This is a genomic window from Halorubrum cibi (assembly GCF_900182635.1).
In the GTDB taxonomy this organism is placed as follows: Archaea; Halobacteriota; Halobacteria; order Halobacteriales; family Haloferacaceae; genus Halorubrum; species Halorubrum cibi.
The window spans coordinates 55464-110644 of sequence record NZ_FXTD01000008.1 but is presented as its reverse complement, the minus strand read 5'-3'; the positions used below and the strand labels follow the sequence as shown (position 1 = coordinate 110644).

The 55181-nt window shown below is 70.2% G+C and carries 56 protein-coding genes and 1 tRNA gene (2 of these 57 cut by a window edge); 34 read left to right on the top strand and 23 right to left on the bottom strand.

Annotated elements, in window-relative coordinates; genetic code table 11:
- Nucleotides 1-73, top strand: the final stretch of a protein-coding gene (locus FN829_RS11475) for a coiled-coil protein (RefSeq protein WP_142987114.1). 851 nt of this gene lie to the left of the window's left edge; the window shows 73 of its 924 coding nt (coding positions 852-924); its start codon lies beyond the left edge, outside the window; it ends in the stop codon at nucleotides 71-73.
- Nucleotides 74-488: 415 nt separating this feature from the next.
- Entirely contained in the window at nucleotides 489-1424 is a 936-nt protein-coding gene (sppA, locus tag FN829_RS11470) for a signal peptide peptidase SppA (protein ID WP_142987113.1), read from the top strand.
- A gap of 22 nt (nucleotides 1425-1446) precedes the next feature.
- On the opposite strand, the gene FN829_RS11465 is transcribed toward sppA, so the two are convergent.
- Entirely contained in the window at nucleotides 1447-2565 is a 1119-nt protein-coding gene (locus tag FN829_RS11465; RefSeq protein WP_142987112.1) for an RNA 3'-terminal phosphate cyclase, read from the bottom strand.
- A gap of 89 nt (nucleotides 2566-2654) precedes the next feature.
- Between FN829_RS11465 and FN829_RS11460 the strand changes: the two genes are divergently transcribed.
- A complete protein-coding gene (locus tag FN829_RS11460) occupies nucleotides 2655-3806 on the top strand; it encodes a DUF373 family protein (protein WP_142987111.1) in 1152 nt (383 codons plus the stop codon).
- 35 nt (nucleotides 3807-3841) lie between these two features.
- Nucleotides 3842-4669 (top strand): shikimate dehydrogenase, encoded by an 828-nt coding sequence (locus FN829_RS11455; RefSeq protein ID WP_142987110.1) that lies wholly within the window; start codon nucleotides 3842-3844, stop codon nucleotides 4667-4669.
- A 14-nt stretch (nucleotides 4670-4683) separates the two neighbouring features.
- Here FN829_RS11455 and FN829_RS11450 read toward each other — a convergent pair whose 3' ends face one another.
- Nucleotides 4684-5142: a transporter gene (locus FN829_RS11450; RefSeq protein WP_142987109.1), complete on the bottom strand. Its 459-nt coding sequence runs from the start codon at nucleotides 5140-5142 to the stop codon at nucleotides 4684-4686.
- A gap of 110 nt (nucleotides 5143-5252) precedes the next feature.
- Between FN829_RS11450 and FN829_RS11445 the strand changes: the two genes are divergently transcribed.
- From FN829_RS11445 to FN829_RS11430, 4 genes are all read left to right on the top strand, one after another.
- Nucleotides 5253-5861 carry a helix-hairpin-helix domain-containing protein gene (locus tag FN829_RS11445; protein WP_142987108.1) on the top strand — a complete coding sequence of 203 codons (609 nt, stop codon included), beginning with the start codon at nucleotides 5253-5255 and terminating at the stop codon, nucleotides 5859-5861.
- A 36-nt stretch (nucleotides 5862-5897) separates the two neighbouring features.
- Complete coding sequence (locus FN829_RS11440) at nucleotides 5898-6836, top strand: aminotransferase class IV (RefSeq protein ID WP_142987107.1); 939 nt, start codon at nucleotides 5898-5900, stop codon at nucleotides 6834-6836.
- Nucleotides 6837-6897: 61 nt separating this feature from the next.
- Entirely contained in the window at nucleotides 6898-7497 is a 600-nt protein-coding gene (locus FN829_RS11435; protein WP_142987106.1) for a DUF5789 family protein, read from the top strand.
- Between the two features lie 48 nt (nucleotides 7498-7545).
- Nucleotides 7546-8046: a Rieske (2Fe-2S) protein gene (locus tag FN829_RS11430; RefSeq protein ID WP_142987105.1), complete on the top strand. Its 501-nt coding sequence runs from the start codon at nucleotides 7546-7548 to the stop codon at nucleotides 8044-8046.
- On the opposite strand, the gene FN829_RS11425 is transcribed toward FN829_RS11430, so the two are convergent.
- Complete coding sequence (locus FN829_RS11425) at nucleotides 8043-8483, bottom strand: DUF5788 family protein (protein WP_142987104.1); 441 nt, start codon at nucleotides 8481-8483, stop codon at nucleotides 8043-8045. The genes FN829_RS11430 and FN829_RS11425 overlap by 4 nt on opposite strands.
- A 120-nt stretch (nucleotides 8484-8603) precedes the next feature.
- Between FN829_RS11425 and FN829_RS11420 the strand changes: the two genes are divergently transcribed.
- Nucleotides 8604-9410 carry a YkgJ family cysteine cluster protein gene (locus FN829_RS11420; protein ID WP_142987103.1) on the top strand — a complete coding sequence of 269 codons (807 nt, stop codon included), beginning with the start codon at nucleotides 8604-8606 and terminating at the stop codon, nucleotides 9408-9410.
- Between the two features lie 18 nt (nucleotides 9411-9428).
- On the opposite strand, the gene FN829_RS11415 is transcribed toward FN829_RS11420, so the two are convergent.
- Nucleotides 9429-10334, bottom strand: a complete 906-nt coding sequence (locus FN829_RS11415; protein WP_142987102.1) for a dihydrodipicolinate synthase family protein — start codon at nucleotides 10332-10334, stop codon at nucleotides 9429-9431.
- Between the two features lie 130 nt (nucleotides 10335-10464).
- Here FN829_RS11415 and FN829_RS11410 point away from each other — a divergent pair, with 130 nt between their 5' ends.
- A complete protein-coding gene (locus tag FN829_RS11410; protein ID WP_142987101.1) occupies nucleotides 10465-10872 on the top strand; it encodes a TRAM domain-containing protein in 408 nt (135 codons plus the stop codon).
- A gap of 24 nt (nucleotides 10873-10896) precedes the next feature.
- Here FN829_RS11410 and FN829_RS11405 read toward each other — a convergent pair whose 3' ends face one another.
- Nucleotides 10897-11613 carry a class I SAM-dependent methyltransferase gene (locus FN829_RS11405; protein ID WP_142987100.1) on the bottom strand — a complete coding sequence of 239 codons (717 nt, stop codon included), beginning with the start codon at nucleotides 11611-11613 and terminating at the stop codon, nucleotides 10897-10899.
- Between the two features lie 245 nt (nucleotides 11614-11858).
- On the opposite strand from FN829_RS11405, the gene FN829_RS11400 reads away from it, so the two are divergent.
- The 4 genes from FN829_RS11400 to FN829_RS11385 all read left to right on the top strand — a co-directional run bounded on the left by FN829_RS11400 (nucleotide 11859) and on the right by FN829_RS11385 (nucleotide 14381).
- A complete protein-coding gene (locus FN829_RS11400; protein ID WP_142987099.1) occupies nucleotides 11859-12131 on the top strand; it encodes a MarR family transcriptional regulator in 273 nt (90 codons plus the stop codon).
- 71 nt (nucleotides 12132-12202) lie between these two features.
- A complete protein-coding gene (locus FN829_RS11395) occupies nucleotides 12203-13150 on the top strand; it encodes a glycosyltransferase family 2 protein (protein WP_142987098.1) in 948 nt (315 codons plus the stop codon).
- An 87-nt stretch (nucleotides 13151-13237) separates the two neighbouring features.
- On the top strand, nucleotides 13238-14056 hold the full coding sequence (gene hisF, locus FN829_RS11390; RefSeq protein WP_142987097.1) for an imidazole glycerol phosphate synthase subunit HisF: 819 nt from the start codon (nucleotides 13238-13240) through the stop codon (nucleotides 14054-14056).
- 139 nt (nucleotides 14057-14195) lie between these two features.
- Complete coding sequence (locus FN829_RS11385; protein ID WP_142987096.1) at nucleotides 14196-14381, top strand: DUF7511 domain-containing protein; 186 nt, start codon at nucleotides 14196-14198, stop codon at nucleotides 14379-14381.
- Nucleotides 14382-14399: 18 nt separating this feature from the next.
- Here the strand turns inward: FN829_RS11385 and FN829_RS11380 are convergent, their stop codons facing one another.
- Nucleotides 14400-16046 carry an alpha-amylase family protein gene (locus tag FN829_RS11380; protein WP_142987095.1) on the bottom strand — a complete coding sequence of 549 codons (1647 nt, stop codon included), beginning with the start codon at nucleotides 16044-16046 and terminating at the stop codon, nucleotides 14400-14402.
- A gap of 116 nt (nucleotides 16047-16162) precedes the next feature.
- On the opposite strand from FN829_RS11380, the gene FN829_RS11375 reads away from it, so the two are divergent.
- Entirely contained in the window at nucleotides 16163-16474 is a 312-nt protein-coding gene (locus FN829_RS11375; protein ID WP_142987094.1) for a hypothetical protein, read from the top strand.
- Nucleotides 16475-16516: 42 nt separating this feature from the next.
- On the opposite strand, the gene FN829_RS11370 is transcribed toward FN829_RS11375, so the two are convergent.
- Nucleotides 16517-16601, bottom strand: a tRNA-Ser gene (locus tag FN829_RS11370).
- 165 nt (nucleotides 16602-16766) lie between these two features.
- Between FN829_RS11370 and FN829_RS11365 the strand changes: the two genes are divergently transcribed.
- Nucleotides 16767-17735, top strand: a complete 969-nt coding sequence (locus FN829_RS11365) for an AAA family ATPase (protein ID WP_142987093.1) — start codon at nucleotides 16767-16769, stop codon at nucleotides 17733-17735.
- A 25-nt stretch (nucleotides 17736-17760) separates the two neighbouring features.
- Here the strand turns inward: FN829_RS11365 and pyrE are convergent, their stop codons facing one another.
- The 9 genes from pyrE to FN829_RS11320 all read right to left on the bottom strand — a co-directional run bounded on the left by pyrE (nucleotide 17761) and on the right by FN829_RS11320 (nucleotide 27375).
- Nucleotides 17761-18306: an orotate phosphoribosyltransferase gene (gene pyrE / locus FN829_RS11360; protein ID WP_142987092.1), complete on the bottom strand. Its 546-nt coding sequence runs from the start codon at nucleotides 18304-18306 to the stop codon at nucleotides 17761-17763.
- A 103-nt stretch (nucleotides 18307-18409) separates the two neighbouring features.
- Nucleotides 18410-19375: a bifunctional 2-dehydro-3-deoxygluconokinase/2-dehydro-3-deoxygalactonokinase gene (gene kdgK1, locus FN829_RS11355; RefSeq protein ID WP_185955750.1), complete on the bottom strand. Its 966-nt coding sequence runs from the start codon at nucleotides 19373-19375 to the stop codon at nucleotides 18410-18412.
- A gap of 110 nt (nucleotides 19376-19485) precedes the next feature.
- The gene (locus FN829_RS11350; protein ID WP_246066521.1) at nucleotides 19486-20019 is read right to left on the bottom strand and encodes a DUF7519 family protein; all 534 of its coding nucleotides are present in this window, start codon (nucleotides 20017-20019) and stop codon (nucleotides 19486-19488) included.
- Complete coding sequence (locus tag FN829_RS11345; RefSeq protein ID WP_142987089.1) at nucleotides 20016-21452, bottom strand: DUF58 domain-containing protein; 1437 nt, start codon at nucleotides 21450-21452, stop codon at nucleotides 20016-20018. Before FN829_RS11345 ends, FN829_RS11350 begins: the two co-directional genes overlap by 4 nt.
- Nucleotides 21449-22078: a DUF7269 family protein gene (locus tag FN829_RS11340; RefSeq protein ID WP_246066520.1), complete on the bottom strand. Its 630-nt coding sequence runs from the start codon at nucleotides 22076-22078 to the stop codon at nucleotides 21449-21451. The genes FN829_RS11345 and FN829_RS11340 overlap by 4 nt, the downstream gene beginning before the upstream one ends.
- Complete coding sequence (locus tag FN829_RS11335) at nucleotides 22078-23031, bottom strand: DUF4129 domain-containing protein (protein WP_142987088.1); 954 nt, start codon at nucleotides 23029-23031, stop codon at nucleotides 22078-22080. The genes FN829_RS11340 and FN829_RS11335 overlap by 1 nt, the downstream gene beginning before the upstream one ends.
- Nucleotides 23032-23115: 84 nt before the next feature.
- Nucleotides 23116-24162, bottom strand: coding sequence for an MBL fold metallo-hydrolase (locus FN829_RS11330; RefSeq protein ID WP_142987087.1), 1047 nt, complete (start codon nucleotides 24160-24162; stop codon nucleotides 23116-23118).
- A gap of 118 nt (nucleotides 24163-24280) precedes the next feature.
- A complete protein-coding gene (locus tag FN829_RS11325) occupies nucleotides 24281-25306 on the bottom strand; it encodes a two-component system sensor histidine kinase NtrB (protein WP_142987086.1) in 1026 nt (341 codons plus the stop codon).
- A gap of 176 nt (nucleotides 25307-25482) precedes the next feature.
- Nucleotides 25483-27375: an acetyl-CoA carboxylase biotin carboxylase subunit gene (locus FN829_RS11320; protein WP_142987085.1), complete on the bottom strand. Its 1893-nt coding sequence runs from the start codon at nucleotides 27373-27375 to the stop codon at nucleotides 25483-25485.
- A gap of 113 nt (nucleotides 27376-27488) precedes the next feature.
- Here FN829_RS11320 and FN829_RS11315 point away from each other — a divergent pair, with 113 nt between their 5' ends.
- Complete coding sequence (locus FN829_RS11315) at nucleotides 27489-27713, top strand: hypothetical protein (RefSeq protein WP_142987084.1); 225 nt, start codon at nucleotides 27489-27491, stop codon at nucleotides 27711-27713.
- Between the two features lie 45 nt (nucleotides 27714-27758).
- Here the strand turns inward: FN829_RS11315 and FN829_RS11310 are convergent, their stop codons facing one another.
- Nucleotides 27759-28073, bottom strand: coding sequence for a hypothetical protein (locus FN829_RS11310; RefSeq protein WP_246066519.1), 315 nt, complete (start codon nucleotides 28071-28073; stop codon nucleotides 27759-27761).
- A 1-nt stretch (nucleotide 28074) separates the two neighbouring features.
- Nucleotides 28075-29619: an acyl-CoA carboxylase subunit beta gene (locus FN829_RS11305; RefSeq protein ID WP_142987190.1), complete on the bottom strand. Its 1545-nt coding sequence runs from the start codon at nucleotides 29617-29619 to the stop codon at nucleotides 28075-28077.
- Between the two features lie 339 nt (nucleotides 29620-29958).
- On the opposite strand from FN829_RS11305, the gene FN829_RS11300 reads away from it, so the two are divergent.
- The 4 genes from FN829_RS11300 to FN829_RS11285 all read left to right on the top strand — a co-directional run bounded on the left by FN829_RS11300 (nucleotide 29959) and on the right by FN829_RS11285 (nucleotide 32307).
- The gene (locus FN829_RS11300) at nucleotides 29959-30597 is read left to right on the top strand and encodes a 50S ribosomal protein L1 (RefSeq protein WP_142987083.1); all 639 of its coding nucleotides are present in this window, start codon (nucleotides 29959-29961) and stop codon (nucleotides 30595-30597) included.
- Nucleotides 30594-31628, top strand: coding sequence for a 50S ribosomal protein L10 (locus FN829_RS11295; RefSeq protein WP_142987082.1), 1035 nt, complete (start codon nucleotides 30594-30596; stop codon nucleotides 31626-31628). Before FN829_RS11300 ends, FN829_RS11295 begins: the two co-directional genes overlap by 4 nt.
- A gap of 15 nt (nucleotides 31629-31643) precedes the next feature.
- Nucleotides 31644-31976, top strand: a complete 333-nt coding sequence (gene rpl12p / locus FN829_RS11290; RefSeq protein ID WP_142987081.1) for a 50S ribosomal protein P1 — start codon at nucleotides 31644-31646, stop codon at nucleotides 31974-31976.
- A 139-nt stretch (nucleotides 31977-32115) separates the two neighbouring features.
- Nucleotides 32116-32307: a hypothetical protein gene (locus FN829_RS11285; RefSeq protein ID WP_142987080.1), complete on the top strand. Its 192-nt coding sequence runs from the start codon at nucleotides 32116-32118 to the stop codon at nucleotides 32305-32307.
- A gap of 31 nt (nucleotides 32308-32338) precedes the next feature.
- Here the strand turns inward: FN829_RS11285 and FN829_RS11280 are convergent, their stop codons facing one another.
- Together FN829_RS11280 and panB are read right to left on the bottom strand one after the other, a co-directional pair.
- The gene (locus FN829_RS11280; protein ID WP_142987079.1) at nucleotides 32339-33952 is read right to left on the bottom strand and encodes an ATP-binding response regulator; all 1614 of its coding nucleotides are present in this window, start codon (nucleotides 33950-33952) and stop codon (nucleotides 32339-32341) included.
- A 73-nt stretch (nucleotides 33953-34025) separates the two neighbouring features.
- Nucleotides 34026-34847 (bottom strand): 3-methyl-2-oxobutanoate hydroxymethyltransferase, encoded by an 822-nt coding sequence (gene panB / locus FN829_RS11275; protein WP_142987078.1) that lies wholly within the window; start codon nucleotides 34845-34847, stop codon nucleotides 34026-34028.
- 144 nt (nucleotides 34848-34991) lie between these two features.
- On the opposite strand from panB, the gene FN829_RS11270 reads away from it, so the two are divergent.
- The 10 genes from FN829_RS11270 (at nucleotide 34992) to citZ (ending at nucleotide 47987) form a co-directional block, all read left to right on the top strand.
- Nucleotides 34992-35282 carry a DUF5822 domain-containing protein gene (locus FN829_RS11270; RefSeq protein WP_142987077.1) on the top strand — a complete coding sequence of 97 codons (291 nt, stop codon included), beginning with the start codon at nucleotides 34992-34994 and terminating at the stop codon, nucleotides 35280-35282.
- Nucleotides 35283-35416: 134 nt separating this feature from the next.
- Nucleotides 35417-35830 (top strand): plastocyanin/azurin family copper-binding protein, encoded by a 414-nt coding sequence (locus tag FN829_RS11265; RefSeq protein WP_142987076.1) that lies wholly within the window; start codon nucleotides 35417-35419, stop codon nucleotides 35828-35830.
- Nucleotides 35831-35938: 108 nt separating this feature from the next.
- Nucleotides 35939-36883 carry a sulfite exporter TauE/SafE family protein gene (locus FN829_RS11260; RefSeq protein ID WP_142987075.1) on the top strand — a complete coding sequence of 315 codons (945 nt, stop codon included), beginning with the start codon at nucleotides 35939-35941 and terminating at the stop codon, nucleotides 36881-36883.
- Between the two features lie 3 nt (nucleotides 36884-36886).
- Nucleotides 36887-39526: a heavy metal translocating P-type ATPase gene (locus FN829_RS11255; RefSeq protein WP_142987074.1), complete on the top strand. Its 2640-nt coding sequence runs from the start codon at nucleotides 36887-36889 to the stop codon at nucleotides 39524-39526.
- 109 nt (nucleotides 39527-39635) lie between these two features.
- Complete coding sequence (alaS, locus tag FN829_RS11250; protein ID WP_142987073.1) at nucleotides 39636-42413, top strand: alanine--tRNA ligase; 2778 nt, start codon at nucleotides 39636-39638, stop codon at nucleotides 42411-42413.
- 9 nt (nucleotides 42414-42422) lie between these two features.
- The gene (locus FN829_RS11245) at nucleotides 42423-43223 is read left to right on the top strand and encodes an alpha/beta fold hydrolase (protein ID WP_142987072.1); all 801 of its coding nucleotides are present in this window, start codon (nucleotides 42423-42425) and stop codon (nucleotides 43221-43223) included.
- Between the two features lie 98 nt (nucleotides 43224-43321).
- A complete protein-coding gene (locus tag FN829_RS11240; protein WP_142987071.1) occupies nucleotides 43322-44035 on the top strand; it encodes a type 1 glutamine amidotransferase in 714 nt (237 codons plus the stop codon).
- Between the two features lie 112 nt (nucleotides 44036-44147).
- Nucleotides 44148-44732 (top strand): DUF2062 domain-containing protein, encoded by a 585-nt coding sequence (locus tag FN829_RS11235; RefSeq protein WP_142987070.1) that lies wholly within the window; start codon nucleotides 44148-44150, stop codon nucleotides 44730-44732.
- Between the two features lie 115 nt (nucleotides 44733-44847).
- On the top strand, nucleotides 44848-46758 hold the full coding sequence (locus FN829_RS11230; RefSeq protein ID WP_142987069.1) for a PINc/VapC family ATPase: 1911 nt from the start codon (nucleotides 44848-44850) through the stop codon (nucleotides 46756-46758).
- Between the two features lie 98 nt (nucleotides 46759-46856).
- The gene (citZ, locus tag FN829_RS11225) at nucleotides 46857-47987 is read left to right on the top strand and encodes a citrate synthase (RefSeq protein WP_142987068.1); all 1131 of its coding nucleotides are present in this window, start codon (nucleotides 46857-46859) and stop codon (nucleotides 47985-47987) included.
- Nucleotides 47988-48051: 64 nt separating this feature from the next.
- On the opposite strand, the gene FN829_RS11220 is transcribed toward citZ, so the two are convergent.
- The 3 genes from FN829_RS11220 to FN829_RS11210 all read right to left on the bottom strand — a co-directional run bounded on the left by FN829_RS11220 (nucleotide 48052) and on the right by FN829_RS11210 (nucleotide 52081).
- Entirely contained in the window at nucleotides 48052-49290 is a 1239-nt protein-coding gene (locus FN829_RS11220) for a digeranylgeranylglycerophospholipid reductase (RefSeq protein ID WP_142987067.1), read from the bottom strand.
- A gap of 167 nt (nucleotides 49291-49457) precedes the next feature.
- The gene (locus tag FN829_RS11215; protein WP_142987066.1) at nucleotides 49458-50321 is read right to left on the bottom strand and encodes a 2-oxoacid:ferredoxin oxidoreductase subunit beta; all 864 of its coding nucleotides are present in this window, start codon (nucleotides 50319-50321) and stop codon (nucleotides 49458-49460) included.
- Entirely contained in the window at nucleotides 50318-52081 is a 1764-nt protein-coding gene (locus tag FN829_RS11210) for a 2-oxoacid:acceptor oxidoreductase subunit alpha (protein ID WP_142987065.1), read from the bottom strand. Before FN829_RS11210 ends, FN829_RS11215 begins: the two co-directional genes overlap by 4 nt.
- 286 nt (nucleotides 52082-52367) lie before the next feature.
- Here FN829_RS11210 and FN829_RS11205 point away from each other — a divergent pair, with 286 nt between their 5' ends.
- The 3 genes from FN829_RS11205 to FN829_RS11195 all read left to right on the top strand — a co-directional run.
- Nucleotides 52368-53012: an FAD-dependent oxidoreductase gene (locus FN829_RS11205; protein ID WP_142987064.1), complete on the top strand. Its 645-nt coding sequence runs from the start codon at nucleotides 52368-52370 to the stop codon at nucleotides 53010-53012.
- Between the two features lie 84 nt (nucleotides 53013-53096).
- Nucleotides 53097-54671: a lipopolysaccharide biosynthesis protein gene (locus tag FN829_RS11200; protein ID WP_394348708.1), complete on the top strand. Its 1575-nt coding sequence runs from the start codon at nucleotides 53097-53099 to the stop codon at nucleotides 54669-54671.
- A gap of 150 nt (nucleotides 54672-54821) precedes the next feature.
- A protein-coding gene (locus FN829_RS11195) for a sensor histidine kinase (RefSeq protein WP_142987062.1) crosses the window boundary here: on the top strand, nucleotides 54822-55181 show its start. 738 nt of this gene lie beyond the right edge of the window; the window shows 360 of its 1098 coding nt (coding positions 1-360); it begins with the start codon at nucleotides 54822-54824; its stop codon lies beyond the right edge, outside the window.

The following is a 55181-nucleotide window of genomic DNA, read 5'->3' as shown; positions in this document are numbered from 1 at the left end:
CCAGAAGTTCAAGGAGGGCGAGACCCTCGACACCGAGGACCTGATGAAGCTCCAGAAGACGGGGCTTCTGTAAGTCCGGCCCGGTTCTCTACTGCGGTTTTCGGTCTTTTTCGCGAGGGTGGACGTGGAGCGATGTACGCGAGCGGCGCGTCTCGTCGGAGTCGATCGTTGTACGTCGTTGCTGGCGCGGTGACCTCTCTCCACCCCACACCGCACAGCCCCGCACCTCACGCCTCCCCAGCCTCGTCAGTCGCCAGAGGCGACTGACTCCAGCGAGAATCGGAGATTCTCTGGCAGCCGGCGGCGGAGCCGCCGGCGACCTCGCGCGATTCGTTCGCGCCCTCCGGGCGCTCACGAGCGCGCGCCGACGAGAGGGGACGAGAGGGGACGAATCCGAGGTCGATGTCGGAGCGAATTCGGGCGGATACCGAGGTCGGATCGAAAACGCAGCCAACAACGTGAAACGCGCCCGTCCCCAACCGGTGGACATGGACAGCGACGCGCGTTCGACCGGATCGGAACTCCTCGCGGCCGCCGCGGTGGGCGCGGTCGGCGCGGTGGCGGGCAAGCGGCTCGTCGGCCGGCTCACCCGCGGCCGGTTCGGCGACACGGAGGAGTACAACGTCGCGAAGGTGTCGGTGTCGGGACCGATAAAGCGGGACAAGGGTCGCCCCTCGCCGCTCTCGGGACCCGGCGGCACGACCGCCGACGAGGTCGTCGAGCAGGTGGAGGCGGCCGACAACGACGAGGACGTCGAGGCGCTGCTCGTCGAGCTCAACACGCCGGGCGGGGAGGTCGTCCCCAGCGACGACATCCGACGGGCAGTCGCCGACTTCGACGGACCGACGCTCGCGTACGCGACGGATCTGTGCGCCTCCGGCGGCTACTGGATCGCGAGCGGCTGTGACGAGCTGTGGGCCCGCGAGGGCAGCCTCGTGGGGTCGATCGGCGTCGTCGGTTCGCGCCCGAACGCGGCCGGGCTGGCCGACAAGCTCGGGATCTCCTACGAGCAGTTCACCGCCGGCGAGTACAAGGACGCCGGCGTTCCGTTACGGGAGATCGAGGAGGACGAACGCGAGTACCTCCAGTCGCTCATCGACGGCTACTACGAGCAGTTCGTCGAGACGGTGAGCGAGGGGAGAGAGATGGACCCGGAGGCGATCCGCGAGACGGAGGCGCGCGTCTACCTCGGCCCCGACGCGCTCGACATCGGCCTCGTCGACGAGCTCGGCGTCGAGTCGGCGGTGGAAGACCGGATCGCGGAGGCGATCGACGCCGACGTGGAGGTCCGGGAGTTCACGCCCGAGCGCGGGCTCGCCGAACGGCTCGGGATCGGCGCGGAGCGCGTCGCGTTCGCCGCCGGCAACGGCGTCGCCAGCGTCCTCTCCGGCGACGGCCGCGACGTCGATATCGAGCTCCGATAGATCGGCGGCGTCGACCGAGCCGTTACCGACCCGGATCGAGCCGACCCGAGCCGCGAAGGACCGCCCCGTTGCCGGCCACGACGTCCCGGTCGACCTCGACCTCCGACCCGAACGCGCGAGCGACCGCGACCGCGCTCGCGACGTGATCGGTTATCGCAGGTATCCGAACCGCCCCACCGACGAGCGCGAGCCACGGAACGAGCTGGTCCGCGAGGTGGGCGTCGACGGCGATCGGTCCCCTTCGCCACTCGCGGAGACCGTCGACCGCCTCGCGAGCGACTGCCTCGGACGGGACGCCCGCTTCGCCGAGCGCGGAGAATCCGGCGACTGGAACCGGATTCGAGGACCGATCCCCGTCGTCTTCACCGCCGGCGAGGACGCGGAGCACGACCGCCGCTCCGGTCGAGTCCGCCTCGACGTACCGTGCGGACCGGGAGCCGACGGCTACGCCGTCCCCCGTGAGTCGATCCCCCGCCTCCCGAACCATCCGGTCCGCCACGTCGGCCTCGAGCAGGTCCGCGGAGGCGACCGCAGCCGCGTCGACACGGTCGATTCCGCGGGGTTCCGCGAGGTCGAGCGGCTCCGGCGTCGACGGACCGAGCGTCAACCGGATCTCGCCGCCGCCGGCCGGGTGGAACCCGCGACGGAGGGCGTCGAGTCCGACGGCGAGTCCGTGGGCGCGAAGCACCGGGAGCGTCACGCCGGCGAAGTACTCGAGCGGCGGGGACCAGGCCACGTCGGTTCCGCCGATGACCCGTAACCGGACGGTTCCCTCCGCGACGAGCGCCGCGGGGAGGACGGTCGAGGCGACGAGCGTCGCGCTGCCCGCGGTCCCGACGTCGACGGTCGGTTCGGCCGCGGTTTCATCGCCCGCGCACGGGTCCCTCGGGATCGCTTCGTCGTCCGCCAGGACTCCGGGCTCGAAGGTCACCCGCTCGCTCCCGAGTTCGACACCGGTCGCGTCGCCGTCGGCGACGAGGCTCGCGGCCTCGAGACACGCGACGTGCTGTGGTTTGAGCCCCGGTTCGGGGCGATCCCCACGGAGGTCGTCGATGCGGACCGCCTCGCCGGTCGCGATGGAGAGCCCGAGGGCGTTTCGGAGGACGCCGCCTCCGCCGTCGCCCCCGTCGATGTCGATCATGGCCGGGGTCGGACGGGAGGAGGTTTGTGCCTGTCGACCGCGTGGCGGGACGGAGAGGGTTTTTACTCCGTCGGGGTGTGGACTCACCCGTGACGACGCTGGTGATCTGCGTGGACCGCTCGGGAACGATCGGTCGGGCCACGAACGTGCCGATGCCGGTCGCCGGCTGGGAGGCCGTTCGCTCGCTCGTCACCGACGCGGGGCTCGCCGACCCCGAGGACGCCAGCGTCAACTGTCTGCTCGAGGCGCTCCGGGTCGCTCGCGACCTCCGCGACGAGCGCGAGGAGGCGGTTGTGGCCGTCGTCTCGGCCGAGAGCGAGAGCCCGGTCGGCGCCGACCGGTCGATCGCCGCCCAGCTCGACGACCTCGCCGATCGCTACGACCCGAGCGCCGCCATCGTCGTCGTCGACTCCGCGGAGGACGAGCGCGTCCTCCCGATCGTCGAGTCGCGGATGCCCGTCGACGGCGTCGACCGCGTCGTGGTCCGTCAGGCTCGAGACATCGAGTCGACCTACTACCTGTTGAAGCAGTTCCTCGCCGACGAACAACTCCGCTCGACCGTGCTCGTCCCGATCGGGATCGCGCTGCTGTTGTTGCCCGTGTTGTTCGTCCAGTTCTCCGCTCCGGCCGCGGTCGCCGGCGTCGCCGGGCTGCTCGGCGCGGCGCTCCTCTACAAGGGGCTGGGGATCGACCGGCTGGTCGCGGGGATGCCGGAGCGGGTGCGGGAGGCGCTGTACGCCGGGCAGGTGTCGGTCGTGACGTACGTCGTCGCCGGCGGGCTCTCGCTCGTCGGGGGCTTCTTCGGCGTACTGGCGGCGACGGATCTCGGGGACGCGCTCTTGACGGTCCAGGCGATGGAGTTCACCTACGCGGCCGTCCCGTGGCTCGCGGTCGCGGGGGTGACCGCGGCGGTCGGTCGCCTGCTCGACGAGCTGATCCGCGACGAGGGGATCCGGACGCCGTACCTCAACCTCCCGTTCGTGATCGTCGCGGTCGCGCTCGTCGTACGAGGGTTCGCCGGCTACTTCCTCGAACAGGAGTCCCTCCTCGAGCCGACGGTCGTCGCCGGCTTCGCCGTCGCGCCCGCCCAGCGGCTCGCGGCGTTCATCGTCGCCGGCGTCGTCGTCTCGCTCGTCGGCGTCAAGCTCGCGAGCGACGTGGGGACGGAGACGTTGGAGGAGGTCATCGACGCGGACGCCGACGTGGACCCCGACGCGGATCGCGGGACCGAAAGCGAGTGAGTCGGGTTTTTGTTCGTCCGGGTCGCCCGGACGGTATGGACGTCTACGGACTGATCGGCAACCCGGTCGGCCACTCGCTGTCGCCGCCGATGCACGAGGCGGGCTACGAGGCGCTCGGCATCGACGCGCGCTACGTCACCTTCGAGCCGGACCCGGACGACGCCGTCCGGGCGGTCGAGGGCGCGGCCGCGCTGGGCGTGGCCGGGCTCAACGTCACCATCCCGTTCAAACGCGACGTGCTCGCCGCCGTCGACCCCGACCCGCTCGCAGAGCGGATCGGCGCGGTGAACACGGTCGTCTTCCCGGATCCCGACGAGGACGGAGGGGAGGGCGGAACGCCCCGCGGCTACAACACGGACGCGGCGGGCGTGACCCGGTCGTTCGAGCGCCACGGCGTGTCCCTCGACGGGAGCGACGCGGTCGTCGTCGGCGCGGGCGGCGCGGGCCGGGCGGCGGCGTTCGCGCTCTCCGACGCCGGTGCGAGCGTCCACGTGGCCAACCGCACGACGGAGCGGGCGACCGATCTCGCCGCGGAGGTGCCCGGCGCGACCGGCGGGGGACTCGCCGGGCTCGACGAACGGGTACCCGCCGCCGACGTGCTCGTGAACGCCACGAGCGTCGGCATGGAGGAGAACGCGACGCCGGTGCCGGCCGACCTGCTCCACGCCGACCTGGCCGTCCTCGATGCGGTCTACACGCCGACGGAGACCCGACTCCTCCGCGAGGCCGCGGCGGCAGGCGCGACGACTATCGAGGGCGCGTGGATGTTGCTTTTCCAGGGCGTCGAGGCGTTCGAGCGCTGGACCGGCGAGGACGCGCCGGTCGAGGAGATGAACGCGGCGCTGCGCGAGCGACTGGAGTGACCGCGCGGATCGTCTTATAACACGGAGGGGCTCGCCAGCAGCCCGGCCGTGAGGACCAGCCCGACCGAGAGCCCGGCGGCGGCGTAGAAGAACGGCTTCGCGTCGCGGGCGGGCTCGCGCAGCTTTCCGGTCTCGAGCCCGTCGAGGAGCTTCCCGCTCGCGACCTCGACGAGTCCGGTGATCACGAACCAGAGGGCGAGCATCGTGAGCACGAGGTGGCCCCGGCCGGTGCCGGTGAGCGACTCGACGGTGTACAGCGTCCCGGCCATGTGTCCGCCGGTGGCGAGGAACGCGAGCGCCGCGATCCGCGATATCCACCGGAGCCGGCCGACCACCGCGGCGAGCGCGTCGCTTCCGACGTCGCCGCGGGTCGCCGGCGGGACCACCGCGAGCGCGACGAACAGCACGCTTCCCGTCCAGAGCACCGCGAACCCGACGTGTACGGACCACATGACCGCATCGAGGATCGACATGGCAGATCGTGTGCCCGCGACGACTTAACCGCGGCGAGACCGGCACCCGAGGCTTCCGCGAGCGGATCCGTCGCGGGCCTTTAAATATCGGGCGCGTGTATCGGACGGCAATGGCCCTGCTGAAGAAGATCAAGGAGAAGCTCGGGTTCGGGAGCGACTCGTCCGACGGCGAGAGCGGGGAGACGACGGTGACCGTCGAACGGGACGCCGGCGACGGAGAGACGGACGACGGAAGCGAAGGTGCCGACGGGAGCGAAGGTGCTGACGGAAGCGACGTCGACTCCGCGGACGGCGTCATGGGCGAGGAGGAGCCCGGAAAGGACGACGAGCCCGACGGAGACGAGTCCGCCGAGGACGAAGCGGACGGAGGCGAGGCCGACGAAGCCGACGAAGACGAGGTCGACGCGTCGGAACCCGCAGACGAGGAGGTGGTCGAGGACGGGGAAGACGAGGAGACCGAGGGAGACGAGGAAGACGACGCCGACGCGAGCACGGAGTCAGACGGCGACGACGCGGACGGGTCGGACGAGGACGGCGTCGACGGCGAGCCCGTCGACCGGATCAAGGGGATCGGCCCGGCGTACGGCGAGCGGCTCGGTGGTGTCGGGATCGAGACCGTCGAGGACCTCGCGGCCGCCGATCCCGCCGACGTGGCCGAGGGCGCGAACATCGGCGAGAAACGCGCCGTCAAGTGGATCGATCGCGCCAAGGAGTTCTGAGGTGTCGCAAGGCGACCGGGCGGTCCGGCAAGACGAATGAACGACGACGCGGACCGGCGATACCACGTCGACGGCGAGGTCGTGCCCGCGGGATCGGCGACGATCCACGTCGAGGACCGCGGGTTCCGCTACGGCGACGCTGCCCGCGAGACCATGCGAGCGTACGGCGGAACCGTGTTCCGCTGGGACCGACACGCCGACCGACTGGCCCGGAGCTGTGAGGCGCTCTCGATCGACCACGGTCTCTCGGACGCGGAGTTGCGGGACCGGATCGACGAGACGCTCGAAGCGAACGGCCTGTCGGACGCGGTCTGTGAGGTCTCCGTCACCCGCGGTCGCCCGGCGAACGGGTCCGACCGCGACGGGGCCGCAGACCGGTTCGATCCGCGAGTCGAGAGCGATCCGACGGTCGTCGTGGCGGTCCGTCCGCTTCCGAGGGGTGGGGTCGGGTCGGATCCGGTCTTCGACGCGCCGGCGACGCTCCAGACCGTCAAAACTCGAAAGACGCCGGACCGGGCAGTTCCCGCCGACGCGACGACTCACGCCCGGGTGAACGAGGTCCTCGCGCGGCTCGAACTCCGGGTGACGGGCGCGGACGAGGCGCTGCTTTCCGACGCCGACGGCGACGTCGTCGGCGGGGCGGACTCGTCCCTCTTTTTCACTGACGGTGAGGGGCTTCAGACGCCCTCGCTCGACGGCCCGGTGGTTCCTCGCGCCGCGCGGGCGGAGGTGATCGACGTCGCCGAGGAGGAAGCGATCCCGGTCGAGGAGGGGAGCTACGCCCCGAGCGAGGTGCGCGAGGCCGACGAGGTCTTCCTCGCGAACGCGACGTGGGGGATCCGCCCGGTTCGGACGGTCGACGGGATCGCCGTCGACGGCGAGGGAGAGGGCGTCTCCGGCCCGCTCACGACGCTGCTCTCGCGGCTGTTCGACCGACGCGTGGAGGCGGCGTGTTACGGCGGCCGCCGATCGTGAGTCCCGAACGGACCCGTCATCTCGCCCACAGGACTATCCGGCTCGGACCCGTAGATTGGGGATGGCAGACGACAAGAGCGGCCGAGACAAGCAGGCCCACGACGAGGAGCGACGCCAGCGCGAGCGCGAGATCGCCGCGGAACTCGAGCGGGGCGACGAGGTCGAACCGCCGGTCGACGCCTCGACGCTCGCCTACTTCGAGACGGAGCTCGAATCCGTGGAGTTCCCGGCGACGGGAGCCGAGATCGTCTCCGCGGTCGGCGACCGCGAGATCGAGTCCGTCGTCGAAACGTACACGATCGCGGACCTCCTCCCGGACGCGCCGGCGGAGTCGTTCGACTCGCCCGCCGCGGTCGGAACCCGCGTCCAACGGCCGACGGTGGCCACGGCGATGAAGCGGGTCGTGGAGGCGGTCGCGCGACTCCCGAACGCCGAGACGAACCGGTCACAGCGAGAGGCCTACGAGCGGACGTTCCGGGCGCTCGCGGACGTCGACGGCGACGACGACGACGAGGCGATCGACGCCGTCGCCGACTGGATCGTCGATCGGGTGGCCGAGAAGGAGCGCGTTCCGGGCTCCCGGGACGTCCGACGGCAGGCGGCGAAGGTCTGCCGGGAGAACGGGTACGAGATCCGCGACGACGAGTGGCTGGGAGTCTGATCGCCTCGAACGCGCAACGTTCAAACCGAGCGCAGGCCACCGACTCGTATGGACGCGGACCGGCGGATCGCCGCCCTCGACGAGATGCCGGAGGACAGCACGCTTCTCGTGACGCTCCGCCCGGTCGATCCCGACTCGGTCGACGAGAGCGAGGGCGACGTCGGCAAAAACGGCGACGTGGACGTTGACGGCGTGGAGACGAACGGCGGCTCCTTCGAGGCCGAGGCGATCCTGCTTCGGACCGACGGCGACGTCTCGGCGTTCCGTAACTACTGTCAACACTGGACCGACGTGCGCCTCGACAAGGACGAGGGCGCGTTCGTCCGGAACGGCGAGGTGTTCTGTCAGAAACACGGCGCGACCTTCGAGGGCGGCACCGGCTACTGTAACTTCGGCCCGTGTGAGGGCGCGATCCTCGAGGACGTCGACGTGACGGTCGACGACGGCGCGGTGTACCTCGCGGACGACGCGTACGAGTTCGTCCGGCGCGGGCCGAGCCATCGCGACGACGACGCCGGCGACTCGCGGATCGACTTCACCGGGAACTAAAACCGCGTGCGGCCGCCGCCGGCGTCATCGCGGCCGAGCGCCTTCTTCAGGAAGCTCATCCACCGCTTCCGGTCGGCGGCCGCCTGCCGTTCCGCCTCGGTCTCCGGGTCCGGCGCGTTCAGCCCCTCGAGCGCCTCCAGCGCCCGGTCGATGCCGATGATCGACGCCGCCAGCTCCTCGCCGCGCTCGTAGCTCACCTCGTTCTCCTCGATGTGCTCGAGCCGCTCGAGCCGCTCGCGGCGGAGGTTCCGCTTCGCCCGCTCGACGCGGTCGCGTTCGCCCGGCGGGACCGTCTCCCGCCGCTTGATCTCGAAGACGAACGACTGGAGGTCGATCGGCTCCTCTTGGACCTCGATCTCCTCCGGGATCCGCGCGCCGACCGTGGCCGCCTCGCGCTCGACGCGTTCGAGGAGTCCCTTCCGTTCGTACTCTCTCACGACCGGGTCGTAGGGAGCGATCGTACTTCGCTCCTTCGCCGTGCGTCCCTCGTATCGTGACCGGCCGAACGCGACCGCGAGAAGGGACGCGGTTAACCCGATCGCGTCCCGACCGGAGGTATGGAACCGCTCGAAGCCGAGCTCGACCGCGCCCGCGACCTCGCCGTCGACGACCTGGCCGACGCGATCGAGTCCATCGGCTTCGAGTGTACGCGCTGTGGCGGCTGCTGTACGGGGTACGCCCCCGACGAACCGGGCGGCGCGCCGGCCGGCGAGGGAGCGGGCGAGGCCGACGGCGAGGGGGTAGCTGGCGACGACCGCGCCGGCGACGACGGCTGCCACGGCGACCGCGCCGGCGACGACCGCGAGCCGCACACCGCGACGGTCTTTCCTGACGAGGTCCGCGAGGTCGCCGACGCCGCGGATGACGCCCTCGGCGAGGCGTACGACTGGCGCGACGTGGCCCGCCCCATGCCGTACGGGCTCGCGGAGGACGAAGACGGCGAGCCGGCGGGCGAGACCTTCGAGTGGGCGCTCGCGACCGACGACTGCGGCGACTGTACCTTCTACGAGGAGTCGGACGGGCGAGGGGCCTGTACCGTCCACGACTCGCGGCCGCTCATCTGCCGGACCTACCCGTTCAGCGTCGCGCTCGGCGGGACGAGCCAGCCGATGGGCGAGGCGGTCGACGGCGAGGGGATGGTCCGCGCCCACGAGTGCGAGGGGCTCGGCAGGGAGATCTCCCGTGCGGACGCCGAGTCGCTGGCGGCGGCACTCAAGGAGCGGGCGATCCGGGAGCTGGAGGAGGCGATCGCGGTGCGTGACGGCTACGACCCGACCGCCGCCGAGCGGGCCGACGGCGACGTCGTCGTCTTCGACTCCGAGGGACCGAAGAACGCGGACGGGACGCCGGTCGGCAGCGGGTGAAAACGCCGGGCACTCCCCTCACACCGCGTCCAGCGCCGCGTCGACGTCGGCCGCGATCGCCTCGCGCGCCGCCTCGTCGGGGAGCGTCAGCGGCGGGCGGACCGCCGGGTTCGGGATGAACCCGCGGTGAGCGGCCGCGACCTTCGTTGCGGGCGCGAAGCCGTGCTCGCCGCACCGGTCGAAGAGCGGGACGATCCCCCGACGGTGAAGCCGCAGCGCGCGGTCGTCGTCGCCGGCGCGGATCGCGTCGCCCATCGCGACGAACACCTCCGGGATCACCTGCGAGAGCGCGTGAATCCCCCCGTCGACGCCGAGAGAGACGCTCGGATACAGCTGGGAGTCGAACCCCTGAAAGACGGTGAAGGAGTCCGGCGTCGCGCGGATCTTCGCGTCGAGCGCCGAGACGTCGCCGGTCGTGTCCTTCGCCCCGACGACCGACTCGTGCTCGGCGACGTCGGCGATCACGCCCGGATCGATCGCCTCGCCGACCGTCGAGGGAATGTCGTAGAGGAAGACCGGCAGCGGCGCGTCGTCGGCGACGGCCTCGAGGAACGCCAGTTGCCCCTCGGGATCGGTCGAGGTGTGGTAGTACGGGAGCGTGACGAGTCCCGCTTCGGCGCCCGCGGACGCGGCGAACGCGAGGCGCTCGCGCACGCCCGAGACGGTCGTGTCCGCCGCGCCGGCGATCACGGGAACGCGCCCGTCGACGGCCTCGGCGACCGTCTCGATCACGGTTCGGTACTCCGCGTCGTCGAGGCTGGCGAACTCGCCGGTCGTCCCGCAGGGGACCATCCCGTCGAGACCGGCCTCGACGAGCGCGTCGGTGTGGCTCGCGAGCGCGTCGGCGTCGACGTCGCCGTCGGCGTCGAACGGCGTCACGATCGGGGGCGAGACGGCTCCGTATCGGAACTCGGGTCCGGCCATGCGTGCCGGTTGGACAGGCCGTCACAAAGGCGTTCGTCCCCCCGCGGCGGTTGCCGGGAGCGGACGCGGTCGACGGCGTCCGGCGGTACAACTATAATAACCGGTCTCGACGTACCGGTCGGAGTATATCATGGAAATCTCCGAGAAGCTCCTTTGTCTGTTCAGCGCCGACGTCCGAGAGGAGGACGGCGAGTACGTCGTGAAAGTACCACGCCGCGAGGTCGAGACCGGATCGGTGGAGCCGGGCGAGACCTACCGGGTCGCGCTCATCGAGCGGGGCGGGACCGAGGGCGGAGTCGCCGATCGCGACGACGCGGCCGCGTCCACCGGGGACGGTCCGCAGCCCCCGGTCGAGCCCGGCGAGATGCGATACGTCGAGATCGAGGACCTCGGCAAGCAGGGCGACGGAATCGCCCGCGTCGAGCGCGGGTACGTGATCATCGTTCCCGACACGGAGGTCGGCGAACGCGTGAAGATCGAGGTGACGGAAGTGAAATCGAACTTCGCGGTCGGCGAAGTCATAGACGAGGACGTCTAGTCGGGTCGCGACGCGCCGCGAACCTCACTCGTTTTCGATCCGGGCGTCCCAGTAGGAGACCGTGGCGACGTAGTCGCCGGGGATCGTGTTCCCGACCAGTTCGTCGACGGCCCGGAACGGTCTCGCGACGACGCTCGGAAGCCCGCGGTAGAACCCGTAGGGCAACACGAAGTCGTGTTCCTCGTTCGCGAGAGTCATGCCGGCCGAACCGAGCATGTCGGCGACCTGTCGTTCCGAGTAGAGCCGCGAGCCCATCGGAAGGAGCCACGTGTACAACACGCGGAGACTCCGGGCGTTGAACGTGTCGAAGAACACCTGCTCGCTGCTCACTCGGCGGAGTTCGCGCATGAATTGAAGCGGCTCGTCCATCAGGTGGAAAAAGCGCATCGCGACCACCGAGTCGAAGTGGTCGTCCGGAAACGGCAGTCTCGAGGCGTCCCCACGGAGGAACTCGACGGTGTCCGAGACGCCCGTCTCCGCCGCGTTCTCGCGACCCTGCTCGAGCATCTCCCTGGAGATGTCGAGCCCGACGATGTCCGCCCCCTGGTCCGCGAGCATGGTCGTGAACCGACCGGTGCCGCAGGCGACCTCCAACACCCGGTGGCCGTCGTCGATCGGTCCGAGCGCGGAGAGCACCGCCTCCTTCTCGCGCCGGTCGATGAGGGCTCCGCCGCCCGAAAAGCGGAGATCCTCGTACTCCTCGGCGACCTCGTCGGCCTGATACCAGTCCTGACCCTTCACGTTGTCTCCGGTGGACGCCGAACGACCAAAACCGTACTGGATACGTGCCGTCGGAAATCCGTCTCGACGCCTCGCTCACTCGTGCCGGAGGTGGGTCTCGACGTCCCGACCGCTCCTCCCGGGTGGCGGTCGGCCGACCGCGAGGACGGGCCCGACGACTGTGATATTAATACCTTATATAATAACGATCGTATACCTCCATATGTAGCCAACCTTTACCACCGATCGCGGGTTTCCTCGGACGTATGAGTACCAGTCCCGTGGAGTCAGCCGATCAGGGCCGTCTCACCGAGAGCGAATACCGCGAACGTCTGCGCGAACTGCCTCCGAGCGCCAAACTCGTCGCGAAGGTCCTGGAGGGCGACGCGCCCCTCTCGCAGGGCGGGCTCGCCGAGGAGTCGCTTTTACCCGACCGCACCGTTCGCTACGCGCTCAACCGCCTGGAGGACGAGGAACTCGTCGACTCCCGCTACAGTTTCAAGGACGCTCGCAAGCAGGTCTACTTCCTGACGGTTTAAGCGGAGTCGACCGACCGAACTCGCGTCTCACCACGGAGGCCTTTTTTATCCCCGACCCGATTGACACCCATATGGACCTGTCGGTCGTCGTCCCGACGCTCAACGGTCGGGACCGGTTAGCCGCCTGCCTCGACGCGCTGGCGGCGCACGCGCCCGACACGGAGGTGATCGTCGTCAACGGTCCGTCCGCGGACGGCACCACCGGAATGGTGCGCGACCGCGACGACGTCGACGTGCTCGTCGAGATCTCGGATCGAACCGTCAACGTCGCCAGAAACGCCGGCATCGAAGTGGCGGGCGGCGACGCGGTCGCGTTGGTCGATTACGACAACCGGATCGACGAGTCGTGGCTCGAGGGCGTCCGTGACGGACTCGCCGACGCCGACGTGGTGACCGGACCGATCCGGCCGATCGAGTCCGGAGCAGACGACGACGGAGGCGGCGATCGAGGGGTCGACCGCTCGGACGGTCCGGAGCGCCGCCGGATCGCGGGTCGGTTGGTGACGTACTTCGCGGGGGGGAACGTCGCGTTTCGTCGGGGGACGCTGCGAGACCTCGACGGGTTCGACGAGTACCTCCGGGTCGGCGGCGCGCGGGACGCCGCCCACCGGCTCGCACGGATGGACCGCGAGGTCGCCTGGCGCTCCGAGGTCTCGGTCCGCGAGGAGCCGCCGAGCCCGACCGCGGCCGACGGCGGACGGACCGCCCGCGACTGGGGCTGGAAGTACCGCGCGCTCGCGTACCGACTGGTCAAGAACTACGGGGTTCGACCGACCGCGCTCGCTCGGACGGGCAAGCACGCGGTCACGGACGCCGTGGACGTCGCCCGCGACGTGGTCCGCGGCGAGGCCACGCCCTCGGGGTGGGTCTCGAACGGCCGCGACGTGCTGACCGGGATCCTCTCCGGGGGTTCGGACGGACTCGTCGCTCGGGCGCGCGACCGAAGCCCCGCGCGCAACCCGAACGGCGTCTCGACGCGCGCGGACCGCGCGGTGTCCCGGTACGACGCCCGGGAGTGAATCGGCGACCCCGCCGATGGTGAGGGGGAAACGGCCGACTCCGTCCCCGCGCCTTTTACTTCCCTCGTCGCCAACGGTCGGTAACGAATGGGACTCACGAAGCGGATCATCCCCTGTATCGACGTCGACCTCGACGACGACGGCGACGCCGCCGTCTACACGGGGGTCAACTTCGAGAACCTGGAGTACACCGGCGACCCCGTCGAGCTGGCGAAGAAGTACAACGCCGCGGGCGCCGACGAGTTCGTCTTCCTCGACATCACCGCCAGCGCCGAGGGTCGCGAGACGATGCTCGACGTGGTGAACGCGGTCGCCGACGAGTGTTTCATCCCGCTCACGGTCGGCGGCGGCATCCGGACGAAGGCCGACATCAAGGAGACGCTCCGTGCCGGCGCGGACAAGGTGTCGATCACGACCGGCGCGCTCGAGCGACCCGAACTCATCGAGGAGGGCGCGGCCGCCTTCGGCAGCCAGTGTATCGTCATCTCCGTCGACGCCCGGCGGCGCCACGACGACGCCGGCGAGCACTTCTATCGGGACGACGACGGCGAGGAGGTGTGGTTCGAGTGTACGAAGAAGGGCGGTCGCGAGGGAACCGGGATCGACGCCGTCTCGTGGGCGAAGGAGGCCGAGGAGCGCGGCGCAGGCGAACTGTTCGTCAACTCCATCGACATGGACGGGACGAAGGACGGGTACGACATTCCCCTCATGAAGGCCGTCTGCGACGCCGTCTCGACGCCCGTCATCGCCTCTTCGGGGTGTGGTGGCCCCGAGGACATGTACGAGGTGTTCACCGAGGCGAACGCGGACGCCGGCCTCGCCGCCTCCATCTTCCACTTCGGCGACTACTCCATCGAGGAGACGAAGGAGTACCTCGACGACCGCGGCGTTCCGGTCCGCCTGTAGTCCCGGCCGGCAGCGGCATTGGGGTGGACGTTCGATCAATTCTGACGACCGAACCGGCGTTACGGATGGAATACTTATCACTTTCCGAACGCGAGTCCAGACCGACAACTATTATCCGATGGGCCATGAACGATCATGTATGTCCACGTCACCGATGCGTGTTCGCGGTGAGCGGCCGGAGATCGTCTGCCGACCGGCGGCGGATGGGGAGTCGCCGGACGCCGAGGTGACGTTCTTCGAGGGCGACCGCGACCCAGACGAGCGGACGACGCGGTGGATCACGGTGCGAGCGGACGACTGTATTCCCCGTGAAGAGTGGCGGTAGACGGGTTTATGCGGCGATCTACTGCTTCTCGCCGCGAAGCCAGACGTACTCGTGAGCGCCCAGATCGAGTGTGACCCCGCCGTCGGCGACGCGGTAGTCACCGCCGCCGACGACGCGTTCGGCCGCGTCGGAGTCGACGTCGAACCCGAAGACGGCCTCGCGCGACTCCGCGGCGAAGTTGTGCGCGCACAACAGGACCTCCCCGTCGCGGTCGAACCGGTGAGCCCACACCCCCTTCGGCTCGGCGTCGACGATCCGGAAGTCGCCGCGGGCGATCTCGGGACAGCGGTCGCGGACGCGCGAGAGGTCCCGGATCCGCGAGAGGAGCGAATCGGGGTTCTCGCGCTGGTCGGCGACGTTGACCCGGTCGTACGCGTACTCGCCCTCGTCGACGACGGGGTTGTAACAGTCGTCGGGGTCGGCCGTCGAGAAGCCGCCGTTCGCCGAGTCGTCCCACTGCATCGGCGTGCGGACCGCCTCGCGTTCGGGCAGCGAGAGGTCCGCGCCCATGCCGATCTCGTCGCCCGACTGGAGCGCGACGGAGCCGGGTAACGAAAAGAGCAGGGCGTGAGCCAACGCGATCCGGTCGGGATCGCCGTCGTACAGGTCCGCGAGCCGGAGTCTGTGGCCCCGCTCGAAGATCCACGAGTCGCCTGCGTCGTCGCCGAAGTACTCGCGGGCGTGTTCGAACGCCTCCTCGGGAAGCTTCAGCAGGTTCCACTCGTCGTGGTTCCGCAGGAAGTTCACCCAGGTGCCGACCCCTCCGATATCGGGCAGGATCTCGTGGGCGCGGTAGAGCGGCCACGCGTCCCGCACCCCGACCGCGTACGTGAGGTGGGCGTTCATCACGAAGTTGAACTGGAGGTGGAACGCCTCGCCGTCGCCGAAGTAGTAGTCCAGGTTCTCGGGCTCGTCGTCGGCCTCCGCGAGCAGGACGGCGTCGGACTGCTCGGACTCGACGACCTCGCGCATCCGGGTGAAGAGGTCGATCGGTTCCTCGAGTTCGGTGTCCTCGAGCGTCGTCGCGTTGTGGCCCTTCGGCATGAGCATCGGGTGGGCGGCGTCGATCCGGAAGCCGTCCGCGCCCTGGTCGAGCCAGAAGCGGAGCACGTCGTACAGCTCCTCGCGGACCGCGGGGTTCGCCACGTTGAGATCGGGCTGATGTGAGTAGAACTGATGGAAGTAGTGTTTCTCGGCGACCTCGTCGTACGACCAGACGCCGTCCTCGTACTCCGGGAAGATGTTGCCGCGGTGGTGGGCGTCCTCGAGGTGGCTCGTCCACAGGTAGTAGTCGTGGTACTTCGATTCGGGGTCCTCGCGGGCCCGCCGGAACCACTCGTGGTCGACCGAGGTGTGGTTGAATACGAGGTCGGTGAGAACGCGGATCCCGCGGTCGTGCGCGCGCTCGGCGAACTCGCGGAAGTCCGCGAGCGTCCCGAGCCGCTCGTCGACGCCGTAGTAGTCGGCGACGTCGTACCCGTTGTCCCGCAGCGGGCTCGGGTAGAACGGTCGGATCCAGACGGCATCGACGCCGAATTCGTCGAGGTATCCCAGCCGGTCGATCGCGCCCTGAAAGTCGCCCCACCCGTCGCCGTCGCTGTCGTCGAACGTCTTCACGTCGAAGGAGTAGATGGTCGCGTCCTCGTACCAGTCGGGTTCGCTCATGCGGGCCGCTAGGGCGGCCGGGGGTGTGATTCCTTTCGATCGCCGCGATCCGACCGTCTCCGCGACCCACCTCTCGTCTGACGGGGTTTTTAATCGATGAGCCCCCAGTACCGGTCGTGAGCGTCGTCGTCGCGGTCAAACCGTCCGCCCGAAAGCGCAACGCGAAGGTGGGTCGGATCGTCTTCGAGGACGGTCCCCGGCACGCCTTCGAGAGCCGCGAGGCCGCGGAGCGCTGGGCGGACGATCTCTCCGCGGGCGACGGCCACGTCTGGGTCGCGACCGCACACCCCCGAGACGGTGGCGTCGCCGACCTCTATCTAGTCTCGCGAGCGACGAACGCCAAGCTCGAGGCGGCTTACGACAAGCGCCGGCGTCGGCTCCGCGGGGACGCCGACCCCGAACAGGCGTCGCTCGGAAGTCCGCCGTAACGTCGAGGGACGGGTCTCTCGGTCGAGGGTTCCGCGAGAAAGCGCCGAGGCGGAGATTTGAACTCCGGTGTCCGAATGGACAGTAGATTTCGAATCTACCGCCTTGGCCAGGCTAGGCTACCTCGGCTCGTTCTCCGGTTCGATGCTTCCGATGTTATGGGTTTCGATCGCGGTTCGTCGCCGGAAGTGACCGGGCGACGATCGGGTCGCTCGACGATCGACCTCGCCGGCCGAGACGATCGTCCTCGCCGACCGCGACAACCCTTTTGCCGCCTCTCCCGTTGGCGGTCACATGGACGTCCCCGACGCGGCCGAGGCCTGCTCGCGGGTGATAGACGAGATCGGATCCGCGGTCGTCGCCGACCGCGAGTTCCTCGAGCGCGTCACGCTCGGGATCATCGCCCGCGGGCACGTCCTCTTAGAGGACGTTCCCGGCACCGGAAAGACCCTCTCGGCGCGGTCGTTCGCGACCGCGCTCGGCTTGGAGTTCTCGCGGATCCAGTTCACGCCGGACCTGCTCCCCTCCGACGTGACCGGCACGAACGTCTTCGACGAGCGGGACGGCTCGTTTTCCTTCTCGCCGGGACCGATCTTCGCGAACGTCGTGCTCGCCGACGAGATCAACCGGGCCCCCCCGAAGACGCAGGCCGCCCTGCTGGAGGCGATGGAGGAGGGACAGGTCACCGCTGACGGCGAGACCCACGACCTCCCGGACCCCTTCTACGTCATCGCGACGCAGAACCCCGTCGAGAGCGAGGGGGCGTTCCCGCTGCCCGAGGCGCAGCTCGACCGGTTCATGATCAAGACCTCGCTCGGCTATCCCGACGAGGCCGGCGAGGTGGAGATCCTCCGCCGGCGCGCCGGCCGCACCGACCGGAGTCCGACCGTCGAGCGCGTGCTCGACCCCGCGGACGTGGCCGACCTCCGGGCGGTCCCCGAGACGGTGCGCGTCGACGACGACCTCCTCGCGTACATGGCGTCCATCGTCCACCGGACCCGGGAGGACCGCCGGGTCGAGGTCGGCGTCTCCCCGCGCGGCACCCAGCGGCTCTTCGAGGCCGCCCGCGCGAACGCGACCGTCGCCGGCCGTGACTTTCTCACCCCCGACGACGTGAAACGCGTCGCGGAGCCGACGCTCGCACACCGGCTGGTGTTGACGCCGGACGCGACCGTCAACGACGTGGAGAAGGCCGACGTGATCGCCGACGCGCTCGACCGCGTCGCGGTGCCGACGGTGGAGGCGCCGGAGTCCTCGGCGTGAGGGGCCGCTCGAGTCGGTCGCCGACTCAGGCGTCGCGGTCCGCGAGCAGCTCCGAGGCCGTCAACAGCGACTCCAGCTCCACGTCGTGGTCGGCGAGCAGCTCCGCCGCGCCCTCCTCGCGGTCGACGACGACGAGCACGCGGTTCACGGTCGCGCCCGCCTCGCGGAGCGCCTCGACCGCGTCGACGGCGGACTGGCCGGTCGTCGCGATGTCCTCCAAGACGACGACCTCCTCGCCCGCCTCGAGTCTCCCCTCGATCCGGTTCGCGGTGCCGTACTCCTTGGCCTGTTTGCGCGCGATGACGTACGGCCGGCCGAGCTCCGCGGCGGCCACCGCCACGAGCGGGACCGCGCCGAGCGCGACGCCGGCCAGTTTCGCGTCGGTGTCGGCGAGTCGATCGGCGAACGCGTCGGCGATGAGACCCAGGCACTCCGGGTCGGTCTCGAAGAGGTACTTGTCGACGTAGTAGTCGCTCGTGCCGCCGTGTGAGAGTTCGAACTCGCCGAATCGGACGGCGTCGGCCGCACGAAGCGCCGCGATCAGCTCGTCCCGTCGGTCGTCGTCGGTCATGTTCGATCCGGCTCGCGGAGCGATTATAAACCGGTCGGAACGGCGGGACGGACCGAGTGTCGGCCGCCGCTCGCCGCCCGGTCATCGACCCTTCCCCGACCGGTCACCGATCGATCCCGGCTTCTCCCCCGAGGACGCGGTCGACCTCGTCGGGGGTCACGACCGCGATGTCGCCCCCGACGGTGCGTTTGAGCGCCGCGGTCGCGGCCGCGCGCTCGAGGGCGGCGGGCACGTCGCCCCCGTCGATCCGCTCGGCGAGGTAGCCCGCGACGAACGCGTCGCCGGTGCCGATCGCGTCGAACGTCTCCGCCTCGAAGACGCCCTGCTCGTGGACCGAGCCGTCCCGGAGCGCGACCGCGCCGCCGGTCCCGCGGGTGACGATCACGGACTCGAAGCCGTGTTCGGACGCGAGGCCGTGGGCGATCTCGACCGCGTCGCTCTCGCGGTCGAGCACCTCGCGGGCGTCCCGCTGCGGGACGAACAGCACGTCCACGTCCGCGAACAGCGCCTCGTAGGTCTCCCGCGCGGTCGACGGGTCCCACAGCTTCGCGCGGTAGTTGAGATCGAAGGTCCGCGTCACGCCCGCCTCGCCCGCCGCCCGCAACAGCGCTCGCGTCGTCTCTCGCGTCGTCTCCGAGAGCGCCGGGGTGATCCCCGTGGTGTGGAAGTACGCCGCAGACTCCAGCGCGCCGGTCGGCAGCTCCGACGGCTCGACGGTCGTGACCGCGGCGTCCGCCCGGTCGTAGATCACGTTCGTCCCCCGCGGCTCGCCGCCGTGTTCGAGGTAGTAGGTGCCGACTCGGCTCGAACCTGGCTCCGCCCACGCCACGCCGGTCCGGACGCCGTGGCTCCGGAGCTCGCTCACGATCCGGCGGCCGAGCGGCGAGTCGGGGAGCTTCGAGAACCAGACGGCGTCCGCACCCAGTCGCGCCGCCCCGACCGCGACGTTGCTCTCCGCACCGCCGGCCTGGACGTCGAGGTCGCGGGTCCGCTCCAGCCGCTCGCCGCGCGGCGGGGAGAGCCGGAGCATCGTCTCGCCGAACGTCACGAGGTCCGTCACGCCGACCACCTCGCCGGCGCGGTCGCGTCGGTGTCCATGTCCGCCCGTCGGCCGCGGGGTACAAAAGCGACGCCGATCCCGACTCGCCGCCGGCGAGTCGACGTGTCTCTCTGCCGCGCTCACCGAAACGCCGACGCCAACACGACCCCGCCGAAGAGCAGCAGCGCGAGCGCGGCTATCGGTTGGCCGCCGGCCGCGGTCACGTACGTCCCGTAGACGACGCCGGCCGAGAGCGCGCCGGCGAGCAGGCTCGCTCCGGCGTGGACGGCCACGTTCCGGCGAGTTCGAGCCGATCGGCCGACCTGTCGACCGAGCGAGAGCCCGTGATCGGCGACGTCCCACGCGACCGCGACCGCGACGCCGGCGACGAGAAGCGGCTCGGCTCCCCCGCCGAACCCCGCGGCGAGCGCGATCCCCGCGATCCCCGTCGCGGCCCCCCACGACAGGACGCGAGCGGACCCGAGGAGGGAACCCCCCGCGAACGCGACGGCCGACGCCCCGACGACCGCCCCGCCGGTCGGATCGGCGACGAGCGCGGCGAGCGTCGCGACCGCCGCGGCGACGAGGCTCACGACGACCGCGAGCGTCGGCGGGCGCGCGTCGCGCTCGCGGGTTTGGCTGGATTCGGACCCGCGACTGCCCTTCGCGCTCATCGCGACCACCGCCCGCTCGCGCTCGCGACCGCGGCCGGGAACGACCGATCGCCCCACTCGACGACGCGGATCCCCGCGCCCCGGAGCGTCCGGATCCGCTCGCGTCGCTCGATCGCGGCCAGCTTCCGGCCGGGCGTCGTGCTCGCCGGCGACCGTGACGGCGACACGGTCGGATCCGGCGAGAGGACCGTGACGAGGTGGCCGTACGCGTCCAGTCGCCGGGCGGCGTCGACGGGGACGTCGTCGGCGAGCGGCGTGAAGAACAACACCTGGGCGTCGCCCGGAAGCCGTCGGCGGAACCGACGACGCCACAGGGTGCGATAGAAGCGGTCATCGGCGGGCGTCGGCGCGAGCGCCGGGTCCGTCGCCAGCGTCTCGCGACCGCGGACCGCGTGGTCCGTCCCCGCGCCCGGCGGCAGCCAGCAGTCGCGCGGCCCCATCGTCGCGATCCCGACCCGATCGCCGCCGGCGAGCAGCGCGGTGAAGACGGCTCCGGCGGCCTCGACGCTCGCCTCCACCGCGGTGTCGGCGTCCGGCCGCTCGGCGACGTACGCCTCCTCGCGGGCGTCGACGAGCAGGACGACCGTCGCCGATCGCTCCTCTCGGAGTTCCAGCGTCGCCAGTTCACCGGTCCGGGCCCGCCGGTTCCAGTCGACTCGCTTGAGCGGGTCGCCCCGGCGGTACTCGCGAGTGGCGTGAAACTCGACACCCGAGCCGCCCACGTCCGTCGGCACGCGACCGTGCGAGACCGTGGTCAGCCCCCGAAGCGGGAGGTCACCCCCCGTAGCCAGCTCCGGGGTACACGTCAAACGGGTCGGCGTCTCGAGCTCCGTCAGCCGTTCGCGAGAGCCGGAAGCGTTGCGGACCACCGCCCGCGTCGTTCCCCACTCGTGGACCCCGCGGCTCGCCCGGACGACGTACGAGAACGCCACGCCCGCGCCCGGACGGAGCGCGGTGGCGACCCGCGCGGGGCCGTCGACGACCTCGAGACCGGGCGGCACCCCGTCGACGATCCGAAGGTCGAAACGGGGCGCGTCGCCGACGTTTCGCGCGCGGACCGTGACGGTCACCTCGTCGCCCGGATCCGGCGTCCGGTCGCTCACCTCGCGGTCGAGCGCGAGCGCCGCCTCGCCCGCCTCGCCGAGGCGCGCGTACAGCCCGTATCCGATCGCCGCCGCCCCGGCGACGACCATCGCCGGCTGCCTGAGCGCGACGCCGACACCCACAAGCGCCAGCGCGACGCCGGTGACGCCGACCCATCGCTCCGTGTCGAACGCGTCGAGCGCCCGGCGGTCAGTGGGAGCACTGTTACCGCGGTCGCCGTCGCCGTCGCGCTCGTCATCGCGGTCGCGGTCGTCGTCGCGGCCGTCGACGCGCTCGTCATCGCGGTCGCCGTTACGGCGGTGATCGAGAGCCCGTTCGACCGTCGTCATCGATTCCCTCCGGAACGGTCAGTGGTCGTTTTCCGCTCGTCGACGGCACGCTCGTCGTCGCCAGCCGCTCCGGCGTCGATCCCTGCCGTCGCTCGCTCGAGGGCGTCGACGGCGGCAGTCACCCCGTTCCGGAAGGCCGATCGGCCGGGGAGGCCTCCCAGTATCTGGTCGCGGATCGGGTAGGAGATCGAGCGCGAGAGGAACGCCGCGGCGGTGCGGTCGTCGGTCCACTCTCCCTCCTCGAGGAGTTCCGCAGCCCGTTCGGCCGAGCAGCTCCGCTCGCGGGCGACCGCTCGGATCGCGGCCTCCCGGACCCGCGACCGAACGTCGTCGCGGGCGGTTCGTCCCCACCGCCGTCGGGCGGAGACGGCGCGGGAGACCGTCGCGTCGAAGTCGGCTCCGGGGACCGCCGCCCGCTCCCGCCGCTCCGGTTCGCCGAGGTCCGTCGACCGCCGCTCGCGCCCCCGACGCGCGCTCGCGTATCGAACGCCCTGGAGGACGCCCAGGATCCCGACCAGGGTGACGACGACGAACGAGAGGTCGAGCGCGCCCGCGAGTCCCCGGTCGACGGCGACGAGAAAGCCGACCGCGACCGCCGCGACCCCGACGACCGCGAGCGGACGCATCAGGTCTCACCCCCGTGTTCCTCCTCGATCCGGCGGAGCGCGGCGGCGGCCCGGCGCTCCCGGTCGTCGGTCGGTTCCGCGCCGCCGTACCGGACCCGCTCGAAGACGTCGGTGAGCTCCGAGACGGGCTCCTCGTCGACGCCGGCCTCGACCGCGGCGGCCGCGAACTCGGCCGGCGTCACGGAGGCGGGACGGTCGACCTCGAGCGCCTCGGTCATCTCGCGCCACGCGCGGTATACGTCGTTGTCGCCGGCGTCGCCCTCGATCCGGGCGGCCGCCTCCCCCGCGGTTCGTGCGACCTCGGCGAGGTCCGGATCCGACGACTCCGGGTCCGGCTCCGCGGACGCGCCCTTCCCGGACGTCTCCTCGTCGTCGCCCGCGGCCGTCACGAACACGAGGAGGCTCACGACGATGGCGAGGACGACGACGGCGATGAACACCGCCTCGGGCGTCGAGACGCTCCCGGAGCCGCTCCCGAGACCCGCCCCGCCACCGCCGCCCGCGGGAAACAGTCCGCCCTCCTCGCCCGCCAGTCCGAGATCGAGTTCGCCGACGGTCTCGGGGTCGCGACAGCTCGAGAGCCCGTACCACACCACGACCACGGGAAGCCCGACCGTGCCCGCGACGACGGCCGCGGCGAACCGCGATCCGGTGTCGCGGTAGGCGAACGCCCCGACCGCGAGCAGGAATCCCGCGAGGAGCAACAGCGCCGGCGGCCGGCGCAGGAGGGGGTAGCAGATCGGCGGCAGCGCCAGCACCGTCGGGCCGCCCGGCGTCTCCGAGGGACTGATCTCGCCGGGATCGTCGGTCGGACCGGCACCGCCCTCGAGACCGCCGCTGAACCCGCCGCCCCCGTCGACGGCGACTGCGGAGTCCAACGTCGCTGCCGCGACGCCGAGGGCGACGACCGCGAGGAGGGCGAGGAGGGCGGTCGAGAGGGTCTCCCGCTTCACGACGGTACATGCGCGCTCGCGCGGGAATAGCTTTCGGCGACGGCGGCAACGTCTCGGGTGTGACGGGTGCTCTCGGCGGTCGAGCTATCGATCCGTCGCGTCGAGCGCGGCGGTCGGAAACAGCTCGTCCACGTTCGGGTCCGGATCGACGAGGCGGTAGGCGGTCCCGTCGCGCTCGAGGACGCCCGCGCGCTCCAGGTGGTCGAGGTGTGCGAACGCCTCGCCCGGGCCATGGAGCGTGTGGATCTCCTCGAGGTCGCCGAACAGCGCCGCCGAGACCTCCCACGCGGTGGCCGGTCCGGACTCCAAGACGTCGATCACTCGCCGGGTCCGGTCGCGGTGGTGCTCGAGGATCTCCGCGGCTCGCCGGCTCGGCTCGTCGATCCGTTCGCGGTGGCCCGGGTGCGCGGCATCCCAGTCGCGCTCTACGATCCGGACGAGGCTGTCGGCGTAGGCGGCCAGCGGCTCCTCGACCCGGACGTCCGCCCCGCCGACGTTCGGGGTGTACCGCGGGAGCAGCGCGTCGCCGGTGAACGCCTCCACCGGCGACTCTCCCTCGTCCCCGACGTTCCCGCTCACGGGCTCGTGTCCCGGAACCGTCCGCGGGTCGAACGCGAACGCGCAGAGCCCGGCGGTGTGTCCCGGCAGGTGGACCGTCTCCAGTTTCACGCCGCCGAGGTCGATCGTCTCGCCGTCGGCGATCGGCGTCACCTCGGCGTCGCGGCCGTAGATGTCCGCCCCCTCCGTGTCGAAGAACTCGGTCAGTCGCTCGCGCGCCGCTGCGGGCATCCCCCACCGCTCGAACGTCTCCCGTTGGGCCGTCGGGTTCGTCGCGAAGGGGCGTTCCCGGCCGTCGACGAGCGGCGCGTCCGCTTCGTGGACGTACACCTCGGCGCCACCTTCGGCCTGGATCTCGCCGGCCAGCCCGGCGTGATCGGGGTGCCAGTGGGTGAGGACCACCGCGTCGACGTCGGCGAACTCCACGCCGTGTTCCGACAGGCCCTCCCGCAGTTCCGCGCGCACCGCCGGGACCGCGACGGCGGTGTCGACGAGCGTCGTCCGGCCCGCCTCGATCAGGTAGGCGTCGTTCTCGCCCTCGAAGACGGTGTTCCCGAGCTGTATCCGTTTCACGTCCGTCGATCGACGGGGTCCCCCTTCAGGATTGCTACCGCGGGTGCCATCGCCGGAACCGGACGATCCCCGTTCCCGGAGGCGTCGATGCCACTCACCCCGAACCGGACGATCCGCGTCACCCCGAAGCGTCGACGCCCGTCACCTCGAAGCGCGCACCGCCGTCGGTACTCTCGGTCGCGCGGACCTCCCAGCCGTGCGCCTCGGCGATTCGCTCGACGATGCTCAGGCCGAACCCCGTCCCGTCCTCGGCGGTCGTGTACCCGCTCTCGAAGACCGCCTCGCGGTGTTCCTCGGGGATTCCCGGGCCGTCGTCTTCGAGGTAGAAGCCTTTACCGTCCTCGAGAGCGCCCACGATCACGGTCACCTCGTCGCCGCCGTGTTCTATCGCGTTCCTGATCAGGTTCTCCAAGAGCCCCTCCAGCCGGCTCTCGTCGGCGGCGAACGTCACGTCCCCGTCCGTCCGGAGGGTCGCCTCCTCCGTCGCGACGTTTCGCCAGGCGCGATCGGCGACCGTCGAGAGGTCCACCCGCTCCGCCTCGTTCAACTCGTCGCCGGCGCGCGCCAGCGACAACAGGTCGTCGATGAGCGATCGCATCCGCTCGTGTGCGCTCTCGATCTCGTCGATCTGGGGGGAGTCACACTCCTCTCGAAGGAGTTCGAGCCGCCCACTGGCGACGTTGAGGGGGTTCCGGAGATCGTGTGAGACGATGCTCGCGAACTCGTCGAGCCGCTCGTTCTTCCGCCGGAGCGACTCCTCCCACCGCTTTCGGTCCGTGACGTCACGGATGACGCCGACGCGGTCGATGCCGTCGTCGTCGGGAACCCGGGCGAACCGCATCTCCACGGGGAACGTGTCGCCGTCGGCCGTCTGGAAGTCGTACTCGATCACGCCGACCTCGCGGTCGCCCGCGGCGAGTTCCTCGCGCGCACGCCGCGCCTTCGCCGCGGCCTCCTCGGTGGCCCACTCGTAGATGTGCGTCCCGAGCAGCTCATCGCGGTCCGCCCGCTTCATCTCGGCGTAGCGGTCGTTGACGTACACGATGGTCCCGTCGGGGTCGACGGCGTACACCCCGTCCTCGAGCGATTCGAGGACGGTCTCGTACCGTCGCAGATCCCTATCGCGGCGCGGTCGATCGCTCATGTGACTACCCGGTCCCCACTGTGTCCGCTTGGATCTTAAAGCGATCGTCCGAGCACTTGGACGCGTTCGGGTGGTCGGCTACGCGTTCGGGTGGTCGACTCCGTCGATCGCCCCTCGAATGCGCGCGTAGTCGACTTCGTCCGATCGCCCCGCGGCGCTCGCGACCGACCGGAGTCTCACTCCAGAACGACCAGCACGTCGCCCATGTCGACGCTGTCCCCCTCCGCGACGTGGACGCCCGTGACGGTGCCGCCGCGCTCGGCGACCACGTCGTTCTCCATCTTCATCGCCTCGAGGACGCAGACTACGTCGCCGGCGGCGACCTCGTCGCCCTCGGCCACGTCCACCGAGAGGATCGTCCCCTGCATCTCCGCCTGGATCGCCTCGCCGCCCTCCGCGACGTCGACGCCGCCGGAGTCGCCGTCGTCACCCGCGTCTCTCGCCTGCGGCGGTCGCTGCTGCCGGCCGCCGCCCGCGCCGGAGCCGCCGCCGGAGGTCGGGATCGCGGGCGCGCCGCGCTCCTCGAGGTCGACCTGGAACCGCTTACCGTTCACCTCGACGGTGAACTCCCGTTCGGTCACCTCCTCGCCGTCCTCGTCGTCGCTCGAGGGGCGCGAGGGCTCCGTCCCCCACCGCTCCTGCGCGTCGGCGATCCGGTCGGCATCGACCTCCTCGTCGAGGTACTTCGTCGTGTGCGTGCCCGCAAGGAATCGCTCGTCGGAGAGCATGAGCCGGTGGAACGGGACGATCGTGACGACCCCCTCCAGCTCGTACTCGGCGAGCGCGCGCCGCGAGCGCGCGAGACACTCCTCACGGTCTCTCCCCCACACGATCAGCTTCGCGATCATCGAGTCGTAGTCGGTGACGAGGTCGTCGCCCTGTCGGAGCGCGTCGTCGACGCGGACGCCGATCCCGCCCGGCGGGTCGTAGGTGTCCAGTGACCCCTCGCTGGCGGGCTGGAACCCCTCGGCGGCGTTCTCGGCGTTGATCCGGAACTCGATCGCGTGGCCCGAAAGCTCGACGTCGTCCTGTCCGATCGAGAGGCCCTCGCCGCTCGCGACGCGGAGCTGCTCTTTGACGATGTCTATCCCCGTCAACGCCTCTGTCACGGTGTGTTCGACCTGTATCCGCGTGTTGACCTCAAGGAAGTAGAAGGGCGTCTCGGGGCCGAGCGGATCGTCCGGATCGCGCTCCGGATCCTCCTCGACGAGGAACTCGACGGTCCCGGCGTTGGTGTAGTCGGCGGCGGCGACGCCGCGGCGGGCCGCCTCGCCGATCCGCTCGCGCAACTCGTCGGAGAGCGCGGGGGAGGGACCCTCCTCGATCACCTTCTGGTGGCGGCGCTGGAGGGAGCAGTCGCGCTCGCCGAGGTGGACCACGTCGCTCTCGCCCCCGGGGCCGTCACTCTCGGGACCCGAATCGGCGACGATCTGGACCTCGACGTGCCGCGGCGTCTCGAGGTAGCGCTCGAGGTACACCGAGTCGTTCGAGAAGTACGCCTCGCCCTCGCGTTTGGCCGACTCGAGGGCCTCCTCGGCCTCCTCCGGCGACTCGACGATCTTCATCCCGCGGCCGCCGCCGCCGCCCTCGGCCTTGATCGCGATCGGGTAGCCGTGTTCCTCGCCGAACTCGCGGACGGTCTCCGCGTCGGTGACCGGCTCGGTCGTCCCCGGCACGATCGGCACGTCGGCCTCGGCCATCGCGCGCCGGGCGTGCGTCTTCTCGCCGAGCCGCTCCATCGCGTCGCTCGAGGGGCCGATCCACGTGACCCCGTCGGCCGCCTCGACGCGCGCCGCGAAGTCGGCGTTCTCGGCGAGGAAGCCGTAGCCGGGGTGTATCGCGTCGGCGTCGGCCGCGCGCGCGGCGTCGAGGACCGCCTCGCCGTCGAGGTAGGAGTCGGCCGCGCGCGCCGGCCCGACGTTGTACGCCTCGTCGGCGTAGCGGACGTGGCCGGCGTGTCTGTCCGCGTCGCTGTAGACGGCGACCGTCTCGACGCCCAGTTCCTCGCAGGCGCGCATCACGCGGACGGCGATCTCGCCGCGGTTCGCGACCAGTACCTTGTCGAACATTCCTGTGGGCCCGTTCTCGGAATGTCCACCTCATTCTGTCGGTCCGGGGAGATCGACGGCGACGACGACCCGTCCCGGGACGGTTAAGGGGGACCGAGCCCGGATCGTCGGGTATGATCTCCGCAGGGAATCCCTACGTGTTGCCGTCGGTGCTCGTCGGCGCGGTCGTCTACCTCGGACTCTCGTTTCTCACGGACGTCTCCGTGCTTGTCCGGGTCGCCATCCTCGTCGCCATCGCCGGCATCGTCCCGGTCGTCGTGAACCGGGTCGCGTCGGCGGTTCGTGGCGAGGAGGCGGTCGACCCCGAGGTCGACCCCGCCGTCGACACGGAGGAGTAAGGGAAGGGAGTCGGCTTATCGTCGACCGGGTCGGCCGCCGCGAGTTCAGAACCGGTCGAGCCGGCCGGCGGCCGCCCACGGATCCGATGGGGCCGTCTCGGGGACGCGAGCGCGGCGGCCCCGGACCGACTCCAGCCGCGCGGCGAAGCCCCAGCGGTCGCCGCGCCAGTCGGTCCCTTCCCCCTCCTCGTTCGCGGCCGCGGCGACCTCCCGGTCGCGGAGGTGCGCCGCGACCGCGACCGCGATGGCCGCGGCTTCCTCGTCGTCGGCGTCGTCGGGGATCCGCAGGTCGCCGGCGTCGAACCGGACTGGCGAGGTCGTCCCCGCTTCCGCCTCCCCGGCGGGTGCGTCCGTCGCCATCTCAGATCGGGATGTTGCCGTGTTTCTTGTCGGGCTGGTCCTCGCGTTTGCCCGTCAGCATCTCCAGGTCGTCGATCAGGCGGGCGCGGGTCTCGGTCGGCTCGATCACGTCGTCGACGAAGCCGCGGTCGGCCGCGGTGTAGGGGTTCGCGAACTCCTCGCGGTACTCGTCGATGAGCTCCTGTCTGTGGGCGTCGGTGTCGTCGGCCGCCTCCAGCTCCTCGCGGTAGAGCACGTTCACGGCCCCTTTCGGCCCCATCACCGCGATCTCCGCGGTCGGCCACGCGTAGTTCACGTCGCCGCCGATGTGCTTCGAGGACATCACGCAGTAGGCCCCGCCGTACGCCTTCCGGGTGATAACGGTGAGGAGGGGGACCGTCGCCTCCGAGAAGGCGTACAACAGCTTCGCGCCGTGGCGGATGATCCCGTCATGCTCCTGGTCCGTCCCGGGCATGAAGCCGGGCACGTCCTCGAAGGTGAGGATGGGGACGTTGAAGGCGTCACAGAAGCGGACGAACCGCGCGGCCTTCTGGCTCGACTCGATGTCGAGCGTGCCGGCGTTGACCCGCGGGTTGTTGGCGACGATCCCGATCGAACGGCCGTCGAGGCGGGCGAAGCCGACGACGACGTTCTTCGCGAAGTTCTCCTGAACCTCGAAGAAGGAGCCCTCGTCGGCGACCCGCTCGATGACCTCCTTCATGTCGTAGGGCTTCCGAGGGGCGTCGGGGACGACGTGGGTGAGCTCCTCGTCGGCGCGCTCGGGGTCGTCCCACGGCTCGACGCGCGGCGGGTCCTCGACGTTGTTCTGCGGGAGGTACGAGAGCAATCGGGCGATGTCGTCGAGGGCGTCCTCCTCGCTCTCCTCGGCGAAGTGGGCGACGCCCGAGGTCGAGGTGTGGGTGACCGCGCCGCCGAGCTCCTCGAAGCTCACCTCCTCGCCGGTGACCGTCTCGATCACGTCCGGCCCGGTGATGAACATGTGGGAGGTGTCCTTCACCATGAAGGTGAAGTCGGTGATGGCCGGCGAGTACACCGCGCCGCCGGCACAGGGCCCCATGATCGCCGATATCTGCGGGATCACGCCCGACGCCTCCGTGTTGCGCCGGAAGACCTCGGCGAAGCCGCCGAGCGAGGCGACGCCCTCCTGGATCCGCGCGCCCGCGGAGTCGTTGAGGCCGATCACGGGCGCGCCCACGTCCATCGCCTTGTCCATCACCTTACACACCTTCTCGGCGAACACCTCGCCGAGCGAGCCGCCGAAGACGGTGAAGTCGTGTGCGAACACGAACGTCTTGCGGCCGTTCACCTCGCCGTACCCCGTCACTACGCCGTCGCCGGGGATCCGACGTTCCTCCATTCCGAAGGTGTGGTTCCGGTGGGTGCGGAAGCGGTCGAACTCGTGGAACGTGCCGTCGTCGAGGAAGTACTCGATCCGCTCGCGGGCGGTCATTTTCCCCTTCTCGTGTTGGGAGGCGATCCGCTCGTCGCCGCCGCCCTTCGCGGCTCGTTCGCGGCGCTCGCGGAGGTCCTCGATCCGATCGTCCATCGTCACGCTGGACCACCCTGAGTCATTGCGTTACGGGTCGGTAAGCGCCGTCAAAAGGGTTCCCCTACACGACGACATTCGGGTTCGACGCACGTCGTACACGTGGCGGTCGTCCCTCGCGTCGCCAACGGGGCCGCACCGACCTCCCCCTACCGGGGCCGAGTCGACCTCCCCCTGCCGGGACCGCGTCGACGTTCCGCCGCCACGGGGCCTGTCGCCGGTTCACACGGGGACGGGTGCTTCGACGGTTTTAAGCGTCCGATGGGCCACTCTCCGATGAGACAGGCTTCGCCTGTTTCACTGACCCGTAGGAGCGACCTGCGTACTACGGAGGTGAAAATGGCAGACACAATACAAGAGGCCGTGACCCTCGCACTCGATGAGGCCCCCGAGCGGAACTTCCGCGAGACGGTGGACCTCGCCATCAACCTGCGAGACCTCGACCTCAACGATCCGTCGAATCGCGTCGACGAGTCCGTCGTGCTGCCGGCTGGAACTGGACAGGAGACACGCATCGTCGTCTTCGCGGAGGGCGAAACCGCCGTCCGCGCCGCCGAAGTCGCCGACGAGGTCCTCGACGGCGAGGACCTCGCCGACCTCGGAGACGACGACGACCGCGCGAAGGACCTGGCCGACGAGACCGACTTCTTCGTCGCGGAGGCCAACCTGATGCAGGACATCGGTCGGTACCTCGGTACCGTCCTCGGTCCGCGCGGCAAGATGCCGACTCCCCTACAGCCGGACGACGACGTCGTCGAGACAGTAAACCGGATGAAGAACACGGTCCAGCTCCGATCGCGTGATCGGCGCACCTTCCACACCCGCGTGGGTGCGGAGGACATGGACTCCGAGGACATCTCGAGCAACATCGACGTCATCATCCGTCGGCTCGAGGCCGACCTCGAGAAGGGCCCGCTCAACATCGACGGGATCTACGTGAAGACCACGATGGGTCCCGCGAAGGAGGTGCCCGTATGAGCTCCGCCCGCAAGACCGAGACGATCCCGCAGTGGAAGCAGGACGAAGTCGACGAGCTCGTCGAGTTCATCGACTCGTTCAACTCCGTCGGGATCGTCGGCGTCGCCGGCATCCCGAGCCGCCAGCTCCAGGCCATGCGCCGCGAGCTTCACGGCTCCGCGGACGTCCGGATGAGCCGCAACACGCTCACGGTCCGCGCGCTGGAGGAGGTCGACGAGGGCGTCGAGGAGCTGACCGGGTACGTCTCCGGTCAGGTCGCGCTCATCGGCACCAACGACAATCCCTTCGGGCTCTACAAGCAGCTCGAGGCCTCGAAAACGCCGGCCCCGATCAACGCGGGCGAGGTCGCCCCGAACGACGTCGTCATCCCCGAGGGTGACACCGGCGTCGATCCGGGACCGTTCGTCGGCGAGTTACAGACCGTGGGCGCGTCCGCACGAATCATGGACGGGTCGATCAAGGTGACCGAGGACTCGAAGGTCCTCGAGGAGGGCGAGGTCGTCGACGACGACCTCGCGAACGTCCTGACCGAGCTCGGCATCGAGCCGAAGGAGGTCGGGCTCGACCTGAAGGGCGTCTACTCCGAGGGCGTCCTCTTCGAGCCGGACGAGCTCGCGATCGACGTGGACGAGTACCGCGCGGACGTCCAGTCCGCCGCGGCCGCCGCGCGCAACCTCTCGGTCAACGCTGCCTACCCGACGGCCGCCACCGCCGGCACCCTTCTCGCGAAGGCGTCCGGCGAGGCGAAGTCGGTCGGGCTGTTCGCGGAGATCGAGAGCCCGGACGTCGTGCCCGACCTCATCGGGAAGGCCGACGCCCAGCTCCGCGCGCTCGCCGCGCAGATCGACGACGAGGAGGCGCTCCCCGAGGAGCTACAGGGCGTCGAAGCCGCCCCGGCTCCCGAGACGGACGACGCCGACGAGGAAGAACAGGTCGACGAAGAAACGGAAGACGCCGAGGAATCCACCGACGACGACGCCGACGACGACGGCGACGACGGCGGCGAGGGACTCGGCGCGATGTTCGGATAACACGAGGTTACACCAATGGAATACGTTTACGCTGCGCTCATCCTGAACGAGACTGGCGAAGAGATCAACGAGGACAATGTCACCGGCGTGCTGGAAGCCGCCGGCGTCGACGTCGAGGAGTCCCGCGTCAAGGCGCTCGTCGCCGCGCTGGAGGACGTCGACATCGAGGAGGCCATCGAGACGGCCGCCGCGGCCCCTGCCGCGGGCGCCGCTTCCGGCGGCTCCGCCGACGAGGCCGAGGAGGCCGACGACGGCGACGACGAGGAGGCCGAGGCCGAGGAGGCCGACGACGACGAGGACGAGGACGAGGGCGACGGCGGCGAGGGTCTCGGCGAGCTCTTCGGCTGAGCCCGGGTCCACACCGCACCACCGCGTCGATCACCGGGGCGACATCGCCCCACGGTACCGCGATTTTTGATCCACTCGTTTCGCCGAGTGATAACGCCGTCCGCGAGTTTTTATACGGGTTCGACGAACTGGCCGTCGAATGAAGATCGTCGACGGCGACAAGGCGGAGTGCGACCGGTGTGAGTCGACCTTTCCGCTCGAGGCGGTTTCGCTCCTCGAGAAGGACACGAACCGGGACTACGAGCGGGTGCTGTGTGCGGAGTGTCTCGGCGTGGTCGGCGTCCCCAAGGGCTACTCGCTGCGTCGGGACATCACGCATCTCGGCCGGTGAGCGGCGTCGGATCCGGACGAGTGGCGGGGCCTCAGTCGGCGTCCTCCGCGACGAACTCGATGCCCGTGATCTCGAAGCGCGCGCCGCCGGATTCGCTCTCGGCGACCGCGATGTCCCATCCGTGTGACTCGACGATCCGCTCGACGATCCGCAGGCCGAATCCGGTTCCCTCTCGTCGAGTCGAGTAGCCGGTGTCGAAGACTCGCTCGCGTTTCTCCGGCGGGATACCCGGACCGTCGTCCTCGAGGTAGATGCCCGAGCCGTCGGAGAGTTCGCCGATCGTGACGGTCACGTCGCTGACGGAGCGTTCGATGCCGTCGCCGTCTCTCGAACGACCGTGTTCCACGCTGTCGTCGGCCGACGGCCGACTGCTCGTCGAACCGTGTTCCACGCTGTTCCGGATCAGGTTCTCGAAGCACTGGCGGACGCGGCTCTCGTCCGCGTAGATCGACCGAGTCGCCGCCACCTGGAGGGTCGCGCTGTCGGCGTCGACGGCCCCGCGACAGTGATCGACCAGCTCGGACAGTCGGATCGACTCGAGGTCGGGTTCCTCGGTCGCCTCGCGGGCGAGCCGCAACAGGTCGTCGATCAGCGTCTCGATCCGATCCAGAGCGTACTCGACGGCCTCCAGATGCTCGTTCGCGGGGGAGTCGGGATCGATGTCCTCCCGCGCCAGATCGAGCCGTCCGGTGGCGACCGATAGCGGATTCCGGAGGTCGTGGCCCACGACGCTTGCGAACTCGTCCAACCGCTCGTTCCGGCGGGCCAACTCCCTGCGTCTGTCGACCTGTTCGAGCGCGGCGACGACGTTCCCGGCGAGGATCCGTCCGAGCGTCACGTCGCGTTCGTCGAACGCGTTCGAGGCGTGCGATCCGGTCACGAGAACGCCGTACTCGTCGAGCGGGACGGTGAGCTGGCTCCGGATCGTCGTCTCCGGATTGGCGGCGTCGGGATCGGCCGGGACGTTTCCGACCCGCTCCGCCTCCCCCCGCTCGAAGGCGCGCCAGACGATGCTCTCCCCGGGGCCGTACGTCGGCGGTTCGTCGGTGTCCCAGGAGAGTTCCAGAGCGGCCTCCGTCGACGCAACCGGCTCGACCGCGTTCGCCTCGTCGTCGTACAGGTAGACCGTGCTGGCGACCAGCCCGTGGATGTCGCTCACCGCCTCGACGGCCACCTCCGCGACCTCCTCTCTGGTGGTCGCGGTGATGAGCGCCGCGCTCGCCTCGTGGAGCGCCACCAACTGTCGGTCTCGGTCGGCCGCCGTGTGGGCGTCGTGCCGGCCGACCGCCTCGCCGACGCGAGCGGCGATCGCCGCGCTCCGCCCCTCGGGCGCGTCGGACGGCACGTATCCGGTGACGCCGGCGGCCACCGCCGCCGCGGCGATCCGTTCGCTCCCCGCCCGCGGCGCGAGGAGGAACGGGAGGGAACCGTGCTCCTCGCGAACGGACGTCAGGAGTTCGACGCCGTCACGATCGGGGAGTTCGTGGGTGCTGACGACGCACTCGATCGGCTCGGCCGCGAGCAGTTCGAGCGCCCGTTCGGCCGTGGACGCCGGGTGGAGCGTGACGTCGGCGAGTTCCTCCTCCAACCCCGCCGCCGTCCGCTCGAAGGAGTCGGGATCGCCGTCGACACAGAGGACGTCCATGCCCTCTCGAACGACCAATCAGGTGAAATACCTTTGCCGGGATCGGCGAAAAGCGAGACTCCGCGGCCGGGGTTCACTCGTCGTCCGTGCGGTACACGCCCTCGAGATCCTCCTCGACGTGCGCGTGCTCCTCGGCGGGGAACTCGCCGCTTTCGACCGCGTCCCTGTACTCTCCGATCGCCCGCTCCATCTCGCCGCGGACGTCGCCGAACTGCCGGGAGAACGGCGGCGACCACTCGCCGAGTCCGATCACGTCGTCGACCACGAGGACCTGTCCGTCGCAGTCGCCGCCGGCGCCGATCCCGATCGTCGGCGTCTCGAGGGCGTCGGTGACCGCCGCCGCGAGGTTGGACGGGACGTGTTCCAACACCAGCGCGAACGCGCCCGCCTCCTCGTGGGCGCGGGCGAGGTCGAGGATCTCCGTCGCGGCCTCCTCGTCGGTCCCCTGTCGGGTGTATCCACCGAGCCGGTTGACGTGTTGGGGCGTGAGCCCGAGGTGTGCCATCACGGGGATCCCCACTTCCGTCATCCGCCGAGTGGTTTCGACGGTGTGTGGCCCGCTCTCGATCTTCACTGCGTCGGCGTCGGCCTCCTTGAGGAGCTCCCCGGCGTTGCGGACCGACTCCGCCTCCTCGAGTCCGAACGAGAGGAACGGCATGTCGGCGACGACGAGCGCGTCCTCGACCGTGCGCGCGACGGCGGCCGTTCGGGAGCGCACGTCCGCCATCGTCACCGGGAGCGTCGAGTCGTAACCTAAGGCGGTGTTGCCCATGCTGTCGCCGACGAGGACGACGTCGATCCCCGCCTCGTCGACGACCGCCGCGGTCTGTGCGTCGTAGGCGGTGAGCATCGTGATCGGCTCCTCGCGGTCCCGGAGTCCCCGCGTCGTGGTCATCGACCGAGAGTCAGTCCCCGTCCGATTAAAACCGCCGGGATCCACGGATCGAGCCGCGGAGCGGATCCGGCGCAACCGCCGACGAAGGGGAGAGAGGAGGCCTCGACCGCCACCGATATGTCGATCCGTCCCGGTAGCTCACCCGTGCAACCCGTCGAGGAGGTCGAGGTCGAGGGCGTCGACTACGGCTGGGTGATGCAGACGACCTTCGTCGTCACGATCCTGGTCGGGGCCCCGATCGTCGCCTTCCTCTCGCTTTTCGTCACGCTGGAGTCGTGGGGAGCCCGCGCCGCCTTCGCGGTTCGGGTAGGCGCGCCGATCTGGTTTCTCACCGCGGTCGCGGTCGCGGTCTACGCGAGGCGTACCGAGGCCGGCGACGGGTACGCGAGCCCGGGCGACGAAACGGGCGAAAACGACGAAAACGGCGGGATTTGACGAGAGATTCGGCTACGCCGTGATCCACCCGCGGCGTTCGGTCCAACGTCGATGACGAGCGCGCGAGTCGAAGTCGTTTCCCGATCGATGGGGTCAACCGCGGTATTCAAACGATCGAAACCCCGAGGTCGGGTATGTACCGGAGACGGTTCCTCGAGCGCGCCGGAACGGCCGGCGTCGCGGTCGGGACCTCGCTCGCCCTCGCCGGCTGTCTCGCGGACCAGTACGACGTCGGGATGACCGCCACCGGGTTCGTCCCCGAGGAGGTGACCGTCGAGGTCGGGGACCGCGTCGTCTGGGAGAACACGAGCGTCCGCGGCCACACCGTCACCGCCTACGAGGACGCGATCCCGGAGGCGGCCGACTACTTCGCCTCCGGCGGGTTCGAGAGCGAGGCCGCCGCCCGCGACGCGTGGTCCGACTTCGGCGGCCGCCTCGAGAACGGCGACCGCTTCTCGCACACGTTCTCGGTCCCCGGCCGATACGACTACGTCTGTATCCCCCACGAGACGGGCGGGATGGTCGGGGCCGTGATCGTCGAGGAGTGAGATGTCGGGTATCGGTCCACCTCCACGTACCGAATCGCCGATTCCACGCCGGCCGGAACCGACGAAACCCATTACCGCACGCGCGCCAAATCTGAGGTGAACCACGCGATGGACCCATCCAGCCTGCTCGGCGTCGACGTCCTGTTGTTCCTCGCCATCGGCCTGCTCGGCGGCGCCCACTGTATCGGGATGTGCGGACCGCTCGTGACGACCTACGCGGCCCGGATGGACCCCGACGCGGGCCGGACCGACGGCGGCGGGCACGGAACGCACGGGTCGGGCGACGCGACCGGCGGTGCGGGCGACGCGACCGGTGCGGGCGGCGCGGCGGCGACCCGGACCGACCGCGGCGCCCGGAGCGGTCACCTCACCACCTACGAGGTGCGCCAGCACGCGCTGTTCAACCTCGGGCGGACGGCGAGTTACGCGCTCATCGGCGCGGCACTCGGCGCGCTCGGCGGGGTCGTCCTCGTGACGACCGCGACGATCACGGGTGCCGCGGGAACTATCCGCGGCGTCGTCGGCCTCGGCGTCGGCGCGCTCGTGATGGCGGTCGGCGTCCGGTACGTCCTCGGCGGCGCGACCGGTGGCGTCCACCTGCCGGGGCTCGAACGGGTCACGGGCTGGCTGACGGGCCACGTCGACCGGCTCGCGAACGGGCCGGGTATCGTCGCGCTCGGCGCGGTCCACGGGCTCCTCCCCTGTCCGATCCTCTACCCGGCGTACCTCTACGCGTTCGCGAGCGGGTCGGCGCTGTCGGGGGGGCTCGCGCTGGGCGCGCTCGGCGTCGGGACGATGCCCGCGGTGCTCCTGTACGGCACACTGATCGGAAGCGTCGACGCGGTCCACAGGCGGCGGGTCCACCGCCTGCTCGGGATCGCCTTTCTCGCGCTCGGATACGTCCTGTTCGCGCACGGGCTGATGTCGGTCGGGATCCACGTCCCGCACCCCCGGCTCCCGTTCTGGAACCCGCTCGACGCCGGGATGGCCGGAATGGGTTGGATCGGCGGGATGACGGACGTGGCCGGATTCGGCGGTCTCGGAGGTGCCTGAGCGATGAGCACGGACGACGGAACGACCGGTGACGGGGCGACCGGCGACGGGACGATCGGCGACGATTCGCCCGATGACCGACCGTTCCCCGACTGTACGCTCTGTGACCTCCCGACCGAGGGCGTCGAGGTCGTCGACGACGAGGGCAACCGGTTCTGCTGTGTCGGCTGCCGGGACGTGTACGACGCGCTCGGCGACGTCGACGTGGATGCCGAGGACGTCGCGGCGCGACGGGACGGGGAGGACGGAGGTGAGAAGGCGGCCGCCGGCGACGGCCCTGCCGGCGAACCCGAGACCCCCGCGGACCACGAGGCGACGTTCCTTGAGGTGGACGGGATGCACTGTGCGACCTGCGAGGCGTTCATCGAGACGGTCGCGACCGACACCGAGGGCGTCAGCGCAGCGAGCGCGAGCTACGTCACCGACACCGTGCGGATCGACCACGACCCCGCCGACGTCTCCGCGGACGACCTCGCTGACGCGGTGAGCGGGCTCGGCTACAGCGCGTACTCCCGCGACGACGCCTTCTCGCGGCGGCAGTCGGACAACCTCGCGATCGCTCGGCTCGCGATCGGCGTGCTCGTCGGGATGGCCGTCATGCTCCAGTACGTCGTGTTGATCTACCCGACGGAGTTCGCGTTCCCCTTCTACAACCAGCGGACCCTGGAGTACCTCGATCAGGCGATGTCCTCGACGTCGGGGACGTACTTCTTCATCGTGCTCGGCGTGTTGACGACGATCGTCCTCTTCGTCACCGGGAAGCCGATCCTCCGGGGCGCGTACGTGAGCGCGCGGACGCGGTCGCCGAACATGGACCTGCTCGTGGCGATCGCCGCCCTCAGCGCGTACCTCTACAGCACGCTCGCGGTCGCGCTGCTTCCCGACCCCTCCGTCTACTACGACGTGACGGTCGCCATCATCGTGATCGTCACCGTCGGCAACCACTACGAGTCCTCGGTGAAACGGCGGGCGACCGAGCTGCTCTCCGATCTCACCGCGGTCCAGGTCGACACGGCGCGGCGGGTCGGCAGCGGGAGCGGCGACGGCGGGGAGGAAGAGGGAGACGAGCCGACCGAGGTCGCGCTCGACGCGTTGGAGCCGGGCGACCGCGTGCTCGTCCGCGCGGGCGAACGAGTCCCCGTCGACGGCGAGGTCATCGACGGCGACGCAGCCGTCGACGAGTCGGTCGTGACGGGGGAGTCGATGCCGGTCCGCAAGGAGCCGGGCGATGCGGTCGTCGGCGGCTCCGTCGTCGCCGACGGCTCGCTCACGGTCGCCGTGGGCGAGGAGGCGAGCTCGAGCCTCGATCGCGTCGCGGAGCTCGTGTGGGACCTCCAGAGCGGCAATCACGGCGTCCAGAAGCTCGCCGACCGGCTCGCGACCGTCTTCGTCCCCCTCGTGCTCGCGATGGCCGTCGTCGTCGCGGCGGCCAACCTCGCGCTCGGCAACGGCGTCGCGACCGCGATGCTCGTCGGGCTCACCGTGCTCATCGTCTCGTGTCCGTGCGCGCTCGGGCTCGCGACCCCGCTCGCGGTCGCGGCGGGGATCCGCGACGCGCTCGAGCGCTCCATCGTCGTCTTCGACGACACCGTCTTCGAGCGGATCCGCGGAGCCGACACCGTCGTATTCGACAAGACCGGGACGCTCACCACCGGCGAGATGCGCCTCCTCGAGCGCGACGTGGACGACGACCTGCTCGCGTACGCCTCGGCGCTTGAGTCGCGATCGGCGCACCCGGTCGGCCGGGCGATCGCGGCGGCACGGTCGGTCGGCGTCGACGACTCGGACGACGCGGGGAGCGAAGCCGTCTCCACCGACGGCGGGACCGCGACCGAGGGATCGGTCGAAGCCGGTGACGGCGTCTCGGACGACGGCTCCGCCTCCGGTCCCGCCCCCGACGACCCGACCGTCGAGGACTTCGAGAGCCACGCGCGCGGCGTCTCCGGCGTCGTGGACGGGAGCGAGGTCGTCGTCGGCCACCCCGACCTGTTCGACGAGCGGGGGTGGGCGGTTCCGGACGCGATCCGCGAGGCGGTCGCGGACGCCCGCGACGTGGGGCGCGTGCCGGTCGCGATCGGTCGCGACGGCGCGGCGGAGGGCTTGGTCGTCGTCGGCGACGAGTTACGGGAGGGGTGGGAGGAGACGGTGACCGCGCTCGCCGACGCCGGCGTCGAGGTGGTCGTGCTCACCGGTGACGACGCGCGCGCGTCGACCGTCTTCCGCGAGCACGACGCGGTCTCGGAGGTGTTCGCGGGGGTCCCTCCGGAGGGGAAGGCCGAGGCGGTCGAGCGGCTGAAGGGACGCGGGCGGACCGTGATGGTCGGCGACGGGACCAACGACGCGCCCGCGCTCGCGGCCGCGGACCTCGGGATCGCGCTCGGCGGCGGCACGGCCATGGCGGCCGACGCGGCCGACGTGGCCGTCGTCGACGACGACCTCTCGTCCGTCGAGACGGTCTTCGAGCTGTCGCGGGCGGCGGGCCGGCGCGTGAAGGGGAACATCGGCTGGGCGTTCCTGTACAACGCGGTCGCCATCCCGCTCGCGGTGACGGGCCTCCTGAACCCGCTCTTCGCCGCGGTCGCGATGGGGCTCTCGAGCCTGTTGGTGGTGACGAACTCCTCGCGCCCGCTGTTGCGCGAGTAGTATCCGATCGAACTCCCTCGGACTCCCCGAATCCTCCCGGATGTGACCGGTCTCCCGCCGTACCCGCGCCCCGGAACCCTTTTGGACGAACACGGGTCACGACATGGTAATGAGCGATCTCGAAGCGGAGTACCGCCTCGATTACTTCGAGGAGGAGGGGTTCGAGCGAAGGGAGTGCCCCTCCTGCGGGGCGCACTTCTGGACGCGCGACCCCGACCGCGAACTGTGCGGCGAACCGCCGTGTGAGGACTACAGCTTCATCGACGACCCGGGGTTCCCCGAGTCGTACACCCTCTCGGAGATGCGCGAGGCGTTCCTCTCGTACTTCGAGGACCACGGCCACGAGCGGATCGACCCGTACCCGGTCGCGGCGAACCGCTGGCGCGACGACGTCCTCCTGACGCAGGCGTCGATCTACGACTTCCAGCCGCTCGTCACGTCGGGCGAGACGCCCCCGCCGGCGAACCCGCTCACCATCTCACAGCCCTGTATCCGGATGCAGGACATCGACAACGTCGGGAAGACGGGCCGCCACACGATGGCGTTCGAGATGATGGCCCACCACGCGTTCAACACGCGCGAGGACGCCGAGGCGGAGTACGCCTACGAGGGCGAGGTGTACTGGAAGGACGAGACGGTCGAGTACTGCGACGGGCTCTTCGAGGAACTCGGTGCGGATCTGGAGGAGATAACCTACATCGAGGATCCGTGGGTCGGCGGCGGCAACGCCGGCCCCGCGATCGAGGTCATCTACAAGGGCGCGGAGCTGGCCACGCTCGTCTTCATGTGTATGGAGCGGGACCCCGACGGCGACTACGAGATGAAGGACGGGAACACCTACTCGTTCATGGACACGTACATCGTCGACACGGGCTACGGCCTGGAGCGGTGGACGTGGATGAGTCAGGGGACACCCACCGTCTACGAGGCGATCTACCCCGACGCCATCGACTTCTTGAAGGAGAACGCGGGCCTCGCGTACACCGAGGAGGAGGAGCGGCTCGTCGCCCGCGCAGCCAAGCTCTCCGGCCGGCTTGACATCGACGACGTCGACGACGTGGAGGACGCCCGCGGCGAGATCGCGGAGCGGCTCGACGTCGACGTCGACCGCCTGCGCGAGCTCGTCGAGCCGCTCGAGTCGATCTACGCGATCGCCGACCACTCGCGCACGCTCGCGTACATGTTCGGCGACGGGATCGTGCCCTCGAACGTCGGCACGGGGTACCTCGCGCGCATGGTGCTCCGGCGGACGAAGCGGCTCGTCGACGAGGTCGGCGTCGACGCCCCGCTCGACGAGCTCGTCGACATACAGGCCGATCGGCTCGGCTACGAGAACCGCGACACGATCCGCGAGATCGTCCGCACGGAGGAGCGAAAGTACCGGAAGACGCTCGAGCGCGGCTCGCGGAAGGTCGAACAGCTCGCGGACGAGTACGCCGGCACGGGCGAGGCGATCCCGACCGAGGACCTCTTGGAGCTGTACGACTCCCACGGGATCCAGCCGGACATGGTCGCGGAGATCGCGGCCGACCGCGGCGCGAGCGTCGACGTACCCGACGACTTCTACGCGCTCGTCGCGGACCGCCACGAGGAGATCGGCGACGCGGACGAGGAGGAGGACCGCGACGAGCGGTTCCGCGACCTCCCCGAGACGGAGAAGCTCTTCTACGACGACCAGGGTCGGACGGAGTTCGAGGCGGTCGTCCTCGACGTGTTCGAGGCCGAGGACGGGTACGACGTGGTGTTGGACCAGACGATGTTCTACCCGGAGGGGGGCGGTCAGCCGGCCGACCGCGGCCAGCTCGTCGGCGGCGAGACCACCGCCGAGGTCACCGACGTCCAAGAGGTCGATGGCGTCGTGTTACACCGCGCGGACGCCGACCCCGGGAAGGGCGAGTTCGTCCGCGGGCAGGTCGACGGCGACCGCCGCGAGCGGCTGCGCGTCCACCACACCGCGACGCACCTGATCGGGCACGCGGCCCGCGAGGTCCTCAGCGATCACGTCCGGCAGGCGGGCGCACAGAAGGGCCTCGACTCCTCCCGGCTCGACGTTCGCCACTACGACCGGATCACCCGCGAGGACGTCCGCGAGATCGAGCGCGTCGCCAACGAACTGGTCCGCGAGAACGTCCCGGTGAGACAGGAGTGGCCCCACCGGCACGAGGCGGAGGCCGAACACGGCTTCGACCTCTATCAGGGTGGGGTGCCGCCGGGAACCAACGTCCGGCTGATCCACGTGGGCGACGCGGATGTCCAGGCGTGTGCGGGCACCCACGTCGACCGCACCGGCGACATCGGCGCGGTCAAGGTGCTGAAGACGGAGCCGGTCCAGGACGGCGTCGAGCGGATCGTCTTCGCCGCCGGCGGCGCGGCCATCGAGTCGACCCAGCGCACGGAGGACGCGCTGTACGACGCTGCCGACGCCCTCGACGTCGACCCGCTCGACGTGCCCGAGACCGCGGAGCGGTTCTTCGAGGAGTGGAAGGGCCGCGGCAAGGAGATCGAGACGCTCAAAGAGGATCTCGCGGCCGCGCGAGCCTCCGGCGGCGCGGACGCCGAGGAGGTCGAGATCGACGGCACGACCGCCGTGATCCAGCGGCTCGACGGCGACACCGACGAGCTGCGCGCGACCGCGAACGCCCACGTCGACGACGGCAAGGTCGCGGTGATCGGCAGCGGCGCCGACGGCTCGGCGAGCTTCGTCGTCGGGGTCCCCGACGGCGTCGACGTGGACGCCGGCCAGGTGGTCGCCGAACTCGCCGGACGCGTCGGCGGCGGCGGCGGCGGCCCGCCGGACTTCGCGCAGGGCGGCGGTCCGGACGTCGACGCCCTCGACGACGCGCTCGACGCGGCTCCCGACGTGTTGCGGACGCTCCAAGAGGCGTAACCACCGGTCATGCCGCACGCGAGCAACGGCGGCGTCTCGATCCGATACGAGATCGACGAGGGTCGCTCGGCCGACGGCGAAGCGGTGGTGTTCTGTGGCGACGTGGGCCTCGGTGCGTGGCAGTTCGGCTGGCAACACGCTGCGCTCGCGGGGCCACACACGGTCGTCACGCCGGAGTCGCGCGGCGTGGGGCGCTCGGACGCGCCGCCGGGACCGTACACCGTCGAGGCGCTCGCCGGCGATCTCGAAGCGGTGTGTGCCGCCGAGGGGGTCCGGAACGCCCACCTCGTCGGCTACGGGCTCGGCGGGATGGTCGCGCTCGCGTACGGGCTCGAGTCCTCGCGGCCCGCGAGCCTGACGCTCGTCGGGACGCCGCCGATCGGCGACGCCTACGGCCCGGCCGGGGTGTGGGCGGACCCGGCGGATCCGGACGCCGTCAGGGGGTCGCTGGCGGGGCTGCTCTCCGAGCGGTTCCGGCGGGAGCACGCCGACGCGCTCTCGCGGATCGTCGAGTGGCGGCTCGCCGAGGACGCGGACCGCGAGACCTTCGAGGCGCACCGGGCGGCCGTCGAGGGGTTCGACCTCGCAGACCGCCTCCACGAGGCGACGCTGCCGACGCTCGTCGTCCACGGGAGCGAGGACGCCGTCTGTCCGCGCTCCGCCGGCGAGACGCTCGCCGAGGGACTCCCCCGCGGCGAGTTTCACGCGGTCGAAGGGGCGCGCCACCTCGTCGGCGTTGAGGCGTCGGCCGAGGTCAACGATCTCGTCGCCAGCTGGCTCGCCGAGCACACGACCGATCCGGACGCGTAGACCGCCGGCGATCGGGGTGTCGGGGGCTCCCGTCGCCGACACCGGAGGCTTCCGTCGCCGCCACAACGGTTTTGAGCCCCTCGCTCGTGCGATCGGTCATGAGCCGACTCCGATTCGCGCTGCTGAACGCCGCTCACGACGGCGAGCACACCCGACGCAACTTCCGCCGGGAGTTCGACGCCGACCTCGCCGAGTTCGACGCGACCGACGCACACCTCCCCGAACACACCGACTTCGACGGGGTCGTCATCACCGGCTCCCGCTCGTCCGTCTACTGGGACGAGGCGTGGATCCCGAAGCTCGTCGACTACGTCGCCGAGGCGGCCGACGACGGCGTGCCGGTGCTCGGCGTCTGTTACGGTCACCAGGTGCTCGCGGAGGCGCTCGGCGGCCGCGTCGCCGGCATGGACGGGTTCGAGATCGGGTACAACACGGTCGAGCACCGCGGCGACGAGCTGTTCGAGGACGTGCCGGAGTCGTTCACCGTCTTCACGACCCACGGCGACGCGGTCGTCGACCTCCCGCCGGGCGCGACGCTGCTCGCCGAGAACGAACACGGCGTCCACGCGTTCCGGGAGGGCCACTGCTGGGGTGTCCAGTTCCACCCGGAGTACGACGTCGAGACGGCCGAGGAGGTCACCGAGGGGAAACGCGACCGACTCGGCGACGCCCGCGTCGACGAGGTCCTCGCCGGGATCACGCCGGAGGCGTTCGAGGCCGCCTGCGAGGCGAAGTCGATCTTCGACAACTTCCTCGCGTACGCCGAGGACGTGAAACGCGAGCGGGAGGCGACCGCGGCCGCGGACGACTGACGCCGGGGGTGACCCACCCCGGACGACCGCCGCGACCGGCCGCCGGGGCGACGTCGGCCGCGTCGACCGCCGCCGGTAACTACATTCTCCGTGCCGACGTAGCGTTCCTCGAATGATCCTCCGTCGGATGAACGACTGGGCCGGGCGGGTCAAAACCGAGATCCAGCGCTCGTTCTCCGAGGAGCACACCGTGCGGGAGACGGCCGGCAGCTTCTCGGTCGGCGTCTTCATCACGATGCTGCCGACGCTCGGGACCGGCCTCCTCGCGTTCGTCGCGCTCGCGTGGGCGTCGAGCCGGATCAACAAGGCGGCGCTTTTGGCCTCAGTCGTCGTCTTCAACCCGGCGGTGAAGTGGGGCGTCTACGCCGCCAGCTTCACGCTCGGCGTGGCCATCCTCGGGCCCGTTCCGGGCGTGACGCCGGCGGAGGTGTCGCTCTCGGCCGGCCCGGCGATCGTCTCCCGGATCCTCGTCGGCAATCTGATCCTCGCCGTCGTCGCGGCGGTCCCCAGCTACGTCGTTTGCCACCGGCTCGTTGCGGCGTACCGCGCCCACGAGCTCGCCGTCGTCGAGACGGTCTCCGAGGTCGTCACGTCGGAGGACGACGGGGAAGCGAACGCGGACGAGACGGACGAGGCGGACGAGACGACCGGGGGCGACGCGGGACCGCTCGAGAAGCCGACCGAGTCCGCGGAGTGACGGCGGTCGCGGGCCGTCGACTCCACCGCAACGGCGCTTGGCTCCCCGGATCCCGCCGCGCACGCGTCGCGGCCGGGTCGAACACGCTTATACGGTTCCCGCCCGGAACTCGCATATGAACGTAGTACCGGACACCAGTGCGGTCGTCGACGGCCGCGTGTCCGAACGCGTCGAGGACGGCAGCTACGAAGGGGTGACGGTCGTCGTCCCCGAGGCCGTCGTCGGCGAGCTGGAGTCGCAGGCCAACGACGGGCTCGAGTCGGGATGGGACGGCCTCGAGGAGCTCAAGCGGCTCGCCGCCTTTCGCGACGAGGGCCGGATCGATCTGCGGTACGTCGGCGACCGCCCGAGCGGCGACCAGCGCTCGCGCGCCGCCGAGGGCGACGTCGACGCGCTCATCCGCGACGTCGCCGCCGACAACGACGCCACGCTCCTCTCCAGCGACGTCGTTCAGGCGGAGGTCGCCAGAGCGAAAGGGATCGACGTCGAGTACGTCGAGCCGGTCGCCCGCGGCGTCGTCGACGAGCTGCCCATCGAGGAGTACTTCACCGACGAGACGATGTCCGTCCACCTGAAGGCGGGGACGAAGCCGAAGGCCAAACGCGGGTCGCTCGGCGAGATGCGCTACGTGGTCATCGAGGAGGAGGAGACGAGCGAGGAGCGGATGGCCGAGCTGGCGAACTCGATCGTGGACCTCGCGCGGCAGTCCTCGGACGGGTTCATCGAACTCTCCGACGACGGGATGGACATCGTCCAGTACCGGAACTACCGGATCGCGGTGGCCCGCCCACCCTTCGCCGACGGGATCGAGATCACGGCGGTTCGGCCCATCGCGAAGACGACGCTCGACGACTACGAGTTCGCCGACGAGCTTCGCGAGCGCTTCCTCGAGCGGAAACGCGGCGTACTCATCTCGGGCTCTCCGGGGGCCGGCAAGTCGACGTTCGCGCAGGCGGTCGCGGAGTTCCTCAACGACAACGACTACGCGGTCAAGACGATGGAGAAGCCGCGGGACCTCCAAGTCGGTCCGGAGATCACCCAGTACGGCGCGCTCGGCGGGAAGATGGAGAACACTGCCGACTCGCTGCTCTTGGTCCGGCCCGACTACACCATCTACGACGAGGTCCGGAAGACGAACGACTTCGAGGTGTTCTCGGACATGCGGATGGCCGGCGTCGGCATGGTCGGCGTCGTCCACGCCTCCCGCGCCATCGACGCGCTCCAGCGGCTCGTCGGTCGCGTCGAGCTGGGGATGATCCCCCAGATCGTCGACACGGTCGTCTACATCGAGGCGGGGGAAGTCCACACGGTGTACGACGTGACGACGGAGGTGAAGGTGCCCGCGGGGCTCACCGCGGAGGACCTCGCGCGGCCGGTCATCCAGGTGTCGAACTTCGAGACCGGCCGGCCGGAGTACGAGATCTACACCTTCAACCGGCAGGTGGTCACCGTCCCGCTGAACGAGGACGGCGACGGCGGCGAGGCCGAATCCGGCGTCGGGCGCATCGCGAAACAGGAGATCGAACGCGAGATCCGCTCCGTCGCTCACGGGCACGTCGACGTGGCGCTCAGAGGCGACGACGAGGCGATCGTGTACGTCGACGAGGGCGACATCGGCACCGTGATCGGGAAGGGCGGCGGCCGCATAAGCGACATCGAGGGCCGTCTCGGGATCGAGATCGACGTGCGGACCCACGCGGAGAAGCCGGGCGATTCCGGCGGAAGTGCGGCCGGAGGCGGCCCCGGCGGGAACGGACGCGACGGTTCGAGCGGCGGCCGCGACGGGCAGGTGGGCGAGGAGCGCGGATCCGTCGTCACCCCGGAGATAACGTCGAGACACGTCGTCTTAGACGTCGACGCCGGCGTCGGCGAGACGGTCGAAGTTCGCGCGAACGACGAGTACCTCTTCACCGCGACGGTCGGTCGGGGCGGCGAGGTCCAGGTGTCACGCGGCTCCGCGATCGCCGAGGAGTTGGAGGACGCGATCGACCGGAAACGGACGATCACGGTCGTCCCCGCGCGCTGATGCGGCGTCGTCGGTCGCCGCAGCGGCGTACCACGATCGTCGTACTCGTTTCCTCCTGAAAGATAACGCTTTTTTGGCGGTGGTCGGAAGGTCATGGCATGTCGAACGAGCTGAAACGCGGGTTGGAAGGCGTCCTCGTCGCGGAGTCGGAGCTCAGTCACGTCGATGGGGAGGTCGGGAAGCTCGTCTACCGCGGATACGACATCGAGGAGTTGGCACGCGGTGCGAGCTACGAGGAGGTGCTCCACCTGCTCTGGCACGGCTCGCTTCCGACGCCCGCGGAGCTCGAGGAGTTCCGGGAGAGGCTCGCCGCCGAGCGATCCGTCGACGACGACGTGATCGCTACCGTTCGCACCCTCGCGGACGCCGGCGAGCGACCGATGGCCGCGCTCCGAACCGCGGTGTCGATGCTCTCGGCGTACGACGGGGACGACGACGGCGACGTCCTCGCGGAGGGATCGAAGATCACGGCAAAGATCCCCACGATCCTGGCGGCCTTCGAGCGGGCCCGTCAGGGCGAGGAGGCCGTCGACCCCGACCCGGAGCTGTCTCACGCCGGGAACTTCCTGTACATGCTCACCGGGTCCGAGCCCGACGACGTGAGCGAGGAGACCTTCGACATGGCGTTGACCCTCCACGCCGACCACGGACTCAACGCCTCGACGTTCACGGCCATCGTCATCGGGTCGACGATGGCCGACGTCTACTCCAGCGTCACCGGCGGGATCGGCGCGCTCTCCGGATCGCTTCACGGCGGCGCGAACCAGGACGTCATGGAGATGCTACACGAGGTGGACGACTCCGGAAAGGACCCGGTCGAGTGGATCGCCGACGCGAGGGAGAACGGTCGGCGGATCCCCGGCTTCGGCCACCGCGTGTACAAGGTGAAGGACCCGCGTGCGAAGATATTAGAGGAGAAGCTGCGCGATCTCGCCGAATCCTCCGGCGACGGGAAGTGGCTCGAGTACACGACCGCCATCGAGTCGTACCTCGAGGAGGAGGGACTCGTGGAGAAGGGTATCGCCCCGAACGTCGACTTCTACTCGGGCTCCGTCTACGACGCCATGGGGATCCCGATGGACCTGTACACGCCCATCTTCGCGATGAGCCGTGCCGGCGGCTGGGTCGCTCACGTCCACGAGTATCAGGATGACAATCGGCTCATTCGCCCGCGAGCGCGTTACACCGGTCCCGAGACGTCCGAGTTCGTCCCGCTCGAGGAACGCTGAGCCGGGAGTCTTCGATCCGCCTCATCTCCTCCGATTACGACGAACCGAACCGCTCGTTCTCCGATCACGACGAACCGAACCGCCCGCGGAGGTACCGCCCCAGAAGCGGGAGGTCGTCGAGGTGGATCAGCTTTCGCATCGCGCGTTTGTCTCCCCGGTTGACCGCCGCCAGCGTGTCCTCGTCCGTCCGTCGGAGGTCACGCATGAGCCGGTCGTACCGCTCGTTGGGCGCGAGATACAGGAGCTCCGTGAGCACCAGCCGCGAGTTCATCCGCGGGGCGACGTCACGGTGCCAAAGCGTCTCGTAGATCGCGAGGCTCTCCGCGTCTCTCGGCCGATCGGCGTCGGTGAAACAGCGGTCTATCGACATCGCCGCGGCGCGCGCGGACTTCATCCCCTTGTGGATCCCCTCTCCCCACAGCGGGTCGATCGTGGGGACGGTGTCGCCGATGGCGAGGAAGCCGTCCGTGTGCATCCGCCCGGGTCGCTGGATGTGTGCCGACCCGCGGTGGACCTTCCCCTCGAGGCGCTCGGCGTCCGCGAACCGGGGATCGGACTCGAGCCACCCTTCGAGGTAGCCGTCGATGGTTTTTCCCTCCTCGCCGGCCTCGCGGTGGCGGTCGTTCTGGATGTAACACAGCCCGACCTTCGCGGTGTCCTCGCCGGTGGCGAAGATCCACGAGTAGCCGCCGGGAGCGATGTCGTGGTCGAGCCGGAGCATCATCGCCCGCCGGAGGTCGGCGTACTCGGGGTGGTCCAGATCGATCCCCTCGAACTCGTACTCGATGCCGATCGCCTGGTTCTCGCGCTCGAGATCGACGACGTCGAGCGCGCTCGCGATCGGCGCGGCCGGCCCGGTCGCGTCGACGACGATGTCGGCGTACACCTCCTCGTCCCCGCTGTACCTGACCCCCTCGATGACGCCGTCGTCGTCGAGGATCGGTCGGGAGACCCGCGCGTCGAAGCGGTACTCCGCGCCCTTCTCGCGACCGTCGGCGACGAGGTAGCGCTTGAAGTCGGCGAACTCCAACACCGCACCCGGCTGGTAGGACTCGTAGTAGTCGTTCGGCGACTCCAACACCACGTCGTCGGTGTAGGACATCACGACGTCGTCCGGGATCCCGAACGCGGACATCATGGACGGGAACGTCCCCGCGGTCGATTTGTTGCTCTGCCGCGGGAACTCGGATTCGGCCTCCGTCTCGAGGACGACGACGTCGTAGCCCCGAGCGGCCAGATCGCGGGCACACTGTGCGCCCGCCGGCCCGGCCCCCGCGATCGCGACGTCGTAACGGTCGGACATACCGCGTACATGCCGACCCGTGTAATTAGGTTTGCCGAAACGGGACGAGAATCCCGAGAAACCCGCCGCCATCGGCCGTTTTTGACCGGATCCGGAGGTCGGGATACGAACGGCGAGAAACGAGAGACGTCCGAAGAGCGCGAAAACGGGAGCGGCTGCCGCGGCGTTCAGTAGAACTCGCGAACCAGGTCGGTCGCGTTCTCCGGCGCGCCGTCGGGGATGTCGGACATGTCCTCGTCGACGCCGTGCTGCTCGTGGTACGGCACCGAGTTCTCGTCCTGGTAGATGACGCCCTGGTACTCCTTATCGGAGTCGAGGATGACGTCCTTGGCCGCGTCGTAGTCGGTCGGGTCATGGTCCGCCTCCGCGAGGTCGACGAGCGAGTCGCGGAAGTAGTCGTAGGTGTCGACGTCGTTGAACGTCACGCACGGCGAGTAGACGTTCACGAAGCCGAAGCCGTCGTGTTCGACGGCTTCCTGGATGATCTCCTGGTGACGCAGGGCGTCCGAGGAGAACGACTGCGCGATGAACGTCGCGCCCGACGCGAGCGCGAGCGCGTGCGGGTTGACCGGGGGCTGTTTGGGACCCTCGGGCGTCGTCGCCGTCTCGAAGTCCTCGCGCGAGGTCGGCGACGCCTGACCCTTCGTCAGCCCGTAGATGCGGTTGTCCATCACGACGTAGGTCATGTCCACGTTGCGCCGCACCGCGTGGACGAAGTGGCCCGCACCGATGGAGTACCCGTCACCGTCGCCGCCGGCGACCATCACTTCGATGTCGGGTCGCGCCATCTTGACGCCGGTACCGACCGGGAGCGCCCGGCCGTGAACGCCGTGAAGCGCGTAGCTGTGCATGTACGTGCCGATCTTGCCCGAGCAGCCGATGCCGGCGACGACGAAGGTGTTGTCGGGGTCGTTGCCCGTCTCCGCGAGCGCCTTCATCATGCCGTTCATCGTGCCGAAGTCGCCGCATCCCGGACACCACGTCGGCTGCTTGTCGGATTTGAAGTCGGTGAATCGAACGTCTGAACTCATTGGGTCGCCTCCGTCCCCGTCTCCAGGGTCGCTTTGATCTCTCGTGCGAGCTCGTCCGCCTTGAACCGCACGCCGTCGTACTTGTTGATCCGGTCGACGCGAACCAGCGCGTCGCGCTCGATCAGGTTCGCGAACTGCCCGGTCTCGTTACACTCGACCACGATGGTCTCGTCGGCCGCCTCGATGTCCTCAGTGAGGTCGGGACGCGGGAAGACGTACGGGACCGAGAGCACGCGGATGTCGATGCCGTCCTCATCGAGCAGGTCGAGCGCCTCCGCGAGCGCGCCCTCGTTCGATCCCCACGTGATCACGAGGTTCTCGGCGTCCTCGTCGCCGAACTCGCGGGGACTCCAGTCTTCCCGTTCCTTCGCCGTCTCGACCTTCCGGTTGCGCTTGTCGACCTGCTCGACGCGCATCTCCGTGTCCTCGGTCCGCCGGCCCTGCTCGTCGTGTTCGAGCCCGGTCGACATGTGCGCGCCGTCGACGGTGCCGGGGAACGCGCGCGGGGAGATCCCGTCCTCGGTCAGCTCGTGCGGCTGGAACCCGCCGCTCTCCGAGAGGTGCTCCTCGACGGACGCGTCGTCGACGACGAAGCCGCGGTCGACCTCGACCGCGTCCATGTCGAAGGCGTCCGGCGAGAACGTCTGTTCGGTGACCGCCATCGAGAGGTCCGCCGTGAGGTAGACCGGAAGCTGGTACTTCTCGGCGAGATTGAACGCCTCGACCGTCTTCCAGAAGCACTCGTCGACCGTGGTGGGCGTGAGCACGAATCGGGGGACCTCGCCGTGGCCGCCGTACAGCATGTGGTTCAGGTCGCCCTGCTCCTGTTTCGTCGGCATCCCGGTGGAGGGACCCGACCGCATCACGTTACAGATGACGAGCGGCGTCTCCGAGGTGGCGACGAGCCCGAACGTCTCCGTCATCAGGTCGATCCCCGGCCCCGACGTCGCCGTCATCGCCCGTGCGCCCCCGCGGGCGGCTCCGAGCGCCATGTTGATCGCCGACAGCTCGTCTTCCGCCTGGACGACGTGGCCGCCGTACCGCTCGAGCCGGCCGGTGAGGTACGTCATCACGTCCGTCGCGGGCGTGATCGGGTAGCCGGAGTAGAACCGGCAGCCGGCTGCGATGGCACCCATGCCGATCGCCTCGTCGCCGTTGAGCAGCACGTAGTCCTCGTCGGTCGTCTCGAGGTCGTACTCGAACTCGGCGTCGTACTCCTCGGCGACGTACGACTGCCCCGCACGGGCCGCCTCCTTGTTGTTGTCGACGAGCTTCTGGCCCTTGTCGCCGAAGCGCTTCTCGAGGGCCGAATCGAGGTTCTCGATGGGGAACTCCGCGACCTCACACGCCGCGCCGAGCGCGACGACGTTCCGCATGATCGCGCCGCCGGCCTCCTCGGCGAGTCGCTTGAGCGGGACGTCGATGCCGATCATCCCCTCGGGGATCTCGACGTTCTGCATCGTCGTGCGCTCGCCGTCGTAGATGATCACGGACCCCTCGTGGAGCTCATCGAGGTTCTCCTCGATGGTCCGCGGGGTCAACGCGATGAGCACGTCGAGTCTGTCCACGACGCTCTGTACCTTGTCGACGGAGGTTCGCACCTTGTACGCGGTGTATCCGCCGCGGATCCGCGAAGCGAAGTCCTTCGACGTGAACACGTGTCGACCCGATCGGGACAGCGCCTGCGCGAATATCTTGCCCGTCGAGTCGATGCCGTCGCCGGCCTCTCCGCCGACGGCCCAGTTGAAGTCCGCAGCCATTCTATGTCGAGCGTTCACTCGGACTCATCAAAAGGCTTCTGGATGGCGGCATCCGCCGGTTATTCAACGCATGTCCTGTTTTTCGCGAATATTGTCGATTTATCGGCCTCCGACGCCGATCGATCCCGTAGATATTGGCCGATCGTCAACCGGATCCGATCCGATCGACAGCGTCCGTCGCAGTCGATTTCGACGCACGTCGAACCGATTGGGCGAACCGGTCGATCCGTCCGGAGGGCGAACGCGAGACGAGAACACGTTTGTGTCCGAGGGACCGACGGGGCGTATGGACGCGACAGTCGCGGTGACGGCGGTCGAGGAGGTCGGCTCGGACACGTACGCGATCCGGTTCGACACGCCCGACGGGTTCGCCGCCGAGCCCGGCCAGTTCGTGAAGCTGGGGACGGAGATCGACGGCGAGGCCGTCGCGCGGTTCTACACGCTCTCCTCGCCGACGACCGAGGGGACCTTCGAGGTCACCGTCGGGATCGACGTCGAGGAGGGCGGCGAGTTCTCCCGGTTCCTCGCCGACATCGAACCGGGCGTCGAGATGTCCCTCTCGGGGCCCTTCGGCGACCAGCACTACGACGGCGAGGGGCGCGTCGTGGTTCTCGCCGGCGGCCCCGGCATCGGCCCGGCCGTCGCCATCGCCCGGCGGGCGATCGACGACGGCGGTGCGGCCGCGGTCGTCTACCGCGACGACGACCCCGCCCACGAGGCCCGCCTCGACGACCTCCGGGGCCGGGGCGCGTCGATCGCGGTGCTCGACGGCGACGACGACCTGTCGGCGGCCGTCGCCGAGGCGGTGACGGGCGCGGCCGACGAGGCCGTCTTCGTCTACGGCTTCGCCGGTTTCGTCGACGACGCCCGGGACGCGATCGAGGCCGCCGGCGGCGACGCCGACGGCGCGAAGGTCGAGAATTTCGGGTAGTACCCGTACGAACCGGCACGGCTCGCCGGAGTCCGGGAGCGAATCGCTTAATCCGCGAACGACGCTTCGGTCGGACGAATCACCGTGGGAACCGAATCGACGCCGGAGACGACCGACGGAAACGCCGGGGACGCGACCCCGGACGACGAGATCCCCGACGACGAGCGCGACGCGCTGGTGACGATCGCCGGCGGGGCCGTCGTCACGAGCGGGGCCTTCTCCGCGCAGCGCGGGCTCATGACCGCGACGGAGTTCGTTCTCGCCCGTGGCTTGGGGCCGGTGACCTACGGCGTGTACGCGCTCGCGTGGCGGATCGCCCAGGTGCTCACTCGGCTCGTTCCCTTCGGGAGCGTGCCGGCGCTCCAGCGGTTCGTGCCCGCCGCCGACCCGGACCGCCGGTCGCGGGTGGTCGGGCTGGCGTACGCGACGACCGCGGTCGCGGGCGTCGCGTTCGCGCTCGGCGTCCACGTCGCCGCCCCGCGGGTGAACGACCTCACGGTGACGGACCCGGCGTTCCCGCCGACGATGCGCCTTTTCGGAGTCCTCGTGGGCCTGATCGGCCTCGTCACCGTCACCGGGGCGGTCTTCCGGGCGATCGGCTCGGCGCGCGGCGAGGTCCTGTTCAACAAACTGCTCCGCCCGGCGGTCCGGCTCGTCGGCGCGGCCGGCGCGCTGGCGCTCGGCCACTCCGTCGTCGGCGTCGCCGGCGCGATCGTGGCGGCCACCGCGCTCCTCGTCGCCGTCGGCGTTCCCGCCTCGGTCCGCGTGACCGGGATCGTCCCGACCCTTCGTGGCGCGCGCCGCGAGGCGCGCCGCTTCTACGACCACGCCGCGCCGGTCGCAATGAGCAGCTTCGGTAAGGTGTTTCAAAACCGGATCGACGTGCTGCTCGTCGGGGCGCTCCTCACCGCGGTCGCAGCCGGGGTGTACAACGTCGTCCTCGTGTTGATCTCGATCGCGTGGATCCCGCTGCTCTCGTTCAACCAACTGCTCCCGCCGGTGGCCTCGGATCTGTACGCCGCCGACCGGATGGGGACGCTCAACGCGGTGTACGCCTCGGTGACCCGGCTCATCGTCACCACGGTCATTCCGGTCATCGCGACGCTCGGCGTGTACGGCGAGCCCCTCCTCGCGCTCTTCGGGGAGACGTACGTCCGCGGGTACCTCCCGCTCGTCGTCTACCTCGGCGGGGTGTTCGTCGGCAGCGCGGTCGGCGCGACGGGCTGGCTCCTCATGATGACGGACCACCAGTACGCGCGGATGGCGCTCGACTGGCTGCTCGCGGCGCTCAACGTCGGGTTGACGTACGCGTTCGTGTTGCGGTACGGGCTCGTGGGAGCCGCGCTCGGCACCTCCGCCGCCATCGCCGTCCAGAACGGGGCACAGGTCCTGCTGCTCCGCCGGTTCGAGGGGCTGTGGCCGTTCGACCGGACGTTCCTCGTGCCGCTCTCGGCGGGAGCGGTCATGGTCGGCGTCATGTCGACCGTCCGGGCCGCGGTCGGCGGAACGCCCGGAGCCGCGGTCGGGACGGTCGTCGGGGTCGCCGCCTACCTGCTCACCCTCCGTGCGATCGGCGTCGACCCCCGTGACCGGCTCGTCGTCTCCGAGCTCGCCGGACGCTACCGTGCGTCGGTCCGCGCGGCGATCAACGACCGGTAGCGGCCGGGAGGCGGCCGGGAGGCGGCGGCCGTCGGGAGACGGCCGACGCCGGACGTCTCCGAAACCGCGTCGGTGACGCCGTCAAGCGTCGCGATCCGGGGGATACATATAACACCGGACGCCCGAGAGATCCGATCGAGACTGGAACTCATGGCGACGACCGACCCTCCGATACCCGTTCTCCTCGTCGGACCGGAGCCCGACGCGGCGGAACGGGCCGCGGCCGCGCTCGAACGCGAGGACGATCGGCTCACCGTCGACCTCGCGGCGGACCCCGACGAGACGCTCGATCGGCTCGTCGCCGGGAGCTACGACTGCGTCGTCGCCGTCGCTCGGGCGAGCGGCGGCGCGACGTCGCTTCACGACCGCGTCCGCGCTCACGACCCGGACCTCCCGTTCGTCGTCTACGTCGACGACGAGGTCGGCGGGGACGGCCTCGGAAGCGACGACGCCGTCTCGGCTCGCGAGGCCCTCTCGGCGGGCGTCACGGACTACGTCCGACGGGACCCG

What these genes read in the sequence shown, in the direction of transcription:
- sppA (WP_142987113.1), top strand. Translation starts at nt 489, where the DNA reads ATGGACAGCGACGCGCGTTCGACCGGATCGGAACTCCTCGCGGCCGCC.
- FN829_RS11465 (WP_142987112.1), bottom strand. Translation starts at nt 2,565, where the DNA reads ATGATCGACATCGACGGGGGCGACGGCGGAGGCGGCGTCCTCCGAAAC.
- FN829_RS11455 (WP_142987110.1), top strand. Translation starts at nt 3,842, where the DNA reads ATGGACGTCTACGGACTGATCGGCAACCCGGTCGGCCACTCGCTGTCG.
- FN829_RS11450 (WP_142987109.1), bottom strand. Translation starts at nt 5,142, where the DNA reads ATGTCGATCCTCGATGCGGTCATGTGGTCCGTACACGTCGGGTTCGCG.
- FN829_RS11445 (WP_142987108.1), top strand. Translation starts at nt 5,253, where the DNA reads ATGGCCCTGCTGAAGAAGATCAAGGAGAAGCTCGGGTTCGGGAGCGAC.
- FN829_RS11440 (WP_142987107.1), top strand. Translation starts at nt 5,898, where the DNA reads ATGAACGACGACGCGGACCGGCGATACCACGTCGACGGCGAGGTCGTG.
- FN829_RS11435 (WP_142987106.1), top strand. Translation starts at nt 6,898, where the DNA reads ATGGCAGACGACAAGAGCGGCCGAGACAAGCAGGCCCACGACGAGGAG.
- FN829_RS11430 (WP_142987105.1), top strand. Translation starts at nt 7,546, where the DNA reads ATGGACGCGGACCGGCGGATCGCCGCCCTCGACGAGATGCCGGAGGAC.
- FN829_RS11420 (WP_142987103.1), top strand. Translation starts at nt 8,604, where the DNA reads ATGGAACCGCTCGAAGCCGAGCTCGACCGCGCCCGCGACCTCGCCGTC.
- FN829_RS11415 (WP_142987102.1), bottom strand. Translation starts at nt 10,334, where the DNA reads ATGGCCGGACCCGAGTTCCGATACGGAGCCGTCTCGCCCCCGATCGTG.
- FN829_RS11410 (WP_142987101.1), top strand. Translation starts at nt 10,465, where the DNA reads ATGGAAATCTCCGAGAAGCTCCTTTGTCTGTTCAGCGCCGACGTCCGA.
- FN829_RS11400 (WP_142987099.1), top strand. Translation starts at nt 11,859, where the DNA reads ATGAGTACCAGTCCCGTGGAGTCAGCCGATCAGGGCCGTCTCACCGAG.
- FN829_RS11395 (WP_142987098.1), top strand. Translation starts at nt 12,203, where the DNA reads ATGGACCTGTCGGTCGTCGTCCCGACGCTCAACGGTCGGGACCGGTTA.
- hisF (WP_142987097.1), top strand. Translation starts at nt 13,238, where the DNA reads ATGGGACTCACGAAGCGGATCATCCCCTGTATCGACGTCGACCTCGAC.
- FN829_RS11385 (WP_142987096.1), top strand. Translation starts at nt 14,196, where the DNA reads ATGTCCACGTCACCGATGCGTGTTCGCGGTGAGCGGCCGGAGATCGTC.
- FN829_RS11380 (WP_142987095.1), bottom strand. Translation starts at nt 16,046, where the DNA reads ATGAGCGAACCCGACTGGTACGAGGACGCGACCATCTACTCCTTCGAC.
- FN829_RS11365 (WP_142987093.1), top strand. Translation starts at nt 16,767, where the DNA reads ATGGACGTCCCCGACGCGGCCGAGGCCTGCTCGCGGGTGATAGACGAG.
- pyrE (WP_142987092.1), bottom strand. Translation starts at nt 18,306, where the DNA reads ATGACCGACGACGACCGACGGGACGAGCTGATCGCGGCGCTTCGTGCG.
- FN829_RS11350 (WP_246066521.1), bottom strand. Translation starts at nt 20,019, where the DNA reads ATGAGCGCGAAGGGCAGTCGCGGGTCCGAATCCAGCCAAACCCGCGAG.
- FN829_RS11345 (WP_142987089.1), bottom strand. Translation starts at nt 21,452, where the DNA reads ATGACGACGGTCGAACGGGCTCTCGATCACCGCCGTAACGGCGACCGC.
- FN829_RS11340 (WP_246066520.1), bottom strand. Translation starts at nt 22,078, where the DNA reads ATGCGTCCGCTCGCGGTCGTCGGGGTCGCGGCGGTCGCGGTCGGCTTT.
- FN829_RS11325 (WP_142987086.1), bottom strand. Translation starts at nt 25,306, where the DNA reads ATGAGCGATCGACCGCGCCGCGATAGGGATCTGCGACGGTACGAGACC.
- FN829_RS11320 (WP_142987085.1), bottom strand. Translation starts at nt 27,375, where the DNA reads ATGTTCGACAAGGTACTGGTCGCGAACCGCGGCGAGATCGCCGTCCGC.
- FN829_RS11315 (WP_142987084.1), top strand. Translation starts at nt 27,489, where the DNA reads ATGATCTCCGCAGGGAATCCCTACGTGTTGCCGTCGGTGCTCGTCGGC.
- FN829_RS11310 (WP_246066519.1), bottom strand. Translation starts at nt 28,073, where the DNA reads ATGGCGACGGACGCACCCGCCGGGGAGGCGGAAGCGGGGACGACCTCG.
- FN829_RS11305 (WP_142987190.1), bottom strand. Translation starts at nt 29,619, where the DNA reads ATGGACGATCGGATCGAGGACCTCCGCGAGCGCCGCGAACGAGCCGCG.
- FN829_RS11300 (WP_142987083.1), top strand. Translation starts at nt 29,959, where the DNA reads ATGGCAGACACAATACAAGAGGCCGTGACCCTCGCACTCGATGAGGCC.
- FN829_RS11295 (WP_142987082.1), top strand. Translation starts at nt 30,594, where the DNA reads ATGAGCTCCGCCCGCAAGACCGAGACGATCCCGCAGTGGAAGCAGGAC.
- rpl12p (WP_142987081.1), top strand. Translation starts at nt 31,644, where the DNA reads ATGGAATACGTTTACGCTGCGCTCATCCTGAACGAGACTGGCGAAGAG.
- FN829_RS11285 (WP_142987080.1), top strand. Translation starts at nt 32,116, where the DNA reads ATGAAGATCGTCGACGGCGACAAGGCGGAGTGCGACCGGTGTGAGTCG.
- FN829_RS11280 (WP_142987079.1), bottom strand. Translation starts at nt 33,952, where the DNA reads ATGGACGTCCTCTGTGTCGACGGCGATCCCGACTCCTTCGAGCGGACG.
- panB (WP_142987078.1), bottom strand. Translation starts at nt 34,847, where the DNA reads ATGACCACGACGCGGGGACTCCGGGACCGCGAGGAGCCGATCACGATG.
- FN829_RS11265 (WP_142987076.1), top strand. Translation starts at nt 35,417, where the DNA reads ATGTACCGGAGACGGTTCCTCGAGCGCGCCGGAACGGCCGGCGTCGCG.
- FN829_RS11260 (WP_142987075.1), top strand. Translation starts at nt 35,939, where the DNA reads ATGGACCCATCCAGCCTGCTCGGCGTCGACGTCCTGTTGTTCCTCGCC.
- FN829_RS11255 (WP_142987074.1), top strand. Translation starts at nt 36,887, where the DNA reads ATGAGCACGGACGACGGAACGACCGGTGACGGGGCGACCGGCGACGGG.
- alaS (WP_142987073.1), top strand. Translation starts at nt 39,636, where the DNA reads ATGAGCGATCTCGAAGCGGAGTACCGCCTCGATTACTTCGAGGAGGAG.
- FN829_RS11245 (WP_142987072.1), top strand. Translation starts at nt 42,423, where the DNA reads ATGCCGCACGCGAGCAACGGCGGCGTCTCGATCCGATACGAGATCGAC.
- FN829_RS11240 (WP_142987071.1), top strand. Translation starts at nt 43,322, where the DNA reads ATGAGCCGACTCCGATTCGCGCTGCTGAACGCCGCTCACGACGGCGAG.
- FN829_RS11235 (WP_142987070.1), top strand. Translation starts at nt 44,148, where the DNA reads ATGATCCTCCGTCGGATGAACGACTGGGCCGGGCGGGTCAAAACCGAG.
- FN829_RS11230 (WP_142987069.1), top strand. Translation starts at nt 44,848, where the DNA reads ATGAACGTAGTACCGGACACCAGTGCGGTCGTCGACGGCCGCGTGTCC.
- citZ (WP_142987068.1), top strand. Translation starts at nt 46,857, where the DNA reads ATGTCGAACGAGCTGAAACGCGGGTTGGAAGGCGTCCTCGTCGCGGAG.
- FN829_RS11220 (WP_142987067.1), bottom strand. Translation starts at nt 49,290, where the DNA reads ATGTCCGACCGTTACGACGTCGCGATCGCGGGGGCCGGGCCGGCGGGC.
- FN829_RS11215 (WP_142987066.1), bottom strand. Translation starts at nt 50,321, where the DNA reads ATGAGTTCAGACGTTCGATTCACCGACTTCAAATCCGACAAGCAGCCG.
- FN829_RS11210 (WP_142987065.1), bottom strand. Translation starts at nt 52,081, where the DNA reads ATGGCTGCGGACTTCAACTGGGCCGTCGGCGGAGAGGCCGGCGACGGC.
- FN829_RS11205 (WP_142987064.1), top strand. Translation starts at nt 52,368, where the DNA reads ATGGACGCGACAGTCGCGGTGACGGCGGTCGAGGAGGTCGGCTCGGAC.